Here is a 57,671-nt window from a genome sequence, read left to right as displayed (position 1 = left end):
CGTCGGCTTCAGTGTCTGGAGCAGATGCCAGGCGATGGCCTCGCCCTCGCGGTCCTCGTCCGTCGCGAGGTAGAGCTCGCTGGCGTCTTTCACGAGCGCCTTGAGCTTGCTGACCTGCGGTTTCTTGTCCGGCGTCACGATGTAGAGCGGTTCGAAGTCGTTGTCGACGTCGACGCCGAGCCGAGCCCACGGCTTGCCCTTGTGCGCGGCCGGGACATCGGCGGCACTGCGCGGGAGGTCACGGATGTGCCCGATACTGGATTCGACCTGCCACCCCGGACCGAGATAGCCGGCGATCGTCTTCGCCTTCGCCGGCGATTCCACGATCACCAGGCGGTTGCCCGGGCCGGAGCCGGTGGCGCGGCTGCCGTGGGCGCCGGTGGCTCCGCCTGAGCCGTTCGCCGAATGGCCAGCCTCCGTTCGCCCGTTCGCCGTCCGGCTGGTGGCGCCGGCGGGTACGTCGGCCGATGCCTCGCTCGAGCCGGTCTCCGGCGGGAGCCCGGCCTCGGTGGGCTCGGCGACCGGTGCGGATGACCGCGCGGTCGCCCGTGTCGTCGTCTTCGTGCGCGCTGGCACTTCTCTCCTCGGTGCGACGTGCTCGTTTTAGTGCTCTGTGGGGCGAAAGCGTAGGTTGCTTCTACGGAGCGTAGGTCTCGAACATGGCGGATGTTGCGGAGGCGGAGCGCGTTACTGGATCTGGCGGGGGCGGCGCGGGTGTCCGGCGGACGGTGGTCGTGCGGGCGGCGGCCGTCGGAGTGAGAGCGGTGCCTCGCAGCACCGTACGCCGCCATTCCGTCTCGCGGATCCTCCCGTCCGGGTATGGCGACCGTAGCCCGACGCTCACCCACTGCTTCCCCGATCCGACGTGGGTGGCACGGATGGTCCGCTGGCGCATCACCCGGCCCACGGGCGGTACCCGATCCCGATTCCGAGGTTCCATCGGTTCTCGAGGTTCCATCGGTGTGAAACAGCGCCGCCGACCCGCGTGGCCTCGTGCGAGCCGCGGGGGTCGGCGGTGGCGGAGCGATGTGGGTCAGGCGTTGATCTTCTCGCTGGGAGCCGGTGTCGGTTGTGTCATATCGGGCACATCGTTGATCATTGAGCTCCGTCGTCTGGAGATGATGATCACGGCTGCGATGGCGGCGAGGGCGGCGAGGGCGACACCGATGCGCAGCCCCGTGTTCTCGTCCGCGCCCACCGAGTACTTTACGACCGTCGGAGCGATCAGCAGGCTGACCAGATTCATCACCTTGAGCAGCGGGTTGATCGAAGGGCCGGCGGTGTCCTTGAATGGATCTCCCACGGTATCGCCGATCACCGTGGCCGCGTGGACCTCCGAGCCTTTTCCGCCGTGGTGGCCGTCCTCGACCATCTTCTTCGCGTTATCCCAGGCCCCGCCGGAGTTCGCGAGGAACACGGCCATCAGCACGCCGCCGGCGATGGCGCCGCCGAGGAACGCACCGAGTGGCGGGTATCCCAGGCCGAAACCGACCGCGATTGGGGCGAGAACCGCCAGCGTTCCCGGTGTAATCAGTTCGCGGAGCGAATCGCGGGTGCAGATGTCGACGACCGCACTGTAATCCGGCTTCTCGTCGCCGGTCATGATTCCAGGCCTGGACCGGAACTGGTTGCGTACCTCCAGGACGACCCGCCCGGCCGCGCGGCCCACCGCATTGATCGCGAGCCCGGAGAACAGGAAGACCACGGACGCACCTATGGTGAGCCCGACCAGCGCGTCGGGGTAGGCGATGTTCAGGYCGCCAACGATGCCCCGACCCGCCTCGGGCAGCGCTCCGGCGTCGCGGAGAGCCGTCGTGACGGTGTCGGTGAACGAGCCGAACAGCGCCGAGGCGGCGAGCACCGCGGTGGCGATCGCGATGCCCTTCGTGATCGCCTTGGTGGTGTTGCCGACGGCGTCGAGCGAGGTGAGGATGGCCGCACCCGCCTCGTCCATGTCGCCGGACATCTCGGCGATGCCCTGTGCGTTATCGCTCACCGGCCCGAAGGTGTCCATCGAGACGATGACACCMACCGTCGTCAGCAGACCGGTCMCCGCCAGCGCCACCGCGAACAGCGCGATCGTGACGCTGCCGGAGCCGAGCAGGTAGGCGCCAAAGATCGCGGCACCGATGAGCAGCGAAGAATAGACCGCCGACTCCAGACCCACCCCGATTCCGGCGAGGATGTTGGTGGCTGGTCCGGTGAGCGACGCCTTTGCGATGTCCCGCACCGGCCGGCGGCCGGTCTCGGTGAAATACCCGGTTAGCAGCTGAATGGCGGCGGCGAGCACGATCCCGATCAGGACCGCGCCGATCGCGATCACTCGTGGATTACCGGACTGGGTGCTTCCCTGCATCCCGGGGAAATCGGCGAAGCTCGTCGGGAGGTAGAGCAGTGAGACGGCGACGACGCCGATCGCGGACACCACCGCGGAGATGAAGAAACCCCGGTTGATGGCGGACATTCCGGTGCGGTCACCGGCCCGCGGCGACACCGCGAAGATTCCGATGACCGCGGTCACAACCCCGACCGCCGGGATGAGCAGGGGGAACACCAGGCCGCGTTCGCCGAACGCCTCGACCCCGAGAATCAGCGCCGCGACGAGCGTCACCGCATAGGATTCGAACAGGTCGGCGGCCATGCCGGCGCAGTCGCCGACGTTGTCGCCGACGTTGTCGGCGATCGTCGCGGCGTTGCGGGGATCATCCTCGGGAATCCCCTGTTCCACCTTGCCGACCAGGTCCGCCCCGACATCGGCGGCCTTGGTGAAGATCCCTCCGCCTACTCGCATGAACATCGCGAGCAGAGCGGCGCCGAATCCGAATCCCTCCAGGACCTGGGGGGCGGTGTCCCGGAAGACGAGGACCACGGCCGCCGCCCCCAGGAGTCCGAGACCGACGGTGAACATCCCCACCACCCCCCCGGTGCGGAAGGCGATGCGGACGGCGGCTCGTTCCCCTCGGGTCATGGCGGCGGCGGCAGTGCGGGTGTTGGCCCGGGTCGCCAGCGACATCCCGACGAATCCGACCAACGCGGAGAAGATCGCACCGACCACGAAGAAGATCGACCGACCGATCTTCGCTCCAGTGTTCTCGGCTGGCAGGAGCAGCAGTACGAAGGGGATGACGACGACGAATCCCGCGAGTGTGGTGAACTGCCGTCTGAGATAGGCGGCGGCGCCCTCCTGGACCGCCCGGCCGACCTCCACCATCCTCGGGGTGCCTGGACTCGCCGCCAATACCTCACGAACCAGATAACCGGCAACAAGCAATGCGAGGGCTGCGACTATCGCCACACCGGCGACCAGGCCGAGGGCTCTGCCGCTAAGGTCAATTCCAGAGCCCTCGGCCTGTAGGGCTTGGATCGAGGACATGGCTCCTCCCGGTCTGCTCTGTGCGCCCTCCGTGAGGGTGCCGGTGCTCTCGGGCGCCCTTTCGGCGGTCGCCACGGCATCGAGACGGTCACGGCCACGCGCCGCATCCGGCGGCGCTTTKGGCGAGATCGGTCGGTTCTTCCCATTTCCAAGCATCTGACCGGTCTCACGGGGAGCACCAAGGGAATCACGGATGGTTGGATCAGCCGTCCATGAGATGCGGCGGAGTCTATCCACACGTCTGTGACGTGCGCTCGTTTTTCAGCAGCGGCGGCCCGGGTCGCGTGCTCTCGGGTACCTCTCACCGCCCCGGCGATAATCCGGAAACGGATCGATTCAGGAATATTMGGCATAAAAAGATCGCTCGTGCTGTTACTGACATGGCAGACTGGCGCCGTGGCTCCACCTCCATGTCAGGTTCCATGTGCCCCACCTTCGGAACCTGGCGCGGGGCACATGGCGGCACGGTCGGAGGCTGGAACAGTCGCCGGGCCCAGGCAGGGAGACCGGAGAGGTCCTACACCGCGGATTCGCAGGGGTCCGATGTGGCGCCGGTGTGCCAGGTCATCGCGACAACCGTACCCACGCCGTCGGGGCCACGCCTGATCTCGATCTCGTCGACGAGTCCCTCGATGAGGGCGAGTCCGAGCCCCGGTGGGAAACCAGAGTTGTCCGCCGAGGGATCGTCGTCCGCCGGTTCCGCCCAACCCGGCGGCTGAGTCGACTCGGATCCGAGTTCGAGCAGGGTGGTCGCGGTGACGAGGCCACCGTCCGGACCGGGGGCGACCTCGTCTCCGGTCCGGCCGCAGTCGGCCACCGTGATGGTGAAGGAATCGGCGCCATCGGTGAGCGCGACATGCACCGGGGCCTGCGGCGCATGCCTGCGGTTGACGCGCACCGCTCGGGTGCATGCCTCCGTCACCGCAAGTTTGATCTCGTCGGCCGCGCTGACCGGAACTCCCGCGCGCCGGCTGACCGCCGTCGCGATCATCCTGGCGGTACGAACGTGCCCGTTCAGTGCAGCGAACCGCAGCTCAACGGTGGGCATACGGCGGGCCTGCCTTTCGCGAAAGAGTGATGTCCGGCTCAGTCGCTGGCGGCAAGGGCTTCCTCGATGGAGGAGTGGATGGGGAAGACCTTGGTCAGGCCGGTGATCCGGAAAATCTTCAGGATGCGCTCCTGAGTGCAGACCAGACGCAGCGAACCCTCGTGCGCACGCACCCGCTTGAGCMCGCCGACGAGGACCCCGAGGCCCGTCGAATCGAGGAACTCGACGCCTTCCATGTCGACGACGAGGTGGTATGACCCCCCGGACACGAGATCGATGAGCTGCTCGCGAAGCTTCGGCGCGGTGTAGACGTCGATCTCGCCGCCCACCACCACGACCGTGTGGTTGCCTTCCTGGCGTGTCGTGAGGGACAGGTCCACGGATCCTCCTTGTGTGCCTCCGGCCGTCCCGTGCTTCGGGCGACCGACATCACGGCGCCATTACCCTCCCACGAGGAGGATCAATCCGGTGTGCCGCGACACAGATCGCGGGTCCGGTGTTGCGGCATCGCCGGCTGATGACGTCTGATGAAATGTATCCCCGATCTTGGCGCTCGTGTGGGGGTCGACCGACTGCATCGGCGGTTTCGGCGCAGCTGGTCCCGCGGGGACACTCCGTGGTCCGCCTGTCGTCTTGTCATCGGCCTCGCTGTCCGTAGCCACGCCGAGATGATCCCCGGCCCGGGGGCCCGGGGGCCCGAGAGGGCGATGTTCGGGGGGTTCGTCCGGCTGAGGGGCGCCGTGACCGCGTCGAGACGCATATCCTCGATCGTCGTGGGCTCGCCGGTGGATGTCGACGGCGCGGACACGGTCCTTGCCGGGCTGCGCCGCGACGTGCGACGAGCGCGGTGCATGACGCACATCGAGCGTGTCCCGGCTCGGGACGGCTGCCCGGCGCCATGGCCGGACTGGATCGATCCGGTCCTGCGGGGACGGTGGACGGCCGCCGGGATCGCGAGCCCCTGGAGCCACCAGGCGGCTGCCGCCGAGGCCGCATACGCCGGGCGCAGCGTGGTGCTGGCGACCGGCACGGCCTCGGGTAAGTCGCTTGGCTATCTGATGCCGGTGCTGTCCCGGCTGCTCGCCGAGCCCGGTGCCCGGGCACTCTACCTGGCGCCCACGAAGGCGCTGGCCCACGACCAGCTCAGAGCCGTGCGGTCGCTGCGGCTCACCGGTATCCGGGCCGCCGCGTTCGACGGGGACACGCCGGCGGCCGAACGGGACTGGGTCCGGGCGCATGCCGGCCTGGTCCTGACCAACCCCGACATGCTCCACCGTGGCATCCTGCCCTTCCACCGGCGGTGGACCCAGTTCCTGCGCGGCCTGCGTTACGTCGTCGTCGACGAGTGCCACGGCTACCGAGGGGTGTTCGGCGCACACGTGGCCGCGGTGATCCGCCGGCTGCGGCGGATCTGCGCGCGCTACGGGACCGATCCGGTGTTCCTGCTCGCGTCCGCGACCGTCGCCGATCCCGGGGTCTCGGCCGCACGGCTCACCGGCGTGGAGGTCGAGGTGGTCGACGTTGACGGATCTCCGCGGGGGCCACTGGACTTCGTGCTCTACGAACCTCCGCTGCTCACGACCGGGCAGAGCTCGCCGGACCGGGAGGACCCGACCTCCGCGCCCGGCCCGGGCGAGAACGGCGCCCCCGTCCGCCGGTCGGTGACCGCCGAGTCCGCGGACCTGCTGACGGACCTCGTCGCGGACGGTGTGCGCACCCTGGTCTTTGTCCGCTCGCGACGGGCCGCCGAGGTGGTGGCGGTGACCGCCCGCCGCGAACTCGGTCGGATCGCCGCAGACCTCGCCGACCGGGTGGCGGCGTATCGGGCCGGCTACCTGCCGGAGGAGCGACGGGCCCTGGAGGAGGATCTCCGCTCGGGCGCCCTGCTCGGGGCGGCCGCGACGTCGGCACTCGAGCTCGGGGTGGACATCAGCGGGCTGGACGCCACCGTCACCGCCGGTTTTCCCGGCACGCTCGCCTCGCTCTGGCAGCAGGCCGGACGCGCCGGGCGGGATGGCCGGCGATCGCTGGCCGTGCTGGTCGCCCGGGACGATCCGCTTGACACCTACCTGGTGCRTCATCCCGAAGCCGTCTTCGGACGGCCGGTGGAGGCCAGCGTCTTCGACCCCGACAATCCCTACGTGCTCGCTCCGCACCTGGAGTGCGCCGCGGCCGAGCTGGCGCTGACCGAGGCGGATCTGGCGTTGTTCGGACCGACCGCTGCGTTCGCCGTCAACGACCTGGTCCGCCGAGGCCGGCTGCGCCGCCGGCCCACGGGCTGGTTCTGGACGCAACGGGCCCGGCCGGATGTGGACATCCGAGGGGCGGGAGGACCACCGGTTCGCATCGTCGAAGCGCGGACCGGTCGGCTTCTGGGCACCGTGGACGCCGCGACCTCGCACACGACGGTGCACGCTGGCGYGGTCTATCTCCACCAGGGATCGAGCTTCGTGGTCGAGGACCTCGACCTCGAGGAATCCGTCGCGTTCGTATGCGAGTCGGCGCCGGAATGGACGACCACCGCGCGTGACCACACCGACATCAGGGTGGTGGAGTCGTCGCGATCCCGGGTGCTGCCCGACGTGGAGGTGCACCTCGGCGTGGTCGAGGTCACCAGCCAGGTCGTCGGATACCAGCGGCGGCTGATCGCGACGGGCGAGGTACTCGGGCAGGAGCCTCTCGATCTGCCGCCGCGTCAGCTGYGGACCCGGGCCGTCTGGTACACGCTGTCCGACGACCTGCTTGCCCGAGCCGCGATCGAGCCTGCGGATGTCCCCGGTGCCGTCCACGCCGCYGAACACGCGGCGATCGGTCTGCTCCCGCTGTTCGCGACCTGTGACCGTTGGGATATCGGCGGTGTCTCGACCGCGCTCCATCCGGACACCGAACGCACCAGCGTCTTCGTCTACGACGGACACGCCGGCGGGGCGGGTTTCGCTGAACGGGGATTCCTCCGAATCGGTGCCTGGCTGGCTGCGACCCGGGACGCGATCGAARCGTGTGAGTGCCCGGCGGGGTGCCCGTCGTGCGTCCAGTCGCCCAAATGCGGAAATGGCAATGAGCCGCTCGACAAGGCGGCTGCCTGGCGGCTCCTCGCCGCGGTGACCGCCATGATCGGCTAGCCCCGTGACCACTTCGCCGCGGCGTGGTTCCCCCGCGACCGGACCCGGGTATGTCGACCAGATCGGCTTTTCTCCGTCGTTTATACCAACGTCCATGGTTCTGGAGGTCTCGGTGGTAACCGTCGGTGTCGTGCTGTTGCTGGTGGCTGGAGTTCTCACCGCGGATCTCGTGTTGGAGAACAGCGGTCACACCGAAGTCCTGATCATGGGACAGATACTCTCGTTCGACACCTGGGGCCTGTTCGTCCTCGGCCTGGCCACGGGAGTGCTGGTAGCGGCCGGCGTGCAGCTCTTCCTGCAGGGCCTCGCGCGGGATCGCCGCCGCCACCGGATGGAACGCCAGCGCGCCCGGGAGATGGAGGCGCTGGTGCGTTCCGCGCCGGCCGCGCCGGCCGCGCCGGCCGCTCCGCCCGCGCCCGCCACCGGCGGCCCCCGGTCCGTCGAAGCCGCCACCGGCGGGGCGCGAACCCGGACGGCCCCGCCCGAGGCGCGCCCGGCGGCCGCTCCGATGCCCGCGGCCGTCCCCACCGCGGCGTCCTCGGGCCAGATCATCACCCATCCCCACCGGGGCGACCGGATCGTCGCCCGCGTCGCTGATCTGCGGCGCCGTGACAGTGGCGGTGATGCGGCGAGCGGCGCCGCCCAACCTCGCGAGGGCGTCCGTTCCGGAACCGGGTCGTCCACGCCGACCGGGAAGTAGACACCCTCCGCTCCTCCCCACGGCCCGGCACGGGCGCGGGCGGACAGCTCCGGGAGCGGGCCGAGTACCGCCGGTAGGCGCGCGAGGACCGTCACCTCGACGGCGTTGCCGTCGACCCGGCAGGCTGCCAGCCGCGCCCCGTTGGCTGCGCTGACCTCGTCGGCCCGCGCGCACACCGTCCGCTGGTCGGCGGGCGGCATCGCAGCGGCCGCGAGGGCGGCGAGATCCGCCGCTCCAGCGGCCCGCTGCCGGACCGCGCTGATCACCGTCACGGTGAACGCGACGCTCACCAGCGAGAGCAGCGCGAACAGGACGGCCAGCAGCCATACCGTCGCGGACCCCGCATCGGGGGCCGCGACGGACGGCGCTACCCCCGGCTTGACGGTCGGCAGCGTCCTCAGCCGGCGCGCCCCGCTCACGGCACCATCCGGGCCGGGCATCCGGTGGGGGCATCGGACGGAAGATCGACCGTCGCCTCGACGGGGGTGACGGCCCGCGCCGCCACCTCGATGCCGGGAACCAGCCGGCTGACGCCGATGCCACCGACGTGCACCGACACCTGTACCTCGAGCCGACCCGCGCCGCGGTGCAGCGTCACGGTGGAGCCGACGGGTGCCGCCTGGATCACCATGGTGTGCACGGCCGAATCCGGCTCCCCCCTGGCGGCCAGGCGGGCGCCGATGCGTGCCGCGTCGGCGCATCGGGTCTGGGCCGCGACGGCACCGAGCATCCAGGCAGCCAGGAAGAAGACGACGAACAGTGAGGGCAGGCCAATCGCGAGCTCGGCGGTGGCCTGGCCGCGGTCCGACCCGCGGACGGATCTCCCACGTCGGTGGGTCACCGGCCGCGGCGGCCGCTGGGAGGAGCGCACAGGCATCACGGCCGCGCTCAGAACGCCACGGTCAGCGCGCGCTGCACCACCGAGGAGACCAGCGACCGGGTCGCGGAGCTCGATACCACCGCGTAGAGGACGCCGGCGAACGCCACGGCCGCAAGCGTGCCGACCGCGTACTCGGCGGTGGACATGCCGTGGTCGCGGGCCTGGACGGCCGGGCGCCACACGCTGAGAAGCCGCCGGGACACCGGCCATCGCGACAGGCGTCGGCACGAGGAGCGGGCTGCCAGGAACATGAGAACTACCTCCGGGACGGGGGAGGATCGGGATCGAGCGATGGGTCAGACCTGGGCGCTTGGCGCCGCGGTGGCAGCTGGATGATCGGGACTTCAGGCCGGCAACAGCGCGGGGACGGATCCGAGGACCATGGGGACCACTCCGAGCAGGAGAAAGGCGGGAAGGAAGCACAGGCCCAGGGGCGCGACCGCCAGGACACCTGCCCGACGAGCCGCGGCGATGCTCTCCGCGTGGGCTTCGTCCCTGGCACGATCGGCCAGTCGGGTGAGAGTGGCGGCGAGCTTCGCCCCGGACATCTCCGCGCGATCGAGCGCCATGATCGCTGCCCGCACCATCCTGGCCCGCCGGGACGGCGGCGTCACGCGGCCGCGGCGAGCCCATCCGGGCAACCGGTCGGTGAGTCGGGGAGCATGACTCGCGGCCACCAGTCGCTCGCATGCGGCGCCCACCGTGGCGCCCGCCGCGAGTGCATCGCCCACGGAGCACAGTTCCGCGCCCAACACGCCACCGGTGGCGGCGCCGACGGCCCGCGCCGCCGACATAATGGTTTCCCCGCTGCGTAGACACGCCGCGATCAGGTCCAGGGCCAGGGGAAAGTCGGCGAGGAACCGGTTGTGCCCCRCCACGGCGGAGGTCGGGGGCGCGAGGCCCGTTGCATCCACGGCCACCGGCTCTCCCCGTCGCTCCACGCCGTCCGCCAAGCGGCGAAGCCAGCGGACTCCGACCAGGTCGGCGAGCCCGCCCACGAGCAGGCATCCGATCCCCGCCGGCGTGCCCAGCAGCACCGCAATCGGCGCTGCTCCCGCGAGCGACCCCAGGACGATTCCGGCCAGCGGAAGCGAGGCCACCAGCCGTCCGGATGACCGGGGCCCGGCCAGTGCCGAGGTCAGCTCGCCCGCCCGCACCGCGTCGGCGCGGGCGACCGCCGCGAGCATCGTCGCGACGGGCGCCAGCCTTGCGCCGACGGCCGCGCAGACCTGGTAGGCGACTCCGAGCTGCCGCAGTGATGACGCCTCACTGCGGCACAACAACGCACCGGGCTCCTCCGTCCGGTCGAGCGCGGCACCGAGCTGGTCGATGGGCAGCCACGCCGATCGTCCCGCCGGTGCCGCAACGAGTTCGTCGATGCCGCCCGCCGCCCGGCGTAGGGCCTCGAGCTGGGGTGCGCCGGCGTCGAGCTCGGCCGCGAACGCGGCGAGGAGGTCTTCCGCGGACTGGCGGACCGCCACCTGCCTGCGCCGCTCCAGTGACCGCCGTCGCGCCCGGGCGAGACAGCAGAGCAGCACGGCCATGACGCCCRCAGCCACCGGTCCGGAGGTCAGCGTGAGCAGGACGGCACCGAGGACCAGGCCGATTCCTGAACCGATCATGGTTCCGGTCCTCGGCCGGGTGACTGCGATGGTTGCCGGGACGGTCCCCACGCGCTCGAGTACGGTCATGCTCGCCTCCGCACCTGCGACCCGGCGTCAACCAGGGCTGGAAGCGAGACACCGCGCACGTCCAGCAGGTCACGCAGGATCGGCAGGCCCTCCGCCGGCGTCGGGTCGCAGGCGCGCAGGGCTGGCCCGTTCCGGGAAGGTGCGGCAGGAACGACCAGGGCCGGCACGACCTGAACCAGTCCGCTGTCCGTCTGGCGGAACACCCCGATCGCGCAGACCCGACGGCGGCCGTCGGCCTCCCGGCAAAGATGAACGGCGGTGTGGAGCGCTGCCGCGATATGGCTGTGGACCGCGGGGCGGGACAGCCCGGCAAGGGCGGCGAGAGCCTCCAGGCGGGTGGGCAGCGCACTGGTGTCGTTGGCGTGCACGGTGYTCAGCCCKCCCTCGTGACCGGTGTTGAGGGCGACGAGGAGATCGAGCACCTCGGGGCCGCGGACCTCGCCGAGCACCAGCCGATCCGGGCGCATGCGCAGCGCCTGGCGGACCAGATCGCGCTGGGTCACCTCGCCAGCGCCCTCGATGTTCGGCGGGCGGGCCTCGAGCCGCACCATCCCCGGACGGTCCATGACGAGCTCGGCGGTGTCCTCCACCAGCACGATCCGTTCGTCGGGGCGCACCGCTCCCAGTAGTGCGGCAAGCAGTGTGCTCTTGCCCGAGCCGGTGCCCCCGGTCACCACGATCGCAAGTCGGGCGCTCAGGACCGCGTGCAGCACGCCCGCCACCGCCGGGCTCATTGTTCCGGCGAGCACGAGTTCGTCGAAGGTGAAGGGGCGACGCCGGGTCCGTCGCAGCGACAGGCACGTACCCTGCACCGCGATCGGTGCCAGAACCGCGTGCAACCGGGTTCCGTCGCGCAGTTGCACGTCAGCGAAGGGCATCGCGGCGTCCAGGCGCCGCCCGGCCGTCGCGGCGAGACGAACGGCCAGGCGCCGCACCGCTTCCTCGTCCGCGAACGCGACCGAGGTACGGATGAGCCGGCCCCGGCGTTCCACCCAGACCTCACCGGGCCCGTTGACCAGGACATCGGTGACGTGCGGATCAGCGAGGAGGGGATCCAGCGGGCCGGCTCCGGGCGGCTCCGCGGGTGCGGTCACCGGTTCTGACGGTTCGAGCGGTTCTGACGGTTCGAGCGGTTCCGATGGAATTGCGGACGGCGGTGAAGATCGTGTGGAGACCGCGGGCCTCGCGGCCGCTCGGGCAGCCGGTGAGGCCGTGTGACCTGTGGCGGGGAATGGGGACCTGCGTCGCTCGCCGAGCCCGGTCATGACCAGGCCTCCGGATCGGGCCACACCCGTGGCCCGAGAACGCAGAGGCGGGTCAGCAGCTCCTCGCTGAGGCGATCGATGGTGTTCCTGTCGGCTGAGCCGCCGTAGCGGTCGCGAGTGGGAACCGAACGGTGCCGTCGGCTGCTGATCACCCCGGCCAGTGGCACGCCGAGCATCGTGGCGATTGCCTCCGGGGTGAGGCGGTCGGACGGGTGCAGCCGGACGACGGCGCGCACATCGGCGGACCGGCGGATGGCGGCCGAGCAGACACGTTCGGCCGCCACGATCGACGGCAGGTCCGCGGGCGTGACGATCAGCACCGTCTGGCAGGTCCGCAGGGCCACGGTGGTGCCCGCGTCGACTGCGGTGGCCGCCGGATTCCCTCGGCCGGGGAGATCCAGGATCACCAGGTCGGACGTGCAACGAGCGGTCGCGAGCAGGGTGGCCATCGTCGCCGGGGGAACGGCTGGGCTGACGGCGGGATCCCAGGACACCACGGAGAGGTCACCCCGGCGGGGCAGCCGGTCGGACCAGGCGATCGGTCCGACCGGGCCGCTCCSGTCCATCTGGTCATGCTGGTCGTGGCGCGTGGGAAACAGCGGCGCCAGACTGGAGGTCTCCCCGCCAGGGAAGGCACCGGACATGGACGGCACGAGGCGGGTGAAGGCGGGGGCGAGCCCGCCACCGTGCGGATCCGCGTCGATCAGCATCGTGCGCAGGTCGTGCCTCAGCCCGGCCAGGGCCAGCGAGACGGCCAAGGTGGAGGCTCCCGTCCCGCCGCGGCCGCCGATGATGCCCAGCGTCACCGAACGATGCCGATCGAGGCCGTCGAGATCGCTGAGGAGGTCGACCARCCAGGGCTCGGCTTCGGGAAGGAAGACCACGTGATCGGCGCCGATGCGCACGGAGGCGTCCCACACCCGGCCGTCGTCGACGTGTCCCCCGACCAGGACTACATGCCGTCGATCGGGCAGCGTGGCCGCGATGCACGGCTCGACCTCGTCCATTCCGACGATGACCAGGGGAGCCGACGTCCAGTTGCGGCGCACCGCGCTCATCTCGGCGGCGACCGTCATCGACACACCGGCGGCCGCCGCAAGCCGCAACAGATCGTCGAGCAGGTCGGGAATGGCGGTGACGATGAGCGGGCGTACGACCGGACCGTGGTTCTCCGCGGCGGTCAGCAGGGGCGGAGCAGGGGACATGGCGGCCTCGTTCCCATCGGGGTCGGGGAAGACGTGGTCTCACCATGCGCCGGGACAGGCCCTGTGGATGACCGCCCTCCACAGGGCCTGAAGATGTTCTGATGGAGGTTTCGACCTGCCGAGACCTGCCGAGGCCGCAGGCCGGGAACGCGTGGCTGCCGCCCACGTGGCAGGAGGGGGCGGCAGCCCACGCAGGGGTCCGCACCGAGTGGTTCATACGGGCAGGTTCGTTGTGGTCCATCCCTGCAGCGGATCCGTCAGGTGCGTCAATCGCTCCGTAAGTGTGGATCAGGTTCGGGCGAGCGCCTCGCAGACGGCGAGGGACTCCCGCGCGGCGAGTTCCAGGGCCTTCGCGCAGTGCCGTACCCAGATGGCCACGCCGTCGGCGCCGCCACCGACATAGGCCGCGGCGGCCTCGCGGTACCCGGCGTAGGCGTCCCCGGCGTAGGCCTCTCCGGCGTAGGCCTCTCCGGCGTGGGCGTCCCCCGCGCGGTCCACCCGCAGGATGCTCGCCGGGTTCTGTCCCATCTCGAGATGTCCGACGTCGGTCGCCGTGAGTGCCTTGGGATCGAGGCCCCGGCCGATCAGGACCAGACGGGCGGCGGCCCGGGCGATGACCCCGTCGAGGGCGCCGAACGGTCGTAGGGCCAGCAGCTCCCCGTGCACCACGGCGGCCACCACGATCGCCGGCGCGCTCGTGGGCGCGACGAGGAGTCCGGTCAGGCCATCCAGCCGAACCGAGGTCTCCACCGAGTGGGGAGGCGGGCCCAACCGCAACGGGTCGAGGATCGCCCGGGTGCCGGCATCGGCCCGCGGACGACCGAGCTCGTCGTCCGGGACGAAACCCCGGCCCAGCAGCACGTGCATGCGGGCCAGGGCCTGTCGCGGTGCCCGCTCCCAGGCCGGAACCAGGATGCCCAGTTCGGCGTAGAGCCGAACCGTGCCGAGGACGACAGGTAACGGATGGCCGGATCCGGTCATGGCGGCGTCGTTCCGTGTACCGCGGTCGGTGACCGCTCCGGCCTTCGACGCGTCCGTTTCCTCCGGGCCGGGGAGCACGCCTTCGGGCCCGGACCGGGCCAGGTGCGCCCGCAACTCGTCCAGGCTGATCTCGTATCCCTCGAGGGCGGCGCAGGCGCGGGCGGCCCGCAACGATGCCTCCGCGGTCACCTCGGCGCTCTGGCGGCGCAGAACGCGGTGGCGCAGAAGCGTGTCCACCGCGGATCGGGCGCTGTCCGCGGCTTMACGCACCCCGGGCAGAGCGGCAACACGGGCGAGTGGATCGGCGGCGAGGATTGTTCCAGACGGGCGGAGACTCACAGCTCGCACGCTACCCGTCCGCGCCATGCGGGCTGGGCCATGCGGGCTGGGCCGTGCGGGGTCGGACCGTCCAGGCCAGGCGGGCCGGGCCAAGCGGGAAGACGGTGAGACCCGTAGGAGGAGTCACAGGTCTGAGCCGCGTCGTTGGGCCCCCAGGCGGCTCCGCGCGGGGGAGACTGCGTAGCGGGACCGGGGMGGCGGACCGCGTCATGATGGGGGGACGGTCGGCCGGGAGGGTATTGACGGTATGGACCGGAGGGGGCCGGGGCGGATGGCCTCCGGTGGGGCCTCCCGGTCCGCCGCCGGTTCGGACCCTGTCGGATCAGGGTGCATGTCGGATCAGGGTGCATGTCGGATCAGGGCGGTAGCGCGAACTGTCCGGCCGTCCAGCACGGGCGGGTCGCCGCCAGAGGGAGGACCAGAAGTGTCGATCGCAGCCGGGAAGGCTCGGGACGGCCGTGAGCCGACGCTGGGTGAGCTGGTGGCTCTGGCCACTCGCGATGTCTCGTTGTTGGTTCGTCAGGAGATCAACCTGGCCAAGGCCGAGCTTGCCCAGCAGGCGGTGTCGGCTGCGCTCGGAATCGGTTTTCTGGCGGTGGCGGCCGGCCTCGGGTTCTGYGCTCTGATCGCCGTCACGATCTTTCTGGGAGAGCTGTTCACCTGGGCCGGCATCGAGCGTTTCTGGTCCTATCTGCTGACGGCCGGTCTCTACCTCGTCGTCGCGGGGCTGCTGGCCCTGTTCGCGATGGCGCGGTTGCGCAAGCTCTCCCCGCCCGAGCRGACCATCCAGACCGTGCGCGACGACATCACCTGGCTACGTAATCCGACGACCGCCCCAGCCAGGTCAGCGGGTCCGGTCGGACCGGGAGACGCGGTCGAGTCGGCGGGTGCGGCCGCCCACCCGGGCCAGCGCGGGCACTGACGTCCTGTTYGGTGTTCGCCGGTACCCAAGCTGCAGGCGCGGTCGGCACAGGGTCTGGCGAGGGAGCCGGCGGCGGACGTTCGAGGGCCGGCGGCGGACCCCACGACCGGCTCGTCACGAGCACCGCCGGTCCGGGGCCGGGGGCTGGTCTGCCATCCTGGCAGGCGATGGAGGACACCGTTCCCGAGCCCGCCACCGTCCTGGTCGACGGGCCGTGGCGGCACCGTGACGTGTCTGCCAACGGTACCCGGCTGCACGTGGCGGAGTTGGGGAGCGGCCCGCTCGTCCTGCTGCTGCATGGCTTCCCGCAGTTCTGGTGGGCCTGGCGTCACCAACTCACCGCGCTGGCGGCGGCGGGCTACCGCGTCGTCGCGCCGGACCTGCGCGGCTACGGAGCGAGTGACAAGCCGCCTCGGGGCTATGACGCCTTCACCCTCTCCGATGACGTGGCCGGTCTGGTCAKAGCATTAGGGGAACCGGACGCCGCGGTCGTGGGCCACGACTGGGGTGGGCTGCTTGGCTGGACCACTGCGGTCCGTCATCCGATGGTGGTGCGTCGACTCGCGATCCTGGCCATGCCCCATCCGTTGCGGCTGCGGCACCAGATCGCGGCGGATCCTCGTGGTCAGGGTGTCGCCAGCCGGTACATGCTCGGTTTTCAGCTGCCGTGGCGGCCCGAACGGGTCCTGGTGGCCGAGGACGCCGCCCACGTCGCAACGCTGCTACGCGGCTGGGGAGGACCTGGGTATCCGGATGCCGAGGCCGAGCGGCGATATCGATCGGCGATGCGCGTTCCCGGGGTGGCGCACAGCTCCCTGGAGTACCACCGGTGGATCTTCCGGTCGTTATTCCGGCCCGATGGGGCGCGTTTCGGTAGTGTCCTCCGTCGGTCGCTGCGGATGGAGACCCTGCAGATACACGGGGAAATGGACCGTTGTTTCCTGCCGTCCACCGCCCAGGGCTCCGGGCGTTACGTCAGCGGCCCCTACACCTGGCGTCTGCTCGGTGAGATCGGRCACTTCCCGCATGAGGAGGCCCCCGACCTCGTCAACGCCGAACTGCTCGGCTGGCTTCGTCCCTGAGCGTCGCCCGGCCACCGGTGCGGGAGTACGGGAGGTCAGTCGCACCCCTGAGTGCTCACCTCCGCCGTGGCGATCACCCCGGCGGCGGCAGGCCTGGCCACTTCGGCGGCGCTCAGGGCGTAACCGGTGTCGCTGTCGTTGACGGCCGCGGCGAACACGACGCCCAGGACGTCTCCGCTTTCGGACAACAGGGGTCCACCGGAGTTTCCCGGCAACACCCGTCCACGGACCGCGTAGATGTCGCGCAGGACGAGGCCGTGCGAGTAGATGTCCGGGGCCTGGGCGGTCTGATGGTTGCGGACGCGCGCCGCCACAGTGGTGTATGGCCCGTCCTGGGGATAACCGGCGATCACTGCGGCGTCTTCGGCCGCGGCCGGTGGGTTTGTCCGGAACCGCAGCGGCGGCCGTTGMAGGTCCGGCACGCGGAGCACGGCGACGTCCCGGTCGGGGTCGAACAGGACGACCTCGGCAGGCAGGGTGCGCGAGGCCAGCACGACCACCGGACGGTGCACTCCGGCTACGACGTGCGCGTTGGTCATCACGCGCTGCGGGGCGATGACGAACCCGGATCCCTCGACCCGTTTGTCGCAGGAGCTGGCGACGCCACGGATCTTCACGATGCTCGCCGCCGCGTTGCGGACCCCGGCAGTCCGGGTGGAAGCGGGATCGGGCGGATCGGCAGCGACGATGCGCCCGCCGCCGAGCCCGGCGAAGACCTCGGGGAAGCCGTTGTCGTCAGCCAGTTGGCGCAGGTCGGCGAATGCACTGCGGACCTCGTTGGGCATCCCGGCGTCCACGGTGGCGAGGATCCGCGATTCCCGGACCGAGTGGGCGAGGGACTCGAAGGGCGATCGATCGACGGCCGTCGCCAGCAGCCAGGCGACAAGAAGCACCGATAAGCCGGAGAGCACCGCACCCGCGGCGGCATCGACGGCCCTGCCGGGGCGCCAGGTCACCCGGTCCCGGCTGGCGACCCCGATCGCGGTGCCCGCGACCTGCCCGACCAGGGCGAGACCGAGCACGGCCAGGAGACCGACCATGGCGCCGTGGCTCTCCTGGCCGATCAGTTCGGCGAAGGGCTTCGCAACCTTGGCACCGAGCACACCACCGCCGAGGAAGCCGACGAACGACAGCGCGCCCACCAGGAAGCCCTGCCGGTACCCGGAGATCGCGAAGAGTACGACGAGCAGGAGAAGAACGATGTCCAGGACGTTGAGCACGGCGGGCGTCGGTTCGACTCAGAGGATCTTCAGTGTGGCTGTCATGTTGGGATGCAGAGTGCAGACCACCGGGTAGCTACCCGGTTCCGTCACGGAGAAGGTGATGCTCTGTGACTCTCCCGCGGAGACGATGCGCGTGTGTGCCTCGGGAATCCGCGGAATGACGAAGTTGTGCGGCGGGGACTGCGGCGCGACCGAGAAGTCGACGCGGATCCGCCCCGGCCTGGCCACCAGTTCCATCGCGGAGAAGTGCAGGTTCGGCAGGCCCGTGACGGCGAAGATCTGYAGGCCGCCCGCTCCCTCGGTGGGAGTGAGGGAGGGCCCCGTCGACGTGCCGTCCTTGCCCGAGCCTCCGCAACCCGCGGCGCCCAGGAACAGACCGAGTGCCAGCCCGAGGGCTACCRTGAGCCGGCCCAGCCGGGTTGTYCGCCTGGTCCAGCCCGTCCGGTCCATCCAGGCCACCCGAGSGGGCGGGTGCTGGATACCATCCGGCCGTCGTGACYGCCCCTGCCGGGAGGAGTGGATGGACGGTCGCGGTCCCGCATGGTCACGGTCCGCGGTGCTGGTCATCAGCTGTGCCTCTCGTCGCAGGGCGATGCCGGTGCCGCCGGCGGGCTGGACTTGTCCAGTGGACCGGACTGTAGCGGTGGGTGGGACGGTGCCGGTGGGTGGGACGGTGCCGGTGGGTGGGACGGTGCCGGTGGGCTGGTCGTCTGTGCGGGCACGACCGGGGTCCCGCTGGTCGTGGCCCGCGCGACCGGGTAGTCGATGAGCTCGGTGTCGTTCCACGGCCGTTCCCACTCGCCGAGACGGAGAAGAACATCGAGGATGCCCGCGGTGAAGCCCCACACCAGCATGCCGCRGACCCGGAAGGCGGGTCCGGCGAGGCCGGTGCGGTGGCGCAGCATGACCCGGTTGGCCGGGTCGGCCAGCTCCGCGAGTGGCACCCGGGCGACCGACGACGTCTCGGCGGGATCGACGGGTACGACCGCGCACGGAGTATGCCACCAGCCGATCAYCGGGGTCACGAGATAACGACTGGCGTGCAGGTAGAGCGGGGATGCGACGGCGAGCACCTCGACCCCCGCGGGGTCGAGCCCTACCTCCTCCTCGGCTTCGCGTAGCGCCGTGTGCACCCGCGACTCGTCTGTCGCGTCGGTGGCGCCACCGGGGAACGCGGGCTGGCTGGCATGGCTGCGCAGCTCGGCCGCCCGTTCGAGCAGGAGGATGTCCGGCCCCTCCGGGCCATCATCGCCGAACAGGATGAGTACGGCGGCCGGTCGAGCATCCGCGCCTGCATGACCCGGATGGGTCCGGCTGGTCACGAGGGCCTGCCCGGCCTTCTCCGCCAGAGCGCGCAGCCAGGCCGGGGGCGGGGGGACGGTAGTCCCGTCGGTGTCGAAGGCGCCGTCGGCGTTGGCTGGCAGCTCGGTCATCGCAGGGTTTCGACGTCGCTGCGTGTTCCCCGGACCAGCCGGGCCGCCTCGGCAGGCTCGGTGGGGCCGAGCCCGAAGGACGGGCACAGCCGGGCCAGCCCGCAGGCGCCGCAGGCCGGGCGGCGCGAGTGACAGATCCGTCGCCCATGAAAGATCATGSGATCGGAGGCGATGGTCCAGTCCCGCTGTTCGATGAGCGCCGCCAGGTCCGACTCGACCTTGACGGGGTCGGTCTGAGTGGTCAGCCCAAAGCGGCGGGACAGCCGCCCGACGTGGGTGTCGACGGTGATTCCGGGCATGTCGAACGCATGCCCGAGCACGACGTTCGCCGTCTTGCGACCGACGCCCGGCAAGGTCACCAGGGCCGCCAGCGACCGTGGAACCTCACCGTCGAAGCGTTCGGTCAGGGCCGCGCCGATGCCGATCAGCGAGTTCGCCTTGGCACGGAAGAACCCGGTCGGCCGCAGCATGTCCTCGAGTTCGGCGCGGTCCGCGCCCGCATAGCCAGCTGCGGTCCGATAACGGGCGAACACTCCGGGAGTGACCTCGTTGACCTTCTTGTCGGTGCACTGGGCCGACAAGACGGTGGCAACCAGCAGTTCGAGAGCGTTGTCGAAGTGCAACGCGATGCGGGCGTCGGGATGGATATCGCCCAGCAGACGCACTATCCGGCGAGCCCGCCGGGTCTTCGCGAGCGGGGTCTCGGCCGCGGCGTCGACGGTTGCGGGCATGTCTGGCAGCGTATCTGCCGGTCGATCCGCCCGTCCGGCGCCGCGGCCGGGTGGTCCGAACGGGCCCCGGCCAGGTGGCCAATGCGCGACACACCCACCCCCGGTCRCATGCGATGGTCGCCGGTCGGYCACCATGGAGAGGTCATGTTTGTCATTGCCGCGGTCACCTTTCCCCTGCTGCTTCTCGGCCTTCTGCTGGCGATGGAACGGGTGGAACGTCCGTTGAATGCCGCCGACACCGGTAAGGGCCTCGAGGGCTTCCTCGACAACGCCCGGCCGGACGAGGTCAGCACCTTCGTCAATCAGGGCCTCCCCGCCGCGTTGGAGCGCTACCGGCGGCGCCTGCGCCGACCGCCGCCGGGCAAGCATCGAGCCGCCTGACCGCGCGGGGCTAGGCCGTGTCGATCGGCCCGTCGGGTCCGGGTCGGGCCGTGTCGATCGGCCCGTCGGAGCCCTGTCGATCGGCCTGTCGGGGCCATCTGGGGGTCCCTGGCCGTGCTCTCTGCCGATAGTCCTGGCATGCTCAGGACCGTGGAGGATCTGCTTGCCCGTGTACCACTGTTCGTAGGGCTGTCCGAGCAGGACCGAATGGCCCTCTCCGACCATCTTGATCGGCAGGATGTCACCCGTGGGGACGTGCTGTTCCGTGAAGGAGATGTYGGGGACCGGGTCTTCATCGTCCTGTCCGGAAAGGTGAAGATAGGACGTCAGTCGGCCGACGGCCGGGAGAACCTGCTGTCCGTGATGGGTCCCGGAGACTTGTTCGGGGAGCTGTCGTTGTTCGACCCCGGCCCACGCACGGCTACCGCTACGGCAGTCACGGATGCATCGTTGCTGTTGCTGGAACATACCGCGTTGCGTCCCTGGCTGCGATCACGCCCGGAGGCGGGCGCGATGCTCCTGCGGGAGCTGGCCCGCCGGTTGCGGCGTACCAACGACAACGTTGCCGACATGGTGTTCACGGATGTGCCGGGGCGAGTGGCGAAAGCCCTCCTCGACTTGGCGGAACGCTTCGGCGAGCCGGCACAGCCCGGCAACGAGGCCGCCGGTGTCCGTGTCGAGCACGGACTCACGCAGGAGGAACTGGCCCAGCTGGTGGGCGCGTCCCGGGAGACGGTGAACAAGGCGCTCGCCGACTTCGCCACCCGGGGCTGGCTGCGCCTGGACTCCCGCGCGGTCGTGCTGCTCGATCGCGAACGCCTCTCCCGCCGCGCACGCTGAGACCGGCGACCGGCGACCGGCGACCGGCTCGAGGTCCCGCCGGGGCCTCGAGCGCCGGTTGACGCGCGCAAGGCCCGGCCACGGGAGGTGACCGCTCCAGCGGTTCATCCGGCCGTCCCGGCCAGGCCCGCGGGAGTGATGGTCGCGCCGTCGGCGGCCCCGCTGACCGGCAGTCTCGCCAGCAGCCTGCGGGTCTGCGGCGCCTCGCTGACAGCCCCCGTGGCGGTCGCGGCCGCCAGCGCCCGCAGATAGGCGGCACGACCGCCTTCCAGATCGCCGTTGGCCACCAGCGCGGTGCCGAGCGCGCGGTAACCGAGCACCTGGGCGCGTACGTCCTCGGCATCCACGTTGACCGCGCGCCGGGCCACGGTGAGAGCCTGGGTGGGCTGCCCGGCATCCAACAGGATGCCGGCGAGATGGGCGTACGCCTGCCGGCGGGGGAACATCAGGGTTGCCGGTTCGCTTGCCGACAACGCCTCCCGCAACAGCTCGGTCGCCTCATCGAGCCGCCCGCGGGCCCGGGCGATCTGCGCGACCAGTACCTTTGCCCCGAGCTGGGCATGCGGGCGCAGCTCCAGCTGCGCGAGGTCCGCCTGCGCGATCTCGGCGGCCTGCCCAGCCTTGTCCACTTCGCCGGCGTCGAGCCAGGTCAGCCCGAGCAGCACCCGGGCCAGCGCGCCGACGACGACGTGCCCGCGGGCGGCCGCCTCGGCACACGCCTGTTCCAGGTACTCCGCCCCGCGGGCCGATTCGCCGGTGCCACGGGCCGCCAGCCCACGGGCGACCAGGGTCAGCATTGTTCCCCACGCGTCGCCGATGCTGGTGAACAGCTCAGCGGCCCGCTCCGCGTGGGTCTCGGCGGTGGCGATGTCGCCCAGCTCGGCGGCCGCTATCGCGTCGATGGTGAGGCAGACGGCCATCCCCCACTGCTCGCCCACGGAACTGGCTAGCTCGATCAGTTCGCGGGTGAGTTTGCGGGCCCGGGTGAGCTGCCCGGACAGCAGCAGCACCAGCGCCTCCGTGCCCCGGCACCAGCCGAGGCCGCCGGTGTCCTCGAGCCGGTCGAACACCGCGGACGCCTCGCGCAGCGTCCGCTCGGCGCGGGGATAGTCCCCCCGGGTGGTGGCGCTCCAGGCCAGGTGCTGCAACGCCCAACCGACCCCGCGGGGATCGTCGACCTGGCGGGCGATCGCGAGGGCCTCGCGGTAGCGCTCCTCCGCCGCGTCGATACGGCCAGCGTTGTATTCGAGCATGCCCAGCCGGCGCAACGCGGCGGCCTCCGCACGGTCGTCACCGGCCTGTTGGGCCGATTCCAGGGCGGTGAGCAGGCACTGCGCCGCCTCCTCGGCGCGYCCCTGCTTCTGGCGCAGCTCGCCGAGCACGGAGAAGGCGGCGGCCCGCCGGACGGGTGCGTCGGCGCGTAGCGCGGGGCGTAGCGTGCGTTCGGCCTCATCGAGCTGGCGCAGCGCGACCAGGGCCTCGGCGTGCAGCACCCGCACGACGTTGTCCTCGTTCGTGTCGATGATGCCGCGGCCCAGACGGCGCGCGTTGGCCAGCAGGTCGGCGGCAGCTCGATGATCGTCTCGGGCTAGCGCCTCGCGCGCCAGCCGGACATGTGCGTGGAACCCGGACATCCGGGATGACCAGGCTGGATCGGTGATGGGAAGGTTCATCGATGCGGCCAGGTCATAGGCCCGCAGGGCGTGGTTCGCAACGAAGGTGGAGACGGCCCGCGAGCTGCCGACCATCGCTGTCACCCCCCAGCGCGCCGCCGTGGCATGCCGACGGGCCCGCTCGACCTTGGGTAGCCCGGCGTAGGCGGCGTCGCGGGCCATGGGATGGACGAACCGCCACCTCGTCTCCGTCGCCCGGGGCGGCCGGACGAGCTGGCGCTCGGTCAGTACCCGCAGCGCGCGGGTGACCTCCTCGGCGGGCCGTTCGTCGACCACCGGCAGCGCCTCGGCGGGAAACCGCGGGCCGAGCACCGCCGCCGCGCGCAGTACCGCCTTGGCCACCGGGTCGAGATCGTCGATGCGGGCGGCCAACACCGACTGCACCCCGGCGGGAAGAGTCGCCTCCGTCAGGGAGCCCTCGAGGACYCAGCCCGGCCACTCCCCATTGGTCGTCTCGGCCGACTGGTGCAGCATTCCGCGGTCGATCAGCAGGTTGAGCAGCTCCACCAGGAAGAAGGGGTTGCCATGCACCCGGGAGAGCAGATCGGCCCGGCCGCGGGGCTCCAGCTGCACCCCGCCGAGATGATCCTGCAACAGGCGGCTGGAGGCCTCGAGGCTCAGCGGTCGCAGGGCGATGCGATGGATGTGGGGCAGTCCGGCGAGCCGTGGACCCGTCCGGTCCAGCAGCACAAGCAGAATCGGCCCGGACAACGCCGAGGCCAGCCGGCTCATCGCGTCGCTGAGCTGGCTGGTCGCCCATTCCAGATCGTCGATCATGACCAGGATGGGCCCGGAGGACGCGAGCGCGCCGAGGAGCAGGGCGACCGCGTCCACCGTCGCGTCGACGGACCGCTGTTCGGCCTCCGCGATGTGCGAGGCCCGGGCTGCCGGATCCCCCGGAGCCGCCGCGGTGGCGACGGCGGGCCGCCGGTCGAGCGGAACGCCGAGCAGCAGCAGCAGCCGGTCGGCGATGCCGGGTGGCAGCCGGGCACCGCTGTGCGGATGCGCCAGCCCCGCCACAGTTCGCCGGACGCGGTTGGCCACCCGGTCGAGAGAGTCACCGTCGGTCACCCCGCACGCGTTGCGAACGACGTCGACCAGGGGCGCCAGCCCGCGGCCGTCACCGTGCCGGACCGTCCGTCCCCAGAGCACCGTCGTGCCGGGGGTCCGCTCCGCCCGACAGGCGAGCTCGATGGCCAAGCGGGTCTTGCCGATCCCGGCCTCCCCGGTGATCAGTGCCACCTCGGGTGACTGGTTGGCGACGACCAGGTCGAACAGATCGGTCAGCGAGGCGAGCTCGGCGTCCCGGCCGAGGAACATGGCGTCGTCGGCGAGTCCGGGGCGGGCGACGTTCGACGGGCGCAGGCTCACCAGCTCATAGGCTGGGACGGGCTCCCGCTTGCCCTTGAGGACCAGGTCGGGCAGCTCTCGCCAGGTGGCCACGGACCGGGTGGCGAGCGCGGTCTCCCGACCGGCGTAGACGGTGCCGATCGTGGCCGCGGCCGACAATCGGGCGGCGGTGTTCACGGTATCGCCGATCACGGTGTAGGAGAGCGCGGCCTGCACCCCCGCGAGGACCTCGCCGGTGTTGACGCCCACCCGCAGGCCGAGCCGGCCGTCATCGTCACCCCCCGTGGAGGTGAGCACCAGYCGACGAACGGTCTCCTGCATCGCGGCGGCGGCCCGAACGGCACGTTCAGGGTCGTCCTCATGGGCGGTGGGAGCCCCGAAGACGGCCATGATGCCGTCACCGGTAAGGTTGTCGACGCGGCCGCCGACCTCGTCGATCTCGTGGGCGAGGGCGGCGAGGACCCGATCGGTCATCTCCCCGACGCGTTCCGGATCGCGATCCTCCGCCCAGGCGGTGAAGTCGGACAGATCACCGAACAGAACGGTGACGACCCGGCGCTCGGAAGCATCCACCGCGGGACTCTCGACCGAGGTGAACTCCAAGCCGCAGTGGTAGCAGAATCGTCCGCCCGGAACGGCCGCCGAGCTGCACCGGGGGCACCGTAGCGGGCCCGTGTGCGGAGCTGTGATCACCATGGCTGGGGCCTCCCGTCCGGGTGGCCGGTGGGTAGGGGGCCGGACCGGTCGCCCGGTTTTCGGCTGGTCGAAATCGTCATCCTGCGCACGGGCGGTTCCCTCCGTGCCAGAGTTTAGTGGCCTGGGTCTCCTTCCTCGAATCCCGTCTTGTCGGATGACCGACCGCAGCCGCGTCGATGCTGCTGCGATACCGCTGCGTGATATCGGCCCGGTATCTCTTAGTGGCCTCCCGGAACCTCTCGGTGGCGTGAGGCGGCCGTCCGGCTACCGCTGCCACGGACGTGCCGCTCGCCATCGGCTGGTCGACTGGGCTGATCAGGCGCCGTCGGGATGCTCCCGCAGATAGGTCAGCTGGGCGCGGACCGACAGTTCCGCCGCGAACCACAGGGCGCGGTCGACGTCCGCGTAGACCCGGCGGACCACGTCGGCCGCGTCCGCCTCCGCGGCGTCGACCCCGGCGTCCACCAGAGCACGCCGCACCTGGTCGAGCCGGTTGTGGCGGTGAGCCAGATAGCGCTCGGCCGCGCGGCCAGCCGCGGGCAGTTCGGGGCCGTGGCCGGGCAGCACGGTGGTCTCGCCGAGTTCCCGCAGCAGCCGCAGGCTGTCCAGGTAGTCACCGAGACGGCCGTCCGGGTGAGCGACCACGGTACTGCCACGCCCGAGAATCGTGTCTCCGGTCAGCACCGCCGGACCGGGCGGGAGGTCGCCGGAGGTCGGGCCCGACTCCGCCCGGTCCCGGCAATCCGCGGAGTGCTTGTCTTCCCCGAGCGGCTTGTCTTCCCCGAGTAGAAGGAACGACAACKAGTCGGCGGTGTGCCCCGGGGTGGGGAGGACCCGGAGCTCGACGCCGGCCGTGGCGATCACATCGCCGGCCGTGAGCCCCTCCGATCCCAGCCGGAAGACGGGGTCGAGCGCCCGGACCGGGGCGCCGGTGAGATCGTGCAACGTGGCCGCGCCGGCACTGTGGTCGACATGGCCGTGGGTCAGCAGAATCAGATCGACGCGGCCGGCCGCCGCGACCGTCGCCAGATGTCCGGCGTGGTCCGGGCCGGGGTCCACGACCACACACCCCTCCTCGCCGGCGGCGCGCAGGATCCAGGTGTTGGTGCCGTCGAGCGTCATCGGGCCCGGATTCGGAGCGAGAAGCACGGCGGCCAGGGGAGTGATCTGTCGGGGCACGGCCATGGCTATTGCCACGCCGGGTCGGCGGGGCCCGCATCCCGCAGGTCGTCATGGTTTCCCGGGTCGTCGTACGCCTCGTCATGCGGCAGCAGGAGGCGTGCTTCGCCGCCGCTGACCAGAATCCTCGGCATGATCGGCGACAGGTCGCGGGCGTGGGCGGCGGCCAGCACCGCCGCGACGTCGGCGTATTCGGATAGTTCGGCGAGGGTGAACGCGGTGGGTGGCAGCATGTCCATGGTCCCGGCCCTATGGCGTTCGAGGGCGTCCGCAGGGCRTATCCACTGCATCCGGTCCGCCTCGCTGGAGGGTTGGCCGGGATGCTGGCCGGTGGGAAGTGCCGCGACGAAGAACCTGGTGTCGTACCGTTGCGGCTCGATCTCGGGCGTCACCCATCTGGCCCAGGGCGCGAGGAGATCGGCCCGCAGCACGAGGGAGTATTTGCGGAGCAGGGCGCTCAGGCCGAGCTCGTGCCGTTCCAGTGCGAGGCGCTCGGCGGCCCGGACCTGATCGCTGAGCGCCTCCGGGCCGCCGCCGAGCCTGCCGTCCTCGCCCGCCACCGCGCCGGCCAGCAGGATCCCGCACTCCTCGAAGGTCTCCCGTACGGCCGCACAGACGAGCGCGCGGGCGAGTGCGGGATCGGCGTCGAGCGCGTGCATGACCTCGGCGACCGATGGGCCCGCCCAGGGCACGTCTGGCCCCATATCGGCCGGATCTACTCGTCCACCTGGGAATGCGTACATCCCACCGGCGAATGCCATGGTCGCCGCCCGGCGCAGCAGGTAGGCMTCGATCCCCTGGTTACCCGGCGCGTYGCGCAGCAGCACGACCGTCGAGGCGTCGCGCACCGCTGCGGGCGGCGCGGACGGATGGCGCGCCGTCACCCCGTCGCGGCGGCCTCCGTCGGCCGGGGACCAGCGCAGCCGAGCGATCAGGGCAGCCTTGTGGTCGACCATTGCCCAGATGCTAGAGCCGTTGGTGGCGAGGCGGGGTTTGTTTGTCCTGTTGGCCGCGGCGCGCCGCCGCAACCCCGAGGCCGGCACCGGCGGGACTGGCCTACCCCCCGAGCACCAGTTCGATCTCGACCGGTGCGCCCAGCGGCAGCGCCGAGACGCCGACGGCCGAGCGGGCATGCTGACCGGCCTCGCCGAAGACCGCTGCGAGCAGCTCACTCGCCCCGTTGACGACCGTTGGCTGGCCAGTGAAGCCGGGGGCGCTCGCGACGAATCCAACCACCTTGATGATCCGGGTGATCCCGTCGAGTCCGCCGGCCACCGACGACGCCGCCGCCAGCGCGTTGAGCGCGGCCGTCCGGGCGAGCTCCGCGGCCTGCTCGACGGTTACCTCGGCGCCCGCGCCCACCAGGCCGGTTCGGGCCAGCCGGCCGTCCACCAGCGGAAGCTGACCGGCCGTCCAGATCAGGCTGCCCGCCCGGACCGCGGGGAGGTAGGCGCCGGCCGGGGTCGGGACCGGCGGCAGCGTCAGGCCCAGCGCCGCCAGGCGTTCGCTCGGTGCGGCCATGTCAGGACTGACTCCTGGGACGCTTGAAGTAGGCGACGAGGCTCTCGGGGTTGGGACCGGGAACGATCTGGACCAGCTCCCAGCCGTCCTCACCCCAGTTGTCGAGAATCTGCTTGGTGGCGTGGATCAGTACCGGCGCCGTCACGTACTCCCACTTCGTCTGCATGACACCGGACCTTAGAGCATCGCGCCGACGGTTCCGGACACCCGTGTCACCGGGCCCGAGCCTTCGCCGCCGCATCGTTCCGGTCACCTCTCCCCACATCCCCTACCTTGGCTCGCCCCGCGGTGCGCCGCGGGTTTTCTCCCGGCTCACCACCGTGGTGGGGACCGTGCACGCGGGTACGGTCAAGCTTGTGAACGGCGAGAACACCGTGACCGACAGCGAGAACGCTGTGATCGACAGCGAGAACACCGTGATCAAGGAAGCGAGCGGCGAGGTGGCCGGTCCGTGGGACCGGCGGTTGCACATCGTCACCGGCAAGGGCGGGACCGGCAAGACGACCGTGGCCGGCGCGCTGGCCGTGGCGCTTGCGAGCGGTGGTCGTCGAGTCCTGCTCACCGAGGTCGAGGGTCGGCAGCAGATCGCGCAGCTGTTCGACACMCCTCCGTTGCCCTACCGGGAGCGCAAGGTGGCCAGCGCCCCCGGCGGCGGGGAGGTGTTCGCGTTGGCGATCGACGCGGATGAGGCCCTGCTGGAGTATCTGGAGATGTTCTACAACCTGCGGCGGGCCGGGAGGGCCCTGGACAGGATCGGCGCGGTGGACTTCGCCACGACCATCGCTCCCGGGGTTCGCGACGTGCTGCTCACCGGCAAGGTCAAGGAGGCGGTCAACCGGCCCGACGCCACCCGCCCGGGAGGGCTGGCCTACGACGCGGTGGTGCTCGACGCRCCGCCCACCGGCCGGATCACCCGGTTTCTCAATGTCACCGCGGAGGTGGCGGGGCTGGCCAAGGTCGGGCCGATCCGGGCCCAGGCCGACAGCGTGATGGCCGTGCTGGCGCCCGATCGGGCCGCCGTGCATCTGGTCACCCTCCTCGAGGAGATGCCGGTGCAGGAGACGGTGGACGGCGTGRCCGAGCTGACCCGCGCCGGCCTGCCGCTCGGCGGTGTGGTGGTCAACATGACCCGCCCACCCCTGCTGCGCGCGAAGGAGTCCCGTCTGGCCCGGCGCGGGGAGCTGGACCGGGAGGAGATTGCCGCCGGGATCAAGGAGGCTGGGATGGAGCCCACCCCTGAGCTGGTCGAGGCGCTGGCCTGGGAGGCGGCCCAGCACGCCGATCGCGTCGCGCTGGAGGCGGCTGAGCGTGCGGAGATTGCCGGGCTGGGTCGTCCCGTGTATGAGGTGCCGCTGGTCGCGGATGGCGTCGACCTCGGCACCGTCTACCGGTTCGCGGAGATGCTGCGGGCGCAGCAGATGGTGGCATGAGCCCCGCGCGCCCGTCACCCGGTGCACCACGGCGGGAACCCGGGGCACCGTCCGCCGGGCGGCGAAGGCCGGCAGCGGGGAGCGTCCGGCAGTCGGCGGCGCGTCGCGGCGGGCCGGGAGCGCGCCGGACGCGTCCGCATCCGGCCGGCGTGCCACTGCTCGACGTCGACGCGATGCTCGACACGGAACGGATCGTGGTCTGCTGTGGCTCGGGTGGGGTCGGCAAGACGACCATGGCCGCGGCGCTCGCGCTGCGGGCGGCCGAGCGCGGGCGCAACGTCGTCGTCCTGACGATCGACCCGGCGCGGCGACTCGCCCAGGCCCTGGGCCTGACCGCGCTCGACAACACCCCACGCGAGGTGGCCGGGGTCGACGGTGCCGCCGGTGGTCGTCTCGACGCGATGATGCTGGACATGAAGCGGACGTTCGACGAGATCGTCCTGGCGCACAGCACCTCCGAGCGGGCCGAGGCCCTCCTTGCCAACCCCTTCTACCAGTCGCTGTCGTCCTCCTTCGCCGGCACCCAGGAGTACATGGCGATGGAGAAGCTCGGCCAGCTCGACGCCACCGGCACGTGGGATCTGATCGTGGTCGATACGCCCCCGACCCGGTCGGCGCTGGACTTCCTCGATGCTCCGACGAGGCTCGGGGCCTTCCTCGATGGAAGGCTGCTACGACTGTTGCTCGCGCCGGCGAAGGCCGGCGGGCGGGCGTACGTGAAGGTGCTCGGCGCCGGCCTCGGCGTGTTCACCCGAGTCCTCACCAAGGTGCTCGGCGCCCAGCTGCTGACCGACGTCARCCAGTTCGTGGCGGCGCTGGAGACGATGTTCGGTGGCTTCCGGGCGCGGGCGGAGGAGACCTACCGCCTGCTCGGCGATCCCGGCACCTCGTTCATCGTGGTCGCCGCACCCGAGGCCGCGGCGCTACGGGAGGCGTCCTACTTCGTCGATCGGCTCGATGCGGAGGGGATGCCCCTCGCCGGACTGGTCGTGAACCGGATGCACCACAGCGATGCCGAGGCGCTCAACATCGAGCGCAGCCTTGCCGCCGCCGAGAACCTCGAGGAGCACGGGGAGCATCCGCTTGCCGCCGCGGTGCTGCGCATCCACGCCGATCGGGTCCGGTTGGYGAGCCGGGAGGCGCGGCTGCGGGAGCGGTTCACCAGCGCCCACCCCGACACCCCGATAGTGGAGGTGGAGGCGTTGTCGGAAGACGTGCACGATCTCGTCGGACTGCGGGAGATCGGCGATGCGCTCGCGCGTGACGAACGGCTGGATCGGACCGCTTGATCAGCTTGATCGGCGAGCCCGGTTCATCCGGGTGAGAGAACGCGGTCGACAGCGGATGTGCGTGATCCCGGACCGGGACGACGTTGTCCTCGGGCGGGGGATAGCCGGCGAAGGATCCGATCGGCCTTGGGGACTGGTCGGACCACCGCTGAATCAGCCGGCGGAGGCCGATCTGTGGTCGGCCTGGGCGTCCGTGAGCAGCTTCCGCCAGGACGTGACGTCTGGGCGGCGACGTAGCAGCGCGCGACGTTCCCGTTCGGTCATRCCCCCCCAGACGCCGAACTCGACGTGGTTGTCGAGAGCGTCCGCGAGGCACTCGGTGCGGACAGCGCAGCCGAAGCACCGGGTCTTCACCCGGTTCTGGGCGGCGCCCTGGACGAACAGCTCATCCGGGTCGAGGTCGCGACAGGCGGCGTGAGCCGTCCAGTCGCCGTCGACGGCGGAACCCACGAGATGGGTCGTGTTGGCACGGCGTGGCGTGCTGACGGTGGAGGTCAGGCTTCTGGTCATGCCACCTGCCTTTCTTCTCGAGTCCGGGTCAGGGGGCCCGTGCGGGTGGTGACGTGGCGTTGACCCGAAACCGTACGGAGTGGCGTGGCCACGGCACAGACCCCACACGGGTGGTTGTCCAAATGACTAGTCCGGGCCATTGATCCGGATCGCCATGGTAGTGCGGTCTGTGACCTCCGTATGTCTGTTGCGTGACAATGAGGTATCGACTCAGAGATAATGTAGGTTTTTCATCGCTTCGTTTCCGTTTTGACGAGATTGCCCTAATGTGGGGCCGGAATTGAGATGACGCCCGAAAGTGGAGGTATGGAGCGTGGGCGGCGGGGCAGCGGGTGTGGAGGTTGTCACGGTCGTCCGGGGCGCGCCCGGGACCGGCAGGGTCGCCGGCCGGGGCTGGAACTGCGGCGTCCCAGCTCACGGCATTATCGGCTGCGATGGGCCGCCGCCTTGTGGCGTTCGTGGAAATCGGGGCGGCGGGGGTGGCGCTTGTTGATCAAATGTTGGCCCGTATGCTCCGACGGGTGTCCCAGCCTGGCTGGACGGAGGTCCCTGGATGACCACGCCCCCTGGGCACCCCACGCCCGGTCGTGGGCGGTTCGAGGATTCCGCCCGCGACCGTGTACCGGGGCGCCCGTACGGGCCTGACGAACTCCGCTTCGGCGACGTCGACCGGCCTGAGCCTCGTCCCATCGCATCATCGGCCCGCCGGCTGGGGTTCGTGGCCACGCGGCTGCTCGGCGCCGGCGTGATCAGCGTGGTGGCGGGGGTGCTCGTCGGCATGCTGGCCCTGCCGGTGGTGGGAGCGGCCGGACTKACCGTCAAGGGCGGCGCGGACGACTTCCTCGACCTGCCGGCCAACCTGACGGTCCCCCCGCTGGCCCAGGCGTCGCGCGTCCTCGACGCGCGGGGGAACGTCCTCGCCGTGCTGCGCGGGGAGCAGGACCGTGAGGTCGTGTCCTTGGGCCGGGTTCCGCCGGTGATGCGTCAGGCGATCATCGACATCGAGGATTCCCGGTTCTACGAGCACGACGGGCTGGATTACAAGGGTCTCGTCCGGGCGTATCTCACCAACCGGGAGAACGGCGAGGTCACCCAGGGCGGCTCGACCCTGACCCAGCAGTACGTCAAGAACGTTCTTCTGATGTCCGCGACGACGGCTGAGGCGAAGAAGGCCGCGACCGAGCAGACCGTCCAGCGCAAGCTTCGGGAGGCGCGTTATGCGCTGTACCTCGAAGCCCATCTGAGCAAGGACGAGATTCTCGAGCGTTATCTCAACATCGCCTACTTCGGCGATGGTGCGTACGGGGTCCAGGTAGCCGCGCGGCACTACTTCAACGTCGACGTCGACAAGCTCACCCTGCCGCAGGCCGCGCTGCTGGCCGGCCTGGTGAAAAACCCGAACGCCTTCAACCCGGCGATACATCCGCAGGCGGCACGGGAACGGCGCAACGTAGTCCTCGACCGCATGTTCGAACTTCATCACATCGACGCGGCGGCCTTTCATCAGGCGCACGATGGCGAGGTGGTGCTCAACCGGCAGCCCCACTCGGCCGATCCCTGCGCCGACTCGACCGCGCCGTTCTTCTGCGCCCTCGTGCGCCAGCGGCTGCTGAACGACAGATCCTTCGCCCCGACGGAGGAGGACGCGCGCAGACTACTGTTCGAGGGCGGYCTCACGATCAGAACGACGCTGGACCCGGTGGCGCAACAGGCGGCGCAGTCGGCCGCGACCGAGGTCATCCCGATCGGGAACCGGGTGGCGGCGAGCGTCGCGATGGTGCAGCCGAACACCGGCCAGGTGCTCGCCCTGGCGATCAACCGGGTCTACGGACCGACGGCGGACGGACAGCCCGCCGCCCTGTCCACGGACTTCGTCCACACCAAGGAGATTTATCCCGTCGACGAGGACTCGTTCTCCCCGGGATCGACCTACAAGGTGTTCACTCTGATCTCCGCGCTCGAATCGGGACTACCGCTTTCCACGACGCTGCACGCCCCCCTCTGCTACCACTCGAACGTCTTCCCGAACCCGGATCCCCAGGGCAAGAACTGCTACGGAAACGCCGATCCCAGCGAGGACGGTTTCTACTCGTTGACGACCGCAACCTGGTCATCGGTCAACACCTACTACATCCAGCTCGCCGAGAAGCTGGGCRTGCTGAAGACGGCCGAGGTGGCCCGCCGTATGGGCGTCACCTCGTGCCGGATCCGGCAGCACAACAACAACGATCCCGAATGCAGGGGGGTGGACGGGATCACCCGGGTCGACGGCTCCTCCATCCTCGGATCCAACGAGATCAGCACCCTCGATCTGGCGACCGCCTACGCGACGTTGGCCGCGCGGGGCAGGAAGTGCGACGCGCGGGCCGTGCTCGCGATCACCCAGCGGGTGGGCGGGACGGACCGGCCGCTTCCCTTCGACACCGGCGCTCCCTGCCAGCAGGCGCTCGACCCRAAGATTGCGGACAAGGTCAGCGCCGTGCTGCAGGGGGTTATCAACCACGGGACGGCCAGCGGGRACGGGCAGATCGGCCGGCCGGCCGCCGGCAAGACCGGCACCGCGGAGGGGTTCAGCACCGCCTCCTTCGCGGGTTACATCCCCCAGCTCGCCGCGGCGGTGACCCTCGCGGACCCGCGCGGACCGACGTCGCATCCCCTGATTAATGTGAAGGGTCGCAACGTCTTCGGTGGCGGATATCCCGCCCAGGTGTGGTCCCGCACGATGATCCGGACGATCGCCGGTCTCGGACTACCGGTCGAACCGCTGCCGACCCCGGACGACACCCAACCCGAGGTGCCGACGAAGGCACTGCCGGACGTGGTCGGGCAGCCGCAGCAGGTCGCCGAGCAGACGCTCGTCCAGCTGGGCTTCCATGTCAGGTCGCAGCCGGTCCCGCATCCGGCGCCCCCCGGCACCGTCGTGGCGATGTCGCCCGCCCCGGGCAGCGAGGTCTCGCTCAACACCGAGGTCACCCTGCAGATCTCCGGGGGGCTGACCGGCACGGCCGTCCTGCCGGGTGGATCGACGCTACCCGGCTTCGGAGCGCTCGCCCAGCCGAATGACGGCCAACCGGCCGGGGGCGGCCAGCCGGGCACGGATCTGCGTCGGCAGCTGAACGCTTCAGGCGGCTCGGGGCCGTTGGACGGGACGGATGGCCGGGGCCAGGGCGGGCGCCGGCGGCGCTGACCGGCCCACGCGGGCCACGCGGCTCGTTCAGCCGCCCGCCAACCGGGCCTTCACGAGTGCGGCGACCCGGCCGCCGTCGGCYCGGCCGCCGACCGCGGCCTGCACGGACTTCATGGCGGGACCGATCGCTCGTGGACCGCTGACATCCAGACCCGCGAGTACCTGGTCGATGATCGTGGCCAGTTCGTCGTCGCCGAGCTGCTTCGGCAGGTACTCCTCGAGCACCTCGCCCTCGGCCCGCTCTCGGTCCGCCTGGTCGCCGCGACCGGCCGCGGCGTAGGCGTCGGCCGCTTCCCGGCGCTTCTTCACCTCGCGGGTCAGGACCTTCGAGACCTCCGGGTCGTCGAGGACCCGCGCGGAGCTGCCGGCCACCTCCGCATCCTTCACCGCGGCCAGGGCCAGCCGCAGAGTGGACGTCCGCAGCTCGTCACGGGACTTCATCGCGACGGTCAAATCGGCGCGCAGACGTTCCTTGAGGGTGCTCATAACCACCGGAGCCTATGGTCTGCGGGCAGGGTGGTCACGCCGGTTCCGTCGGCGGGGCGCCCGGTGGTGCGCGGCGCCCGGTGGTGCGCGGCGCGGCGCGCGGAACCGGGCCGGGTGGCGGCAGGTCCCCGCCCGCGGTGGGTGAGACTGGGACGATGAACGCACGTCACACAGCGGCGAGGACTCTCGTGGGTGTCGCGGCGGTGGGGGCGCTCGTGTCGGCCTACGGCGGGTTGTACGAGCGCACGGCGTACACCCTGCGGAGGGTGCGGATCCCGGTGCTGTTGGCCGGCGCGCGCCCCCTGCGCGTGCTGCACATCTCCGACCTGCACGTCACCCCCCGTCAGTACGGCAAGCTCGCCTGGTTGGGGGACCTGGCCCGGCTCGTCCCCGACCTGGTCGCCCTGACCGGTGACGTGCTGTCTGCGGCCGATGCCCGGGATCCCCTGCTCGCCGCGCTGGAGCCGCTCTACTCGTTTCCCGGGGTCTTCGTACCGGGGAACAACGACTACTTCGTCCCGACCCTGAAGAGCCCGCACCGCTACCTCCGGCGGGGCGACGAGGCCCATCCCAGGGGCGCTCYGCTGGACTGGGCGGCTTTCGCCGGTGGTCTCGCCGCCGCCAGCGGGTGGACCGAGCTGACCAACGTGCGGGCGGTCATCGAGGTCGGCGGTCGCCGGATCGACCTGCGTGGCGTGGACGACGCCCGGCTGCGCCGCGACCAGCTCGCGGTCGTGACCGGCCCCCCGGAGCCCGGCGTTGAGCTCGCGTTGGGACTGTCRCACACCCCGGAACCGCGGGTCCTCGACGCGTTCACAGCGGACGGGGTGGGGCTCACCCTTTCGGGGCACACGCACGGGGGTCAGATCCGGCTGCCCCGGGTCGGGGCGCTCGTGACCAACTGCGGGCTGGACCGGGCCCGGGTTCGCGGGCTGTCCCGTCACGAGGTCGACGGGCGGTCGTCCTGGCTGCACGTGTCGTCCGGGCTGGGCACGTCCCCGTTCGCGCCGCTGCGCCTCGGCTGCCGGCCGGAGGCGACCCTGCTCACCCTGGTGCCGGCCGGCGACCCCACCCCGTCGGACCACTGAGCCGTCGGGTATGCTTCATCTCGGTCGCGGGGTGTGGCGCAGCTTGGTAGCGCGCTTCGTTCGGGACGAAGAGGTCGTGGGTTCGAATCCCGCCACCCCGACCAGATGACGCGTTGCAGCCCCGTCTCCCCAGCAGGGAGGCGGGGTTTYTGCCGCCCAGGGGGTCGGCCGTTCCTGAACGTCCTACCCGGTTGCCCGTCCACCCCACGGCCGCTCTCCCTTACCMGCGTATCTTCCTCGGCCGCGGGCACCGAGCCGGCAGCCGGGCGCTGGCAGGGCACCGATCGGCCTGCCGTCTTCGGTCGATCGCCGCCCTGCCGCGTTGCGCGGCTAGGATTCGGCGGTCTGATCGAGGCGAAGGCCGAAAGGCTCCCCACGGAAGGCGCATTGTTCAGTTGATCAAATTACCGCAACGGGCCGTGGACTGCAGCGGTACGAAATGACTGCCGTCGCCGCTGATGCGCATGAAATAATAGCAGTTGCCGAGTTGGCCGCGGTTTTTCGCGAGATCAACCGGCTTGGGGAGCAGGCCAGTGCCGTCGTAGTCGTGCACGGAGTGCAGACCCTGTAGGAACGACTGGTGGGTCGGGCAGGCGCCGGCGGCTTGCAGGCCGTGCAGGAACAGATCGGCGGACAACCAACCGAAGACCGCGCTTTCCTGCTCCGGCGGCTGGGTCTGYGGAGAGTAGCGGGTCATCGCGGCGAGCAGCCGCTGATGCGCGKGGGTGTTCAGCTCGAACGGGACGAAGCTGATGTAGATGTTGGTGCCGGCCAGGGCCGGGCCGAGATCGGTCAGCAGGGCCCGATCGTAGCCGAGCGAGAGGAGCACCGTCTTGAGGTTCACGCCGGCGGCACGGGCCGCGGGGAGGATCTGAGTGAGGACGTCCGGGGTGATGACGCCGGTAAGGGTGTCGATGTTAGCCGCCTTCATTTGCCTGGCCAACGCCTCGAAGCTGGTCGTCTCCGCGGTCACCTCGAAGTTTATGTCCACGCTGACACCGRCCGCTTGCAGGCTGTCAACGAGCTGCCGATGATAGTCGTGCACGGCAGCGTTCAACGCTACGTCGACCATGGCGCTCCGGGTTCCCCCCTCACCGCGAATGAAATCCCCCCAGACGGTGGACGACCCGGCCGGGACTGTATAGTGATGCCACGAGACCATGTTCTCGTGCGCGGCCCAGACGGGTTCGRCTCCCAGTCCGACGATCGGCACGTTCAGATCCGCGAGGTAYTGGGCTGAGCCGGAGACCGCACCCAGTCCTTCTATGATGCCGAAGACCTCTTCCTTCTGGACGAGCTCGCGGGCCGCGGCGAGGTTCAACTGGGGGTCGGAGACATCATCCCGCCAGCTGTAGACAATCTTCCGCCCGTTGACGCCGCCTGCGGCGTTGGCTTCGCCGAAACGTGCATCGATTCCGGCCCGGAACGCGCGCATACTGTGCGCGAACGGCCCGGTGTCAGGGAAAAGAACGCCGGCCTTGATCTCGGTCTCAGTTATGCCCGGTGTGGCGCAGGCAGCTGTTCCGGTGCGTCCGGTGGAATCCTCCGAAGCGGTGCACGCAACCAGTCCGATCAGGCTAATCAGGATAGAGATCAGTGCAGTCGACCGTAATAACGACGGCCTTCCGGGTAAGAACATCGCAACAGTGCTCCTCTGCGGTATCGGATCCGTCGCGCCACTCACCGTCGACGGCCTCGGCTCGAGCATATCCAGTATTCTCCTGCCGGGCTCCGGCAAAGTTGTCTGTCGGTAATCCAGATTCGTGATCGCGTGGAGCGGTCGTTCGGGTCGGCGGGAGTGGCGGCGTAGTCCTTGGGCGATGTTGATGGTGCCGGCCGGGCGCGGGATGCTGATCCATCGCCGCCGCCTCGTCCCCGCCGCCTGGTCCCCGCCGCCGGCGTCCACGCACCGCCGGGCCCGACCTCCGGCTGCCCGGAGTCGGATAACGGTGGATCGCGACGGCGGTCGTCGGTGCCCGGCCGGCGAAAGGTGCTGCGGGTACGGTCCGCCGTCGGCGGAATCTCTCGGGCGCGCCCGTCGTGCGACGTGCCCGGGAGCCGGGTGCTCTACCGTGTACCCGAGGGGTCATGGGCTCATGATCGATCATTGCCCGCCTACGTTAAGATCGCACCATGGAAAAGGGGAAGCGGGAGACAGTGACGAGATACCGCCGAGTGGTCGTCAAACTGAGCGGTCGCGCGATCGCCGGTTCCGCCGAATTCGGCTTCGATTCCAACGCGCTGGAGCACCTCGCCCGAGAAATCATCGCGGTCCGCCAGTCCGGCGTGGAGGTGGCGATCGTCGTCGGCGGCGGGAACCTCTTCCGTGGTAACCAGTCGGACCGGTGGGGTATTGACCGGGTCGAAGCCGACAATATCGGCATGCTGAGTACGGTCATCAACAGTCTGCTGCTCCGGGGRAAGCTCACCGCGCTGGGTGAGGACAATCTGCGGGTGATGACGGCGGTGCCCGTTCCAGCGGTGGCCGAGCCCTACATCCGGCTGCGGGYGGTGCACCTGCTGGAGAAGGGGGCGACGGYCATCCTCGCCTGCGGCAATGGCCAGCCCTTCCTCACCACCGACTACCCGGCGGTGCAGCGGGCGCTGGAGCTCAATGCCGAYGCGGTGCTGGCCGCCAAGGACGGCGTGGACGGCGTCTACGACAGCGATCCGAAGATCAATCCAGGGGCCAGGCTCTTCTCGCACCTCAGTTATGACGAGGTGATCAGCCGCGGGCTCCGGGTGATGGATCAGTCGGCCTTCATCCTGGCCCGTGACTTCGGTATGCCGCTGCATATCTTCGATATCGAACAGCGGGGCGCGATGACGGCGATCTGCCGTGGTGAGCACCGGGGGACGGTTATCTCCTCCTCGCCGGAGAAGTCCGAAGAGTTCGGGAACGAGGTGCTGGCCAGCCCCGCCGAATCGACGGCCTGATCCCGAGGCGCCGGCCATACAATCGATCTCGACGTCGGTCCCGATCTGCCTCTGAGGGGCACGTCGAGGGAGATCGAACCCGCTTCTCGAAGGACGGGCGCGGTTTGTCCGCGCGGCGGCGGACTCACCGCGGTACGCATTACGCCACGTTTCGTGGACGAAGACGACGACCCCTAACCCGGTCCCATCATTCAAGCTTCGTGAAGATACGTTCGTGAAGATACGACCGACCTGGGTTTCCACGGTCGCCGCCGACCGGTCCCCGTCTGCGCGGCTGATCGTCTCTGCCCCGGACGGCTACCACGCCAGGGATCTTGGACGTCAGTAGGAGCGGGCGATCAGGCAGACGAGGTCGTCGGCGTCGCTGCCGGCCTCGGGGATCCCGCCGTCCGGTGTCTGGATGCACCGCACGGTGAGCGCCTCCTCGGCGAGCTCGGCCTCGCCCTCCTCGCCGACAAGGCGCCAGGGGATCCGGGCGAAGCCGGCCTGGGCGGCCCGGGCGGCCTCGGCAACGGTGGCGACGTCCGTCGTCCGGCTCTCGCGTAGGGCCAGCGCCTCGGCGTACAGGTCGGCCTGCACCTCGCCCAGCAGCACCGGCACCCGCGTGGCGACCTCGGCCAGCGGCACCGGCACCTTCTCGGAGGTGTCCCGGCGCACCAGGGTGACGTTGCCCGCGGCCAGGTCCCGCGGACCCACCTCAACCCGTACCGGGATGCCCTTGATCTCCGCGTCGGTGACCCGCCGGCCGAAGGACAACCCGGGACGGGCGTCGACCTGCACCCGAAGACCGGCGTCGGTCAGGGCGGCGGCGATCTGGCGGGCCTTCGCGACGACGGTCTCCTCGTCGCGCACCGGCAGGACCACGACCTGCGTCGGCGCCAACCGGGGCGGGACACGCAGGCCGTTGTCGTCGCCATGTGCCATGATCAGCCCGCCGACCATCCGGGTCGAGCAGCCCCACGACGTCGTCCACGCCAGATGCCGGGCTCCGTCGGCGCCGAGGAAGTCGATGTCGAAGGCACGGGCGAAGTTCTGGCCGAGCTCGTGACTGGTCGCCATCTGCAGAGCCTTGCCGTCGCCCATCATGCCCTCGCAGGTCATGGTGTTGGTCGCGCCGGCGAACCGTTCCCGGCGCGTCTTCACTCCGACGAACACCGGGACCGCCAGCACCTGCGTCATAAAGTCGCGGTAGACCTCGAGCGCGATCCGACGGGCGTAGGCCGCGGCATCGGCCTCGTCGGCGTGCGCGGTGTGGCCCTCCTGCCAGAGGAACTCGCTGCTGCGCAGGAACAGCCGGGGACGCAGCTCCCACCGGACCACGTTCGCCCACTGGTTGAGCAGCAGGGGCAGGTCACGGTAGCTCTGGGTCCACTTCGCCAGGTATTCGCCGATCACGGTCTCGCTGGTGGGCCGGACGACTACGGGCTCCTCCAGCTCCTTGCCGCCACCGATGGTGACCACCGCCAGCTCCGGGCTGAAGCCCTCGACGTGCTCGGCCTCCCGGCGCAGGTAGCTTTCGGGGATGAACAGGGGGAAGTAGGCATTGACGGCCCCGGCGGCCTTGATTCGGGAGTCCACCTCGGCCTGCATGCGTTCCCAGATCGCGTAGCCGTACGGTCGGATGACCATCGTCCCGCGGACGGGGCCGTTGTCGGCCAGCTCGGCCTTGGCGAGCACGTCCTGATACCAGCGCGGAAAGTCGGTCGAGCGGGAGGTGAGTACAGCCACCCCGCCACGATATTGCCTCGACCACGGCTCGTGGCCCCGGGGACCGGCACCTGTTGGGTCCGCCGCCCCGGCGGGCGCCTCGCGCCGGTCGCGGTCGTCTCGGCTGACGGCCCGTCGCCAGAGTGGACGGTCGCTGAGGGGACGGTCGCCAGAGTGGACGGTTCAGGTCCGGCCCGGATCGCCGCCGCGTCCGACTGGCTGCCCGTCGACCCCGCGCCGAGCATCCCGCGAAACCTCCTGGAATACCAGTGAGACGTCCACGTCGCCGTGATGGCTGACCAGCGCGGCCGTGGGGGGGACGAGGATCATCGCGGTGGTCAGGTCGGCAGCGGTGGCTCCCGGGGCGAGGAGCAGCTCGTGTTGGACGAGTAAGCCATCGTTGACGGTGACCACCTCGGCCAGTGACCGTGGCCGTCCCCCGATGACCGGACGGGGTTCTGGTAGAAGATCGTCGTTATCGACGGTGTTCATGTTCTGGTCGTCCTCCGTTGTCGTGTCGCATGTCGTGCCGCGTCTGGTTGGTGCCGCCGGCACGGGGTGCGCAGCGCCGGCCCCGGGTCGTCCGGCCAACCGGACGCGGCGGTACCCGCGGGCCCCGCGCCATGCGGTCTGCGGCTTGCCGGACCCCGCCGATCCGCCGCGTGACGGGACATCGTCGTCCCGCCACGCGGCGGTGGCTGGCCGTGGCGCGCTTCATCGCCGGGCGGGACGGCTCCCGGTGGGCGGGCGCAGGCGGATGCGCTGGTCGGGTGGACTGGTCGGGTGGAACGGACGGGTCGTGGTGCTCTTCGGCTACGCCGTTGCTTCGGCTACGCCGTTGCTTCGGCTACGCCGTTGATGCTGTCAGCCACATCGATGTTGCTTTACAGCAAAGCACGAGAACGCGGGGTTGGCTACCGGCGATCTGTGCTCAGAGTGGACGTCTGGTAACAGAGGACGAAGGTCCTGATCAGCTGCGTAGCGCGGCGCGCGGGTTGGCCGCTTCGCCGGCTCCGTCCCACTGCGTCGCAGGGCGCGGCCCCCCGGGCCGGACATGACGCGCGTCGGTGAACTTTCGATGCTTGCTGCGTCGGAAGGTTGACAGCGACGATGCCGCTCGATGACCGTGAATGATCAAGTTCCGGGCGGCTCGGCGTTCTTCCTGTCGGACTCTCGCCTGTTCCTGTCCGTTCTCATTAGGCTCCCGTCCGTTCTTGTCCGCTTCCATCCGTTCTCGTAACGCTCCCGTCCGTGACCGAGGGTCACTTGTCCACGGTGTTCCGGGCGTGGCGTGATGTTCGGGACGATGGGCGAGAGTGACTATCTGCCGATCATTTGATGCGCACAGTCATGATCGGATTGGCCATTGGCTGGCTAACCAACCGCGAAGCCGGTGATATGGATGTGTTCCGGTTGGTGATGGGTCCGCGTTCGCGGACGTTCACCTTGCGTTCATTCGAGGTGGCTTCGATTCTCGTCGGCGCCCCAGTCCAGGGGGCGGACGATTCGGCGCCGTAGCGCGCGAGAACGAAGGGCTGCTCGTGAACCGAGGCAAGCGTCAGGCCGCCATCGGGGCTGCAATGGTGGCACTGCTCACTGTGGCGGCGTGTGGCACCGACGACAACAGTGACTCCGGCGGCACCGCGGCGAAGCCGTCGAACGGGGCGAGCGCGATCGCCTGCGAGAAGGGCTCCATTACCGGATCGGGTTCCTCCGCGCAGAAGAACGCGATGGACGAATGGGTCAAGGCGTACCAGAACGCCTGCGACGGAGCAAAGATCAACTATCAGTCGACGGGGTCCTCGACCGGTCGGCAGCAGTTCGTCGCCAAGCAGGTTTCCTTCGCCGGTTCCGACTCGGCGCTGAAGGACCAGCAGAAGACCGACGCGGACAAGCGCTGTACCCCCGGTACGGCTGTCGACCTGCCGATGGTGGTCGGCCCGGTGGCGCTTATATACCACCTCTCGGGTGTCGACAAGCTCCAGCTGTCTGCCCCGACGATAGCGAAGATCTTCTMCGGCGCCATCACCAAGTGGAACGACCCGGCGATCACCGCGGAKAACAGCGGGGTTACTCTGCCTGACGCGCCGATTGCCTCGGTGCACCGGTCCGACGGTTCCGGCACCACCGACAACTTCACCAAGTTCCTGAAGGGCGCGGMCGGCGCCGCTTGGACCTTCGACTCCGGCTCGGACTGGAAGGCCCCGGGCGGCCAGGGTGCCAAGGGCAGCGACGGGGTGACTGCGACCGTGAAGTCCACCGAGAACTCGATCGGTTATACGGAGCTCTCCTACGCGGAGAACGCCGGGCTGTCCACGGTCGCGGTCAAGAACGGTGCCGGAGAGTACGTCAAGGCGAGCACGGATGGTGCCTCCCTCGGCCTGAGCACCGCGAAGGTTGCCAGCGGTGACGATCTGAAGCTCACCTTCGACTACACCGCGGCGACCAAGGGGGCCTACCCGATCTACTTGGTCACCTACGAGATCGCCTGCACCACGGGTCTCCCGGCCGACCAGGCCAAGCTGGTCAAGTCCTTCCTGACTTACACCGCGTCGGACGCGGGCCAGTCCTCGATCGCCGACCTTGGTTACGCGCCGCTGCCGGACTCGGTAGCGACTCGGGTCCGCGCGGTGGTTGACAAGCTGTCCTGACGTCGATCTGACGCAGCTCCGATCGGACTAGCCGGTGCCCGCGGTGGKGTGAACAGCCCCATCGCGGGCCCGTCGTTCGTTGACGACGACGGTGAGAGCAGCCGGGAACGGCCAGCGCATTCAGACCAGACCAGCAGCACCAGACCAGCAGCACCAGACCAGCCAAGACGGTGACGGCCAGGGCATTTCACGAGCGGGAAGTCGAGTTCGGAGCACCAGGGGAAGAGGACCCATGACGACGGAGCCGGACAGCTCGGCGGACGCCGAGTCTCGGGGTGCCGCTTCGGCGACGGCCCCATCGGGAGGTGATCGGCCGGCCGGCGGGCTGGCGGACACCTCGACAGGCAAGGCCAAGGTCGGCGTCGCTGACCTGATCTTCAAGAATGCCACCMGCACGGCCGGGGTCGGGCTGCTGGTACTGATCGCCGCGATCGCGGCCTTCCTGGTATTGCGCGCCACCGATGCCCTCGGCGCCAATACCGGGAACTTCTTCACCACGGAGGAGTGGTTCCCCAACRCCACGCCGCCGGTTTTCGGCATCGCCGCACTGCTGTTCGGCACGATGATCACCGCTGCCATCGCAATGATTATCGCTGTTCCGGTCGCGGTGGGTATCGCTCTGTTCATCACGGTGTACGCGCCGCGCCGGATGGCCTCCGCCCTCGGCTACATCGTCGATCTGCTGGCGGCCGTGCCGAGCGTCGTCTACGGCCTGTGGGGACTGCTCGTGCTCGYGCCGCACATGAAGGGCATCCAGAGCTGGCTGACCGACTACTTCGGGTGGATTCCGCTGTTCGAGACCGATCGCGGGGTCGGTCGGTCGATCTTCGTTGCCAGTGTCGTCCTCGCGATCATGATTCTGCCGATCGTCGCCGCGCTGTCCCGCGAGGTGTTCCTGCAGGTGCCCAGTGCGCATCGGGAGGCGGCGATGGCGCTGGGCGCGACCCGCTGGGAGATGATCAGAACCRCCGTCCTGCCCTACGGCAAGCCGGGCGTCATCAGCGCCTCGATGCTGGGCCTCGGGCGGGCGATGGGCGAGACCATCGCGGTTGCCCTGGTCCTGCCGGCGTCGTTCAACATCTCCTGGCAGATCCTCGCGCCGGCCGGTAACACCATCGCCGCGAACGTGGCGAACGGATGGGGCGAGGCCAACGACATCGGCCGCGGTGCGCTTATCGCGTCCGGTCTCGTGCTCTTCATCGTCACCATGCTGGTCAACATCATCGCTYGCGCCATCATCGCGCGGCGGCGTGAGTTCTTGGGGAGTGCCGCATGAAAACCGCGACCGTTCCCGGCAGCGCCGTCGCGGGCGGTGAGGACCGGCTGCAGCTGCGGGGCCGGGTCCTGCCCCGCTGGGTACCGCTCGCCGCCGCTGCCGGTGCCGTCGTCCTGACGGTCCTGATCTATCTGGTGACCTCGATCTCCAGCAGGATCCAGTTCCTCCTGCTGGTCGCCGTCTTCTTCATCCTCGCGATGACCGTGCCCTCGACGCTGGTCGAGGGCGCCCGCCGGGCCCGGGACCGGTTCGCGACGAACCTGGTCTACGCCGCCTTCCTGCTAGCGGTCATCCCCCTGCTCGCGGTGCTCGTGAATGTGATCGAGAAGGGTGCGAGGCGGCTGCGCCCCGGATTCTTCACTCACTCGATGAACGGCATCGGTGCCCGTGACGTCGGCGGTGGYATCTACCACGCGATCATCGGCACAGTGGAGCAGGTCGCGTTGGCGAGCCTGCTGGCCGTGCCGTTCGGTCTGCTGGTGGCCATCTACCTGGTGGAATATGGCCGCGGCCGGGTCAGCCGGGTGATCAGTTTCTTTGTCGACGTGCTCACCGGTCTTCCCTCGATCATCGCGGGTCTGTTCATCCTGGCGTTCTGGATCCTCGCCCTTCACCAGGGCTTCTCCGGATTCGCGGGTGCCCTGGCCCTCACGGTGCTCATGATTCCGATCGTGGTGCGCTCCGCCGAGGAAATGCTGAAGCTCGTTCCGGACGAGCTGCGGGAGGCCAGCTACGCCCTCGGGGTGGCGCGTTGGCGGACCATCCTCAAGGTGGTCGTCCCCACCGCGTTGCCCGGGATCGTGACCGGCGTCATGCTCGCGGTCGCCCGCGTTGCCGGCGAGACCGCGCCGCTGCTGCTGACCGTCTTCGGCACGAACCTCATCAACGCCAACCCGTTCTCCGGGGAGCAGTCCGCACTGCCGCTGTACATCTACTCGCAGGCCGGCCAGCCGCAGCAGGCGGCGGTGGACCKGGCCTGGGCCGCCGCCCTGGTACTCATCGTCATCATCATGCTGCTCAACTTCATCGCTCGTCTGATCGCCGGACGCTCGCGGCTGTGATGACCCTGGCTCGGGACGGCGGCATGGCACAGATCACGCCCTATTCCATTCTCACGTCCTATCCCATCCCATCCCATCTGATCCGATCATCTGAAACAGCATCCAGGAAGATCGTGAGTCGAGGTAGMCATGGCCACCCGCATCGACGTTTCYGGGCTGACGGCGTACTATGGGAAGTTCAAAGCCGTAGCCGACGTGAACCTGACCATCGARCCGAAGAACGTCACCGCATTCATCGGGCCGTCCGGATGCGGAAAGTCGACGGTGCTGCGCACGCTCAACCGGATGCACGAGGTGCTTCCGGGGGCCCGGGTCGAGGGGCAGGTACTCCTCGACGGTGAGGATCTGTACGGGCCCGGGATGGACCCGGTGGCCGTCCGCCGCACCGTCGGGATGGTCTTCCAGCGACCGAACCCGTTCCCGACCATGTCCATCTACGAGAACGTCATCGCCGGGCTCAAGCTGAACGGGGTCCGCAAGAAGGCGCTCCTCGACGAGCGGGTCGAGGAGTCACTGCGGGGCGCGAACCTCTGGGAGGAGGTCAAGGACCGGCTGGGCCGGCCGGGCGCGGGCCTGTCCGGCGGGCAGCAGCAGCGGCTCTGCATTGCCCGGGCGATCGCGGTGGAGCCGCAGGTCCTGCTGATGGACGAGCCGTGCTCCGCGCTCGACCCGATCTCCACTCTTGCGATCGAGGATCTGATCGCGAAGTTGAAGTCGAGCTTCACCATCGTCATCGTCACCCACAACATGCAGCAGGCGTCGCGGGTCAGCGACTCGACCGCCTTCTTCTCGTTGGAGAAGACCGGCGAMCCCGGCCGCCTCGTCGAGTACGACAAGACCTCGCAGATCTTCAGCAACCCCAAGGAAAAGCGGACCGAGGACTACATCTCCGGACGGTTCGGCTGACGGCCGGCGGGATTGGCGGACAGGACGCGCGGATGCTCCCGGTACCGCGTGGGGCCGGTCAACCGGGGGGGCAAGACCGTGGCTCGGCAGACGAGGACCCGGCGGTTTCGGTAGGCCCGGCGGTCGCGGCGGTAGACCCGTCAGCCGACGGACGTCGGTACCGCGGCCCGTCCGGTGGGCCGCGGAGACGGACGACGGGCACCGGGCCGGGGAGCTGCCCGGCGCTGTTGATCGCGGACGAGGACGTCGACGACGGCATGCTCGACGCCTTCGTCGAGAACGGTGTCGAGGTCAGCGTGGTGGCCGACGGGGCGCTGGCCCTGTTGGAGATCGGTCTGCGACATCCGGCCGCGCTGCTGATCAGTGCCCGGCTGCCCGTGGTGGACGGGGTGACCGTCGTGCGGACGGTGCGTAGCGTGCCCGGTCACGACGACGTGCCGATTCTCCTCGCGGTCGGCCCCGATGACCGGCCGCGAGCCGCCGCCGGACTCGACGCGGGGGCCAGCGCCTGCGTCGRCAAGCCGTACCGGGTTCCCGAGGTCCTCGCGATGGTGGGGTTCATCGGAATCGGACGGGCCGGAACGTATCCGCCTCGGATGCGCGAGCCGGAGGTGCTGCGCGGCGGACGGGTGCAGCTGGACCGCGCGGCACACGAGGTCCGCCTCGACGGGGCCGTGGTCCCGGTCCCGCCGCGGGAGTTTCGGCTGCTCGCGCTGCTCCTGGAACAGGCGGGCCGGGTCGTCCCGCGCGAGACGCTGCTGCGGGAGGTCTGGGGTTCGGCGCAGACGGAGACGAACACGCTCGCCGTGCACGTGCGGCGGCTGCGGCGGCGGCTGGGCGAGACGGCCGGCCAGCCGACGGTCATCGAGAGCATCCGCGGGGTCGGCTACCGCTTCCGCGCCGTTCCCGATCCGGGTTGAGCCCTTCCGCAGGGACGTCAGCTGGGCAGCGCGTAGACGCCCGGCGCCACCCGTACCACGAGACCGTCGTCGATCAGCCCGGCGAGGGCGCGGGTCCGCTGCACCGGATCGTCCCAGACCTGGTCAAGGATCTCCTGACCCACCGCCGGACTGGCGTCACGCAGGACGGCGAGCAGCCGGCCGCGGACCTGGCGGTCGGTGCCGGCGTACCCCTGGGGCCGGCGTGCGGGTCCCGCGCTCGGCGGGCTGCCCGCGGACACCCACGCACACCGTCCCAGCAGGGGGCAGGCGGCGCAGCGAGGCGCCCGGGCAACGCAGACCAGCGCGCCGAGCTCCATGAACGCGGCGCTGGCCCGGGCGGCCGTCTCGGTGTCCGGCGGCAGCAGCTCCGCGATCTCGACCAGGTCGCGGCGGCTGACCGTGGCCGGCGGGTCGGCTCTTCCCTCGACGGCCCGGGCGAACAGCCGGCGCACGTTGACGTCTACGACCGGATGACGCTGGCGGAAGGCGAAGGCGGCAACCGCCCGCGCGGTGTACGTCCCGATGCCGGGCAGCGCGAGGAGATCGTCGAGGTGTTGGGGGATCTCGCCATCGTGCCGTTCGACGACGACGGTCGCCGCCTGGTGCAGCCGCAGGGCGCGCCGGGGGTAGCCCAACCGGCCCCACGCCCGGACGGCCTCCCCGGCCGGCTCGGCGGCGAGCGCGGYGGGCGTCGGCCACCGGTCCAGCCACGCCTCCCAGACCGGCAGCACCCGGCTGACCGGGGTCTGCTGCAGCATCACCTCGCTGACCATGATTGCCCAGGGGCTCGTCAGGGGACGGCGCCACGGTAGGTCTCGGCCACAGACGGCGAACCAGTCCAGGACGAGATCGGCCAGTGGTCCGGACGCGCTGCTGATTCCGGCTGGGCTGGCTGGGCCGGCTRTGCTGGCTGTGCTGGCTGGGCTGGTCATTCCCGCCATCGTGCCAGGCGACCAGGCCGGCCGGAGGCGGCAGGCGGCCTCCCGTCGCCTTCGGCTACCACACGTAGCATTACCGTGTGTAGCGTTACTATACGTAGCGTTCGAGAATGCTTGACTCGGCGAGCCGGGAGAGGCCCTCGCGGACCGCTCGGGCGCGGGTCTCCCCGACGCCGTCAACGGCCTGCAGATCGTCGACCCCGGCGGCGAGCAGTTTCTGCAGGGTGCCGAAATGGTCGACGAGCCGGTCGACCACCATCCGTGGCAGCCGGGGCACCTTCGCCAGCATGCGGTAGCCGCGTGGACTGATCTGCCGGTCCAGGATGTCCGCCCCGCCGGAGAATCCGATCACCCGGGCGAGGACGGTGAGATCGAGCAGGTCGGTCGGAGACATCGCGGACAGCTCACCCAGGACCTGCGCGGGCGTCCCCGCCTTCGACCCGATCGGCAGATAGTCGCGGACGGTGAGTTCACGCTCGGTCTCGACCCCGGCCATCAGCTCCTCGAGCTGCAGGGACAGCAGCCGGCCGTCGGTGCCGAGTTCGACGACGTAGCCTTCGATCTCGTCGGCTATGCGGCGCACCATCTCCAGCCGCTGGCTCACCGAGATCGCGTCGCGGACCGTGACGAGGTCCTCGATCTCCAGCGCGGACAGGGTGCCCGCGACCTCGTCTAGCCGCAGCTTGTAACGCTCGAGGGTAGCCAGGGCCTGGTTCGCCCGGGACAGGATGGCGGCCGAGTCGTCCAGCACGTACCGCTGCCCGGCGACGTACAGCGCGATGATGTGCATCGACTGGCTGACCGAGATGACGGGGAACTCGGCCTGCTTGGCGACCCGCTCGGCGGTTCGGTGCCGCGTGCCGGACTCCTCTKTCGGCACCGTCGGATCCGGCACCAGATGCACCGCCGCGCGGACGATGCGCTGCAGGTCGGACGACAGCACGATCGCGCCGTCCATCTTGGCCAGCTCGCGCAGCCGGGTCGCCGAGAACTCCACGTCGAGCTCGAAGCCGCCGGTGCACAGACCCTCGACGACCTTGTCGTGGCCGAGGACGATCAGTGCGCCGGTGTGCCCGCGCAGGATGCGTTCCAGGCCGTCGCGAAAGGGGGTTCCGGGCGCGACCGCGGCCAGTGTCGCCCGGAAGATGTCGTCTCCGGGTGGTCCTGCCATCAGGCTCCCTCAGCTCCTTGGCTTCCCCCACCGTCTCCCATTACCACTGTCGTGATGCTATCGGGGCGACGGGAGCCGGTGGGGTCCACCTCATCGTGAAGTACCGATATGGTTAGAAAAATACACACTTTCTATGTTTCATGCATTTTGCTGATCGCGCCGATCAGGTCGGGTACCTCGGTGACTTTCATGCCGTCCGGAGCCGGGCCGGGGTCCGCCGGAACGAGCGCCCGGCGAAAGCCGAGCCGGGCCGCGGCGGCGAGCCGTTGGCGTACCGAGCCCACCGCGCGGACCTCCCCGGCCAGGCCGACCTCGCCGATGGCGACGAGATCGGCCGGCAACGGACGGTCCCTGGCCGCGCTGACGATCGCCAAGGCCGTCGCGAGGTCCGCCGCGGGCTCGGCCAACCGAACCCCGCCGACGGTCGCGGCGTACACGTCGGCCCGGCCGAAGCGCACCTTCGCCCGGCGCTCGACCACGGCGAGAATCATCGCCACCCGGGCCGGATCGAGCCCGGACACGGCGCGCCGGGGGATCTGCGCCGAGGTTTCCGCCACCAGGGCCTGAACCTCGGCGACGAGTGGCCGTCGGCCCTCAACCGTTACGGTGACACAGGTTCCCGGCACCGCCTCCAGCCCCGCGCCGCTGGACCGGGACAGGAACAGCCCGCTCGGGTCGGCGATGCCATGGATACCGGAATCGTCCATCTCGAAACAGCCGACCTCGTCGGCTGGTCCGTACCGATTCTTGCCCGCGCGGACCAGGCGCAGTGCGGAGTGCCGCTCGCCCTCGAAGTGCAGCACCACGTCGACCAGATGTTCCAGGAGGCGTGGTCCGGCGACCAGGCCATCCTTCGTGACATGGCCGACAAGCACCGTCACGAGTCCCAGCGCCTTGGCCGTCCGGATCAGGGCCGCGGTGACCTCACGGACCTGGGTGACCCCGCCCGCGGCTCCGTCCACCCCGGCCGCGGAGATGGTCTGCACCGAATCGACCACCAGCAGGGCCGGTGAGACCTCCTCGACGTGACGCAGGACGGCGCCGAGGTCCGTCTCGGCGGCGATCCACAGGTCCTCGTGCAGCGCACCCGTCCGACCCGCCCGCAGCCTGACCTGCGCCGCGGATTCCTCCCCGGTGACGACCAGGGCGCGGGCACCGGCGGCGGCGCTGCGGGCCGCGACCTCCAGTAATAGGGTGGACTTGCCGACCCCCGGTTCCCCGGCGAGCAGGATCACGGCGCCGGGAACGAGGCCGCCGCCCAGCACGCGGTCGAGTTCGTCGATCCCGGTCGGACGACGCCGCGTCGCGGTCACGTCAACGGACATGACCGGCAGAGCCGGTGCCGTCACTGCGGCGGACGAGGCGGAACGACCCCCCGCGACCAGGCCGGCCCCCCGGCGTGGGGCGGGGGCCTGGGCCTCCAGCGTGCCCCACTCCTGGCAGCGCGAGCATCGTCCCGCCCACCGCACGGACTCCGAGCCGCAGCTGTTACACCGGAACCCGCCTGAGGCCGCACGACTCGACGGGCGACCGCCGGCCGACGGGCGAGTGGATGCCATGGACGCAACGTTAGTCCGCTGGTCCGACATGTCGGCGACAGCGGCGCGCGGAATGGGTTCCCGGGCGTCGGGTACCCGCGAATGGGGATACCCCGGCCGGATCCCGCTGGGCGGGTCAGCCCAGCGGCGGGTCAGCCCGCGGTGGTGGCGCCGGCCGCAGGGCTCGCGGCGGGGGCCGACGTGACCCGGGAAGCGGCAGTCGACGAGGTCGTGCCGACCGTCGAGGCCGGCGTGGCGCCGGCCGACGGCGAGGCGGACTGCCCTGCCCGCGGCGTCCCGGTGACCGCGCCCGGAGCCGCCGAGGCGCCGGGCGCGGGCTGCTCTACCGGGACGTCCAGGGTGATGCTGCCGGCCTTGGCGAAGGTGATGGTGACGGGCACCTGGGACCCGATCAACAGGTTCTGCTGGACGTTCTGCAGGGTCGGCGCGGAGCCGTCGGCAATGAAGATCTTTCCGGAACCGGGTGGCAGCTCGGCGGGGCTCGGGACCCTGCCGCCCGCCGCCAGGGGGGAGGACACACCGATGATGGTGTCAGGCTCGGTGCCCGCGTTGAAGAACGCCGAGACGATCTGTGCGGAGTCTCCCCGGGACAGCGGGCCTGCCACATAGACATTGCGTAGCGTGATGCTGCCGACGGCGCTCGAGACGCTGTTGGTCGTGGTCCGGGCGAGGTTTGTCACCGCGTCGTTGCCGGAAGCGCAGCTTGCCAGGCCAGCGGACCCGACCACCGAGGCCAGGAGCGCGACACCGATCCGGTGGGAGGCGATGCGCCGCCTGAAGGTGGACTGTCGGCCGGCGTCGTGGCCCGACTCCGGGGCGGCGGACGCCCCGCCGACGGCGGGTGTGGCTGACGTGAAACGGGCACCCAGACGGCGGCTCACAGCTCGGTGGCTCCTCCTGCGCGAGACCGGTGCCTCGGGTGCGCACCGGTGCTGGTTGACGGTCGCCCCGGGGAGCGACCACCGGTGGCGCCGCCTCCACCGCCGGCCGTCGTAACCGGTGCGGAGGGGTCACCCCCGGTGCCCGGATGATTCGGTCTAAGACGGTCCGTCTCCCGACTCACCCGTGCGGGGCTAACACTAGCCATCCCCCGGCATCACGTGCGGCGGCTGTGGGCGGTACGAGACCCGCGGATCCGGCCCAGGAGCACGCTCGGGCCGGATTTCGGCGCCCTATCCGGGCCGGCTGGCCTGGGCGATCGGTCCGAGCGACCCCGGACGTDGGCAGCATCACGGCGTGGGGGGAGTCACGACCTGTCGGGCGACCCGGCGAGCGCCGTCCGTTCCGTGGCGATAGCCCATTTTCATGACGAGATGACCGTTACATAGCGATGTGTCGCGATGTGTCCGGTGTGCCGCGGCGGGACCGGTCGGGTGGATCGGGTGGGCCGGGGCCCGGGYGGGACCCCGTGCCGGCCCGCGCCGGGGGTTCGCCATGCGGCCCGCGCTCAACGTACAGCCAACATCCGCCGGATCGTCACCCATTTTACCTGGTAGGACATCTTCGATGTCGGTGCGCGGCGATCTGACGGGTGGCTGGGCGGATCTGTAGTCCCTGGGTGTCCGTCCTCCGGAGCGGGTGGCCGGAAGGCGGCGCCGGGTCCCTCACCCTGGCGTTGCTGGTCTTGAGTACCTGCAGCGTGCGTCTGACCTGCGGCGATGCGTGCGTGTTACGCTGGTAGAGGCGGAAGGGGCACGTGACACATGGCGTTCCAAGTCGGCGAGACCGTTGTTTACCCGCATCATGGTGCTGCTCTGATTGACGCGATTGAAACTCGCGTCATCAAGGGCKAGGAAAAACTCTATCTCGTGCTGAAGGTCGCTCAGGGCGATCTGACTGTCCGAGTTCCGGCCGACAACGTCGGCATGGTCGGGGTGCGTGACGTCGTCGGGCAGGACGGGCTGGAACGGGTGTTCGAGGTGCTCCGCGCCCCGCACACCGAGGAGCCCACCAACTGGTCACGACGGTACAAGGCAAATCTTGAGAAGCTCGCCTCCGGCGATGTGAACAAGGTGGCTGAAGTCGTCCGTGACCTGTGGCGACGCGATCGCGAACGCGGTCTTTCCGCGGGCGAGAAGCGAATGTTGAGCAAGGCCCGGCAAATCCTCGTCAGCGAGCTTGCGCTCGCCGAGGGCACCAACGAGGACAAGGCGGAGGCCATGCTCGACGAGGTTCTCGCCGGATGATCGTAGGCTCGTTGGCGCAGGCGTAATTCGTCCGGCCGACAGGCGATCTATTCGGCACGGCATGATAATCCGGAAAGGCATTCTCTTTCCGGGAGACCGCCGTCCCGAGCGCGTTGCCGACTCAGGTTCCGGCTGAGTGGGCGTCGAGACGGTGGTGGGCGGTGTTGCGCCCACCGGCGGCTCGCGCCGAGCCGGCTGGATCGGCCAGGCCCTCGTGGCGGATGGCACACGGGAGGTCCTGTGGTGGGCGAAGGTCACCGGTTGCCGGTGGCGAGCCCCCGGGTGGCGGCGATCGTGCCGGCTGCCGGCCGGGGTGAGCGGCTGGGGGGAGGTACTCCCAAGGCGCTGCGAGCCCTCGGGGGCAGGCCCATGCTGGTGCGCACGGTGGAATCGTTGCGTCGCTCCAGGCTGGTGACGCAGATTGTCGTCGCGGCGCCACCGACGCTGGTCGATGCCGTGGCCCAGTTGCTTGGCGGGGACGTGTATGTGATCGCCGGAGGCGCCGAGCGGGTGGATTCGGTCCGCCGCGCCCTGCGAGCCGTGGACGACGACGTCTCCGTGGTACTGGTCCACGACGCCGCCCGGCCGCTGACGCCCCCCGAGCTGGTCGACGCGGTGGCGGCTGCGGTGCTCGACGGACATCCCGCGGTGATTCCCGTCGTGCCGCTGGCCGACACGGTCAAGGAGGTGGACGCCGACGGGCGGGTGGTGCGTACCCCGCCGCGGGACGGTTTGCGAGCCGTGCAGACCMCGCAGGGATTCCGCCGCGACGTGCTGAGCGCCGCGTATGCGCTCGAGGACATCGCTGTGACCGACGATGCGGGCCTGGTGGAGGCTCTGGGAGTGCCGGTGACGACCATTCCCGGCGCGCAGGAGGCATTCAAGGTGACTCGACCGGCGGATCTCGTGCTCGCCGAGGCGCTACTCGCCCGCTGCGACCCCGCGGACGACGCCCGGTCCGCGGAGGCCCGGTCCGCGGAGGCCCGGTCCGAGGAGCCTCAGTTCGCGGGTGCCCGGTCCACGGACGCCCGGAGTGGCGGATGACCGGCGGCCCGCGGTGGGACGAGCCCGTCGTGGACGCCGCGCCCATCAGCCGGCAGGCCCCCGCGTCCAGCTTGGTGAACACGGTGATCCTGCCCCGGGTCGGCGTCGGGGTCGATGTGCATCCGTTCGCCGCCGGCCGGCCGTGCTGGGTGGCCTGCCTGGAATGGCCGGGGGAGACCGGGCTCGCCGGACACTCCGACGGGGACGTCGCCGCACACGCGGCCTGTGACGCACTTCTCACCGCCTCGTGCCTCGGTGATCTGGGTCGGGTGTTCGGCACGGACCGACCGGAGTACGCGGGTGCGTCGGGCGCGGTCCTGCTGGCTGAGACGGCTCGGCTTCTCGGTGCCGCCGGTTGGGCGATCGGCAACGTCTCGGTCCAGGTCATCGGGAACCGGCCCAGGATGGCCGGGCGTCGCGAGGATGCGCAGAAGGCGATGTCCGTGGCCTTGGGCGCATCGGTGAGCCTGTCGGCCACCACCACCGACGGACTCGGCCTCACCGGGCGGGGCGAAGGCTTGGCCGCCATCGCGACCGCGCTCGTCATCCGCGCCTGACGGCGGGCCCGTCAGGCGGTGATATGCCGTTTTGTCATCGACTGACTGCGTGCCGGCGCGGAGATGAGAGGGTGGGCCGACCCTGGCCCCTCCCCGAGGAGTCTGATGGCTGACCGCCTTCCCGAGCCGGTGAGGGCCCTTGCCGACGCCCGGACCTACGTCGTTCTGGCGACGATCCAGCCCGACGGCTCGCCGCGGATGACCGTGCTGTGGGTGGACCGCGACGAGGACGAACTGCTGCTGTCCACGGTGCGGGGACGTGCGAAGGAACGCGACATCGCAAGGGATCCGCGGGTCGGACTGATGTTCCTCGACCAGGGCGATCCCTACGGTTACGTCGAGGTCCGCGGGACCGCGACCCTGACCGAGGAGGGCGGYCGGGAACTGATCGACCGGCTGTCGGTGAAGTACACCGGAGACGTGTACCGGTGGGATGATCCGGATGAGGTCAGGGTGGTCGTCCGGGTCGTGGCGGACCGGGTACTGACGGTCGGCTGACCCTCCCCTTGGGTCCCGTCGATCGAGYGGGGGCCGTACCCTTGACAGATGGGTCTCCACCTCTACGACACGCGCAGGCGGCGTGTGCGGCCATTCGAGCCGCTACGCCCCGGTCACGTGGGCGTCTACGTGTGTGGGCCCACCGTGCAGGCGGCCCCGCACGTGGGCCACATCCGCACGGCGCTGCCCTTCGACCTGCTGCGCCGGTGGCTGGTGCAGTCCGGCCGTTCGGTGACCTTCGTGCAGAACGTCACCGACATCGACGACAAAATCATCATCAACGCGGATCGGGACGGCACCTCGGTCTGGGAGCTCGCCACCCGGCAGACCCGCGCGTTCGACGACGCCTACCGCATTCTCGGGATCCTGCCCCCGACGATCCAGCCGCGCGCCACCGGTCACATCCCCGAGATGATCGCGCTGGTGTCGGCCCTCGTGGAGGGGGGCTACGCGTACGCCAGCGGCGGTTCGGTCTGGTTCCGGGTGGGTGCGTTCGCCGACTACGGAGCACTGTCCCACCAGCGACCCGACGCGATGCAACCGTCCGTGGAAGCCGAGCCCGGCAAGGCCGACCCCCGCGACTTCGCGTTGTGGAAGGCAGCCAGGCCCGGTGAACCGTTCTGGTCGTCCCCCTGGGGTGACGGCCGGCCGGGCTGGCATCTGGAATGCTCTGCGATGGCCRGAAAATACCTCGGCCCGGTCTTCGACATCCACGGCGGCGGACTCGACCTGGTTTTCCCGCACCACGAGAACGAACGGGCCCAGACGGTCTGCGCCGCCACGGCCCGCCCGGCGTCGAACGCGGCTTCGGCCGATTCGCCCGGCCCCGGTGGTGGCGAGCCCGGTGGTGGCGAGCCCAGTAGCGGCGAGATGGCGCGCTACTGGATGCACGTCGGCCTGCTGACGACCGGCGGGACGAAGATGTCGAAGTCGTTGGGAAATTCCGTCCTGGTGGCCGACGCCCTCGACGCGGTCCGTCCGCAGGTTCTGCGTTATCACCTGCTTTCCGCGCACTACCGGTCCACGCTCGAGTACAGCGCCGAGGCACTGGCGGAATCCACCGCGGCCCACGACCGKGTGGAGACCTTTGTCCGCAACGCGTTGGACATCCTCGGCGGGCCCGGGGAGGCGGYGGCACTGGCGGCCGACGAGGTCGTCTCGTCGGTGGCAGGGGCGCAGCCGACGGTGGCCGGAGCCCGGCCGGTGCCGGTTCCCGGGCCGGGTGGTGAGTCGAGGCTCACTCCGCGGCGGGCCTGGTCCGATTTCACCATCGCCATGGACGATGATCTCGCCGTCGGGCGTGCGCTGGCGGCCCTGTTCGGCGCGGTGAGTCAGGGAAACCAGGTGCTGTCGAAGGCCCACAGCCGGGAGCTGGCCGGGTGGGTGGACGTGACCCGCCGGATGCTGAACATCTTCGGTCTCGACCCGCATGAGCAGTGGCCCACCGCAGGTGCCGAGTTCAGGCCGGCGCTGGACGGCGCGATGCAGGTCGTGCTGGATCTGAGGTCCGCGGCCCGGGCCCGACGGGACTACGCGGAAGCCGACGCCATCCGGTCGAGACTGGCAGCCGCCGGCCTGATCGTGGAGGACACTCCAGAGGGCCAGCGCTGGCATCTGGCCTGATCCGATCGGCGGGTCGCCTGCCGCCCCGGACAGCGGCAGGCGACCTGGTAGATCAGCGGGCGCGCAATGTGATGCGCGTCCAGGCGCCCAGGTAGACCCGGTCCCCGTCACGAAGCGGAACGGGCTGGCCGGGCTCGATGGGGTCCGGTTCGTCGTTCAGTCGGGTGCCGTTGGTGGAGCCCGGGTCGCGGACCGCGTAACCGCCGTCGGGCAGCAGTTCGAACAGGGCGTGGCTGCGGGAGATCCCTGGGTCCTCCGGCGCTCCGGACAGGTCGATGTCGGGATGGATGCCACGGGACTCGCTGCGCCGTCCCACGAGCATCTGAGAGCCGGCCAGGGCGAAGACCCGACGAGGGTAGAAGGTCGGGAACGGGACCCGGTGGTCGTYRCCGCTGTCGTAGTACTCGCGCTCCGCCTCGACGATGGCCTCCCAGACGGTGYTGCCCGCCGACGCGCGGTCCCGGTCCCATCCGGCACCACGCCCGGCGCCGGCCCGCGGGTCGTCGAGGACCGCGTCACGGGGGTCGACGTGGCCGCCGCGGGTGCCGCCGAGTTCCGGATCGCCCAGTCGCGGATCGCCCAGTCGCGGATCGCCCAGTCGCGGATCGCCCAGCCGCGGATCACTCAGCCGCGGATCACTCAGTCGCGGATCACTCAGCCGCGGGTCGGCGCCGGGCCGAGCGTGCCGCGGGTCGGTCGTGTGCCGCGGGTCGGTTGTGTGCCGCGGGTTGCCGCCCCGGCTCTGGGTGACCCGGTCGCCGGCTGGCGCGGGCGGGGCGGAGGCGTCCATGCCCAGCGGGTCCGCACCGTAGCCGTACTCGGCGTCGCGCCGGCTCCGGCGGTGCGTGTCCGACTCGCGATCAAGGTCRCCCCGCGGATCCGGATATCCACCCGGCGTCCGGCTGTCGCGGCCGGTGGGGTAGCCGCCGCGGTCGGCCCGGTCGTCATGGCCGCGGCTGTAGGGGTCGCGGTCGTAGGGATCGCGGGGATC

The 57,671-nt window shown here is 70.4% G+C and carries 50 protein-coding genes, 1 tRNA gene and 1 pseudogene (1 of these 52 running past the window's edge); 22 read left to right on the top strand and 30 right to left on the bottom strand.

Annotation, left to right across the window (positions count from 1 at the left end; genetic code table 11):
* The 4 genes from topA to CcI156_RS01805 form a co-directional block, all read right to left on the bottom strand.
* On the bottom strand, positions 1-576 hold the start of the coding sequence (gene topA / locus CcI156_RS01820; RefSeq protein ID WP_076804103.1) for a type I DNA topoisomerase. The gene continues 2,604 nt to the left of window position 1, outside the view; 576 of the gene's 3,180 nt are visible here — the first part of the coding sequence; the start codon lies at positions 574-576; its stop codon lies off the left edge, out of view.
* 457 nt (positions 577-1,033) lie between these two features.
* Complete coding sequence (locus tag CcI156_RS01815) at positions 1,034-3,373, bottom strand: sodium-translocating pyrophosphatase (RefSeq protein ID WP_076804163.1); 2,340 nt, start codon at positions 3,371-3,373, stop codon at positions 1,034-1,036.
* A 517-nt stretch (positions 3,374-3,890) separates the two neighbouring features.
* A complete protein-coding gene (locus CcI156_RS01810; protein ID WP_011438657.1) occupies positions 3,891-4,421 on the bottom strand; it encodes an ATP-binding protein in 531 nt (176 codons plus the stop codon).
* 38 nt (positions 4,422-4,459) lie between these two features.
* Positions 4,460-4,801: an STAS domain-containing protein gene (locus tag CcI156_RS01805; RefSeq protein WP_076804102.1), complete on the bottom strand. Its 342-nt coding sequence runs from the start codon at positions 4,799-4,801 to the stop codon at positions 4,460-4,462.
* A gap of 327 nt (positions 4,802-5,128) precedes the next feature.
* Between CcI156_RS01805 and CcI156_RS01800 the strand changes: the two genes are divergently transcribed.
* Both CcI156_RS01800 and CcI156_RS26520 read left to right on the top strand, forming a co-directional pair.
* A complete protein-coding gene (locus CcI156_RS01800; protein WP_083718246.1) occupies positions 5,129-7,543 on the top strand; it encodes a DEAD/DEAH box helicase in 2,415 nt (804 codons plus the stop codon).
* A gap of 94 nt (positions 7,544-7,637) precedes the next feature.
* Positions 7,638-8,243 (top strand): hypothetical protein, encoded by a 606-nt coding sequence (locus CcI156_RS26520; protein ID WP_035729184.1) that lies wholly within the window; start codon positions 7,638-7,640, stop codon positions 8,241-8,243.
* Between the two features lie 32 nt (positions 8,244-8,275).
* On the opposite strand, the pseudogene CcI156_RS26515 reads toward CcI156_RS26520, so the two are convergent.
* The 7 genes and pseudogenes from CcI156_RS26515 to CcI156_RS01765 form a co-directional block, all read right to left on the bottom strand.
* A pseudogene (locus tag CcI156_RS26515) lies at positions 8,276-8,683 on the bottom strand (Rv3654c family TadE-like protein); the annotation flags it as partial.
* On the bottom strand, positions 8,659-9,120 hold the full coding sequence (locus tag CcI156_RS01790) for a TadE family protein (protein ID WP_023840726.1): 462 nt from the start codon (positions 9,118-9,120) through the stop codon (positions 8,659-8,661). The pseudogene CcI156_RS26515 and the gene CcI156_RS01790, both read right to left, overlap by 25 nt.
* An 11-nt stretch (positions 9,121-9,131) precedes the next feature.
* Positions 9,132-9,374 carry a DUF4244 domain-containing protein gene (locus CcI156_RS01785; RefSeq protein WP_023840725.1) on the bottom strand — a complete coding sequence of 81 codons (243 nt, stop codon included), beginning with the start codon at positions 9,372-9,374 and terminating at the stop codon, positions 9,132-9,134.
* A 93-nt stretch (positions 9,375-9,467) separates the two neighbouring features.
* Complete coding sequence (locus tag CcI156_RS01780; protein WP_254847233.1) at positions 9,468-10,745, bottom strand: type II secretion system F family protein; 1,278 nt, start codon at positions 10,743-10,745, stop codon at positions 9,468-9,470.
* A gap of 65 nt (positions 10,746-10,810) precedes the next feature.
* Positions 10,811-12,079, bottom strand: coding sequence for a TadA family conjugal transfer-associated ATPase (locus CcI156_RS01775; RefSeq protein WP_076804161.1), 1,269 nt, complete (start codon positions 12,077-12,079; stop codon positions 10,811-10,813).
* Entirely contained in the window at positions 12,076-13,284 is a 1,209-nt protein-coding gene (gene ssd, locus CcI156_RS01770; protein ID WP_076804100.1) for a septum site-determining protein Ssd, read from the bottom strand. Before ssd ends, CcI156_RS01775 begins: the two co-directional genes overlap by 4 nt.
* A gap of 288 nt (positions 13,285-13,572) precedes the next feature.
* The gene (locus tag CcI156_RS01765) at positions 13,573-14,631 is read right to left on the bottom strand and encodes a hypothetical protein (protein WP_076804099.1); all 1,059 of its coding nucleotides are present in this window, start codon (positions 14,629-14,631) and stop codon (positions 13,573-13,575) included.
* A gap of 397 nt (positions 14,632-15,028) precedes the next feature.
* Between CcI156_RS01765 and CcI156_RS01760 the strand changes: the two genes are divergently transcribed.
* Positions 15,029-15,526, top strand: coding sequence for a phage holin family protein (locus tag CcI156_RS01760; RefSeq protein WP_076804098.1), 498 nt, complete (start codon positions 15,029-15,031; stop codon positions 15,524-15,526).
* Between the two features lie 167 nt (positions 15,527-15,693).
* Positions 15,694-16,608: an alpha/beta fold hydrolase gene (locus CcI156_RS01755; protein ID WP_076804097.1), complete on the top strand. Its 915-nt coding sequence runs from the start codon at positions 15,694-15,696 to the stop codon at positions 16,606-16,608.
* A 35-nt stretch (positions 16,609-16,643) separates the two neighbouring features.
* Here the strand turns inward: CcI156_RS01755 and CcI156_RS01750 are convergent, their stop codons facing one another.
* Genes CcI156_RS01750 through nth form a run of 4 tightly spaced genes read right to left on the bottom strand, consistent with a single transcriptional unit; the run spans position 16,644 to position 19,995 of the window.
* Complete coding sequence (locus CcI156_RS01750) at positions 16,644-17,828, bottom strand: MarP family serine protease (protein WP_011438646.1); 1,185 nt, start codon at positions 17,826-17,828, stop codon at positions 16,644-16,646.
* An 18-nt stretch (positions 17,829-17,846) separates the two neighbouring features.
* Complete coding sequence (locus tag CcI156_RS01745) at positions 17,847-18,398, bottom strand: hypothetical protein (protein WP_371681744.1); 552 nt, start codon at positions 18,396-18,398, stop codon at positions 17,847-17,849.
* Complete coding sequence (locus tag CcI156_RS01740) at positions 18,398-19,264, bottom strand: CoA pyrophosphatase (RefSeq protein ID WP_076804096.1); 867 nt, start codon at positions 19,262-19,264, stop codon at positions 18,398-18,400. The genes CcI156_RS01745 and CcI156_RS01740 overlap by 1 nt, the downstream gene beginning before the upstream one ends.
* Complete coding sequence (nth, locus tag CcI156_RS01735) at positions 19,261-19,995, bottom strand: endonuclease III (RefSeq protein ID WP_076804095.1); 735 nt, start codon at positions 19,993-19,995, stop codon at positions 19,261-19,263. The genes CcI156_RS01740 and nth overlap by 4 nt, the downstream gene beginning before the upstream one ends.
* Before the next feature lie 144 nt (positions 19,996-20,139).
* On the opposite strand from nth, the gene CcI156_RS01730 reads away from it, so the two are divergent.
* Together CcI156_RS01730 and CcI156_RS01725 are read left to right on the top strand one after the other, a co-directional pair.
* Entirely contained in the window at positions 20,140-20,376 is a 237-nt protein-coding gene (locus tag CcI156_RS01730; RefSeq protein WP_023840719.1) for a hypothetical protein, read from the top strand.
* A gap of 150 nt (positions 20,377-20,526) precedes the next feature.
* The gene (locus tag CcI156_RS01725) at positions 20,527-21,216 is read left to right on the top strand and encodes a Crp/Fnr family transcriptional regulator (protein WP_035729396.1); all 690 of its coding nucleotides are present in this window, start codon (positions 20,527-20,529) and stop codon (positions 21,214-21,216) included.
* A gap of 104 nt (positions 21,217-21,320) precedes the next feature.
* Here CcI156_RS01725 and CcI156_RS01720 read toward each other — a convergent pair whose 3' ends face one another.
* From CcI156_RS01720 to CcI156_RS24390, 5 genes are all read right to left on the bottom strand, one after another.
* Complete coding sequence (locus CcI156_RS01720) at positions 21,321-24,812, bottom strand: tetratricopeptide repeat protein (protein ID WP_371681743.1); 3,492 nt, start codon at positions 24,810-24,812, stop codon at positions 21,321-21,323.
* A gap of 438 nt (positions 24,813-25,250) precedes the next feature.
* The gene (locus CcI156_RS01715) at positions 25,251-26,120 is read right to left on the bottom strand and encodes an MBL fold metallo-hydrolase (protein WP_076804093.1); all 870 of its coding nucleotides are present in this window, start codon (positions 26,118-26,120) and stop codon (positions 25,251-25,253) included.
* A gap of 2 nt (positions 26,121-26,122) precedes the next feature.
* A complete protein-coding gene (locus CcI156_RS01710) occupies positions 26,123-27,070 on the bottom strand; it encodes an NUDIX hydrolase (RefSeq protein ID WP_076804092.1) in 948 nt (315 codons plus the stop codon).
* A 100-nt stretch (positions 27,071-27,170) separates the two neighbouring features.
* The gene (locus CcI156_RS01705) at positions 27,171-27,635 is read right to left on the bottom strand and encodes a RidA family protein (RefSeq protein ID WP_011438636.1); all 465 of its coding nucleotides are present in this window, start codon (positions 27,633-27,635) and stop codon (positions 27,171-27,173) included.
* 1 nt (position 27,636) lies between these two features.
* Entirely contained in the window at positions 27,637-27,801 is a 165-nt protein-coding gene (locus CcI156_RS24390) for a DUF4177 domain-containing protein (RefSeq protein ID WP_023840716.1), read from the bottom strand.
* A gap of 232 nt (positions 27,802-28,033) precedes the next feature.
* On the opposite strand from CcI156_RS24390, the gene CcI156_RS01700 reads away from it, so the two are divergent.
* The gene (locus tag CcI156_RS01700; RefSeq protein ID WP_371681746.1) at positions 28,034-29,065 is read left to right on the top strand and encodes an ArsA-related P-loop ATPase; all 1,032 of its coding nucleotides are present in this window, start codon (positions 28,034-28,036) and stop codon (positions 29,063-29,065) included.
* A complete protein-coding gene (locus tag CcI156_RS01695; RefSeq protein ID WP_076804091.1) occupies positions 29,062-30,354 on the top strand; it encodes an ArsA family ATPase in 1,293 nt (430 codons plus the stop codon). Before CcI156_RS01700 ends, CcI156_RS01695 begins: the two co-directional genes overlap by 4 nt.
* 153 nt (positions 30,355-30,507) lie before the next feature.
* Here CcI156_RS01695 and CcI156_RS01690 read toward each other — a convergent pair whose 3' ends face one another.
* Positions 30,508-30,864, bottom strand: coding sequence for a WhiB family transcriptional regulator (locus tag CcI156_RS01690; protein WP_011438632.1), 357 nt, complete (start codon positions 30,862-30,864; stop codon positions 30,508-30,510).
* A 553-nt stretch (positions 30,865-31,417) separates the two neighbouring features.
* On the opposite strand from CcI156_RS01690, the gene CcI156_RS01685 reads away from it, so the two are divergent.
* Positions 31,418-34,051, top strand: a complete 2,634-nt coding sequence (locus CcI156_RS01685) for a penicillin-binding protein (RefSeq protein WP_076804090.1) — start codon at positions 31,418-31,420, stop codon at positions 34,049-34,051.
* A 27-nt stretch (positions 34,052-34,078) separates the two neighbouring features.
* Here the strand turns inward: CcI156_RS01685 and CcI156_RS01680 are convergent, their stop codons facing one another.
* The gene (locus CcI156_RS01680) at positions 34,079-34,537 is read right to left on the bottom strand and encodes a GatB/YqeY domain-containing protein (protein WP_011438630.1); all 459 of its coding nucleotides are present in this window, start codon (positions 34,535-34,537) and stop codon (positions 34,079-34,081) included.
* Positions 34,538-34,692: 155 nt separating this feature from the next.
* On the opposite strand from CcI156_RS01680, the gene CcI156_RS01675 reads away from it, so the two are divergent.
* The gene (locus CcI156_RS01675) at positions 34,693-35,625 is read left to right on the top strand and encodes a metallophosphoesterase (RefSeq protein WP_076804158.1); all 933 of its coding nucleotides are present in this window, start codon (positions 34,693-34,695) and stop codon (positions 35,623-35,625) included.
* Positions 35,626-35,652: 27 nt separating this feature from the next.
* Positions 35,653-35,729: transfer RNA gene (locus CcI156_RS01670), tRNA-Pro, on the top strand.
* A gap of 287 nt (positions 35,730-36,016) precedes the next feature.
* Here the strand turns inward: CcI156_RS01670 and CcI156_RS01665 are convergent.
* Positions 36,017-37,333, bottom strand: coding sequence for an ABC transporter substrate-binding protein (locus tag CcI156_RS01665; RefSeq protein ID WP_083718242.1), 1,317 nt, complete (start codon positions 37,331-37,333; stop codon positions 36,017-36,019).
* Positions 37,334-37,758: 425 nt separating this feature from the next.
* Between CcI156_RS01665 and pyrH the strand changes: the two genes are divergently transcribed.
* Positions 37,759-38,562, top strand: a complete 804-nt coding sequence (pyrH, locus tag CcI156_RS01660; protein WP_076804088.1) for a UMP kinase — start codon at positions 37,759-37,761, stop codon at positions 38,560-38,562.
* A 321-nt stretch (positions 38,563-38,883) separates the two neighbouring features.
* Here pyrH and proS read toward each other — a convergent pair whose 3' ends face one another.
* A complete protein-coding gene (gene proS / locus CcI156_RS01655) occupies positions 38,884-40,290 on the bottom strand; it encodes a proline--tRNA ligase (protein ID WP_011438621.1) in 1,407 nt (468 codons plus the stop codon).
* A gap of 162 nt (positions 40,291-40,452) precedes the next feature.
* On the bottom strand, positions 40,453-40,761 hold the full coding sequence (locus CcI156_RS01650) for a hypothetical protein (RefSeq protein ID WP_023840709.1): 309 nt from the start codon (positions 40,759-40,761) through the stop codon (positions 40,453-40,455).
* 1,049 nt (positions 40,762-41,810) lie between these two features.
* Between CcI156_RS01650 and pstS the strand changes: the two genes are divergently transcribed.
* The 5 genes from pstS (at position 41,811) to CcI156_RS01620 (ending at position 47,083) form a co-directional block, all read left to right on the top strand.
* Positions 41,811-42,920, top strand: coding sequence for a phosphate ABC transporter substrate-binding protein PstS (gene pstS / locus CcI156_RS01640; RefSeq protein WP_139341397.1), 1,110 nt, complete (start codon positions 41,811-41,813; stop codon positions 42,918-42,920).
* Between the two features lie 232 nt (positions 42,921-43,152).
* Complete coding sequence (gene pstC, locus CcI156_RS01635) at positions 43,153-44,196, top strand: phosphate ABC transporter permease subunit PstC (RefSeq protein WP_076804086.1); 1,044 nt, start codon at positions 43,153-43,155, stop codon at positions 44,194-44,196.
* Entirely contained in the window at positions 44,193-45,257 is a 1,065-nt protein-coding gene (gene pstA, locus CcI156_RS01630) for a phosphate ABC transporter permease PstA (protein ID WP_076804085.1), read from the top strand. The genes pstC and pstA overlap by 4 nt, the downstream gene beginning before the upstream one ends.
* A gap of 129 nt (positions 45,258-45,386) precedes the next feature.
* Entirely contained in the window at positions 45,387-46,163 is a 777-nt protein-coding gene (pstB, locus tag CcI156_RS01625) for a phosphate ABC transporter ATP-binding protein PstB (RefSeq protein ID WP_076804084.1), read from the top strand.
* A gap of 227 nt (positions 46,164-46,390) precedes the next feature.
* The gene (locus CcI156_RS01620; RefSeq protein WP_371681741.1) at positions 46,391-47,083 is read left to right on the top strand and encodes a response regulator transcription factor; all 693 of its coding nucleotides are present in this window, start codon (positions 46,391-46,393) and stop codon (positions 47,081-47,083) included.
* A 17-nt stretch (positions 47,084-47,100) separates the two neighbouring features.
* On the opposite strand, the gene CcI156_RS01615 is transcribed toward CcI156_RS01620, so the two are convergent.
* The 4 genes from CcI156_RS01615 to CcI156_RS01600 form a co-directional block, all read right to left on the bottom strand.
* Complete coding sequence (locus CcI156_RS01615) at positions 47,101-48,045, bottom strand: A/G-specific adenine glycosylase (RefSeq protein WP_076804082.1); 945 nt, start codon at positions 48,043-48,045, stop codon at positions 47,101-47,103.
* 88 nt (positions 48,046-48,133) lie between these two features.
* The gene (gene disA, locus CcI156_RS01610) at positions 48,134-49,213 is read right to left on the bottom strand and encodes a DNA integrity scanning diadenylate cyclase DisA (protein ID WP_076804081.1); all 1,080 of its coding nucleotides are present in this window, start codon (positions 49,211-49,213) and stop codon (positions 48,134-48,136) included.
* Between the two features lie 131 nt (positions 49,214-49,344).
* Positions 49,345-50,802, bottom strand: coding sequence for a DNA repair protein RadA (radA, locus tag CcI156_RS01605; RefSeq protein ID WP_011438612.1), 1,458 nt, complete (start codon positions 50,800-50,802; stop codon positions 49,345-49,347).
* 101 nt (positions 50,803-50,903) lie between these two features.
* Entirely contained in the window at positions 50,904-51,653 is a 750-nt protein-coding gene (locus tag CcI156_RS01600) for a hypothetical protein (RefSeq protein ID WP_011438611.1), read from the bottom strand.
* A gap of 822 nt (positions 51,654-52,475) precedes the next feature.
* Here CcI156_RS01600 and CcI156_RS01595 point away from each other — a divergent pair.
* The 5 genes from CcI156_RS01595 to CcI156_RS01575 all read left to right on the top strand — a co-directional run bounded on the left by CcI156_RS01595 (position 52,476) and on the right by CcI156_RS01575 (position 56,680).
* Positions 52,476-52,958: a CarD family transcriptional regulator gene (locus CcI156_RS01595; protein WP_076804080.1), complete on the top strand. Its 483-nt coding sequence runs from the start codon at positions 52,476-52,478 to the stop codon at positions 52,956-52,958.
* A gap of 243 nt (positions 52,959-53,201) precedes the next feature.
* Positions 53,202-54,002, top strand: a complete 801-nt coding sequence (gene ispD, locus CcI156_RS01590; protein WP_083718258.1) for a 2-C-methyl-D-erythritol 4-phosphate cytidylyltransferase — start codon at positions 53,202-53,204, stop codon at positions 54,000-54,002.
* Between the two features lie 74 nt (positions 54,003-54,076).
* Complete coding sequence (gene ispF / locus CcI156_RS01585; RefSeq protein ID WP_035729408.1) at positions 54,077-54,559, top strand: 2-C-methyl-D-erythritol 2,4-cyclodiphosphate synthase; 483 nt, start codon at positions 54,077-54,079, stop codon at positions 54,557-54,559.
* A 105-nt stretch (positions 54,560-54,664) separates the two neighbouring features.
* Positions 54,665-55,057, top strand: a complete 393-nt coding sequence (locus CcI156_RS01580) for a PPOX class F420-dependent oxidoreductase (protein WP_011438607.1) — start codon at positions 54,665-54,667, stop codon at positions 55,055-55,057.
* Between the two features lie 48 nt (positions 55,058-55,105).
* Positions 55,106-56,680, top strand: a complete 1,575-nt coding sequence (locus CcI156_RS01575; RefSeq protein ID WP_076804079.1) for a cysteine--tRNA ligase — start codon at positions 55,106-55,108, stop codon at positions 56,678-56,680.
* Between the two features lie 52 nt (positions 56,681-56,732).
* On the opposite strand, the gene CcI156_RS26510 is transcribed toward CcI156_RS01575, so the two are convergent.
* The coding region (locus tag CcI156_RS26510) for an FHA domain-containing protein (protein WP_139341396.1) at positions 56,733-57,671 on the bottom strand (939 nt) is incomplete at its 5' end.

Origin of the sequence: Frankia sp. CcI156 (genome assembly GCF_001983015.1) — a bacterium.
Taxonomy (GTDB): domain Bacteria; phylum Actinomycetota; class Actinomycetes; order Frankiales; family Frankiaceae; genus Frankia; species Frankia casuarinae.
This window is presented reverse-complemented; position numbering and strand designations above follow the sequence as displayed.

What these genes read in the sequence shown, in the direction of transcription:
- CcI156_RS01790 (WP_023840726.1), bottom strand. Translation starts at nt 9,120, where the DNA reads ATGCCTGTGCGCTCCTCCCAGCGGCCGCCGCGGCCGGTGACCCACCGA.
- CcI156_RS01650 (WP_023840709.1), bottom strand. Translation starts at nt 40,761, where the DNA reads ATGAACACCGTCGATAACGACGATCTTCTACCAGAACCCCGTCCGGTC.
- CcI156_RS26520 (WP_035729184.1), top strand. Translation starts at nt 7,638, where the DNA reads ATGGTTCTGGAGGTCTCGGTGGTAACCGTCGGTGTCGTGCTGTTGCTG.
- CcI156_RS01705 (WP_011438636.1), bottom strand. Translation starts at nt 27,635, where the DNA reads ATGGCCGCACCGAGCGAACGCCTGGCGGCGCTGGGCCTGACGCTGCCG.
- CcI156_RS24390 (WP_023840716.1), bottom strand. Translation starts at nt 27,801, where the DNA reads ATGCAGACGAAGTGGGAGTACGTGACGGCGCCGGTACTGATCCACGCC.
- radA (WP_011438612.1), bottom strand. Translation starts at nt 50,802, where the DNA reads ATGTCGGACCAGCGGACTAACGTTGCGTCCATGGCATCCACTCGCCCG.
- CcI156_RS01730 (WP_023840719.1), top strand. Translation starts at nt 20,140, where the DNA reads ATGTTTGTCATTGCCGCGGTCACCTTTCCCCTGCTGCTTCTCGGCCTT.
- CcI156_RS01785 (WP_023840725.1), bottom strand. Translation starts at nt 9,374, where the DNA reads ATGTTCCTGGCAGCCCGCTCCTCGTGCCGACGCCTGTCGCGATGGCCG.
- CcI156_RS01810 (WP_011438657.1), bottom strand. Translation starts at nt 4,421, where the DNA reads ATGCCCACCGTTGAGCTGCGGTTCGCTGCACTGAACGGGCACGTTCGT.